The organism is Streptomyces sp. ADMS (assembly GCF_033441795.1).
Classification (GTDB): domain Bacteria; phylum Actinomycetota; class Actinomycetes; order Streptomycetales; family Streptomycetaceae; genus Streptomyces.
In genome coordinates this window covers 1-51,343 of sequence record NZ_JAVFVX010000040.1, presented here as the reverse complement: position 1 = coordinate 51,343, position 51,343 = coordinate 1, and the positions used below count along the sequence as shown (strand labels likewise).

38 protein-coding genes and 1 pseudogene are annotated in these 51,343 nt (G+C 71.0%); 24 read left to right on the top strand and 15 right to left on the bottom strand.

What is annotated here, in order from left to right:
- Nucleotides 1-136: 136 nt before the first annotated feature.
- Nucleotides 137-2,698 (bottom strand): ATP-binding protein, encoded by a 2,562-nt coding sequence (locus tag RB628_RS19045; protein ID WP_318321679.1) that lies wholly within the window; start codon nucleotides 2,696-2,698, stop codon nucleotides 137-139.
- A 129-nt stretch (nucleotides 2,699-2,827) separates the two neighbouring features.
- Nucleotides 2,828-4,318 carry an MFS transporter gene (locus tag RB628_RS19040; RefSeq protein ID WP_318321678.1) on the bottom strand — a complete coding sequence of 497 codons (1,491 nt, stop codon included), beginning with the start codon at nucleotides 4,316-4,318 and terminating at the stop codon, nucleotides 2,828-2,830.
- A 65-nt stretch (nucleotides 4,319-4,383) separates the two neighbouring features.
- Here RB628_RS19040 and dusB point away from each other — a divergent pair, with 65 nt between their 5' ends.
- Nucleotides 4,384-5,565: a tRNA dihydrouridine synthase DusB gene (dusB, locus tag RB628_RS19035; RefSeq protein ID WP_318321677.1), complete on the top strand. Its 1,182-nt coding sequence runs from the start codon at nucleotides 4,384-4,386 to the stop codon at nucleotides 5,563-5,565.
- 101 nt (nucleotides 5,566-5,666) lie between these two features.
- Here dusB and RB628_RS19030 read toward each other — a convergent pair whose 3' ends face one another.
- The 3 genes from RB628_RS19030 to RB628_RS19020 all read right to left on the bottom strand — a co-directional run bounded on the left by RB628_RS19030 (nucleotide 5,667) and on the right by RB628_RS19020 (nucleotide 11,342).
- On the bottom strand, nucleotides 5,667-7,712 hold the full coding sequence (locus tag RB628_RS19030) for a CDP-alcohol phosphatidyltransferase (protein WP_318321676.1): 2,046 nt from the start codon (nucleotides 7,710-7,712) through the stop codon (nucleotides 5,667-5,669).
- Nucleotides 7,713-7,941: 229 nt separating this feature from the next.
- On the bottom strand, nucleotides 7,942-9,879 hold the full coding sequence (locus RB628_RS19025) for a glycogen debranching N-terminal domain-containing protein (RefSeq protein WP_318321675.1): 1,938 nt from the start codon (nucleotides 9,877-9,879) through the stop codon (nucleotides 7,942-7,944).
- On the bottom strand, nucleotides 9,876-11,342 hold the full coding sequence (locus RB628_RS19020) for an MGH1-like glycoside hydrolase domain-containing protein (RefSeq protein WP_318321674.1): 1,467 nt from the start codon (nucleotides 11,340-11,342) through the stop codon (nucleotides 9,876-9,878). Before RB628_RS19020 ends, RB628_RS19025 begins: the two co-directional genes overlap by 4 nt.
- A 120-nt stretch (nucleotides 11,343-11,462) precedes the next feature.
- Here RB628_RS19020 and RB628_RS19015 point away from each other — a divergent pair, with 120 nt between their 5' ends.
- From RB628_RS19015 to RB628_RS19005, 3 genes are all read left to right on the top strand, one after another.
- Nucleotides 11,463-12,677, top strand: a complete 1,215-nt coding sequence (locus RB628_RS19015; RefSeq protein WP_318321673.1) for an ROK family protein — start codon at nucleotides 11,463-11,465, stop codon at nucleotides 12,675-12,677.
- Between the two features lie 424 nt (nucleotides 12,678-13,101).
- Nucleotides 13,102-15,849: a pyruvate, phosphate dikinase gene (ppdK, locus tag RB628_RS19010; protein ID WP_318321672.1), complete on the top strand. Its 2,748-nt coding sequence runs from the start codon at nucleotides 13,102-13,104 to the stop codon at nucleotides 15,847-15,849.
- A gap of 205 nt (nucleotides 15,850-16,054) precedes the next feature.
- Complete coding sequence (locus tag RB628_RS19005) at nucleotides 16,055-16,489, top strand: VOC family protein (protein WP_318321671.1); 435 nt, start codon at nucleotides 16,055-16,057, stop codon at nucleotides 16,487-16,489.
- 60 nt (nucleotides 16,490-16,549) lie between these two features.
- On the opposite strand, the gene RB628_RS19000 is transcribed toward RB628_RS19005, so the two are convergent.
- Together RB628_RS19000 and RB628_RS18995 are read right to left on the bottom strand one after the other, a co-directional pair.
- Nucleotides 16,550-17,137 (bottom strand): hypothetical protein, encoded by a 588-nt coding sequence (locus tag RB628_RS19000; RefSeq protein ID WP_318321670.1) that lies wholly within the window; start codon nucleotides 17,135-17,137, stop codon nucleotides 16,550-16,552.
- A 67-nt stretch (nucleotides 17,138-17,204) separates the two neighbouring features.
- Nucleotides 17,205-18,365 (bottom strand): alkaline phosphatase PhoX, encoded by a 1,161-nt coding sequence (locus RB628_RS18995; RefSeq protein WP_318321700.1) that lies wholly within the window; start codon nucleotides 18,363-18,365, stop codon nucleotides 17,205-17,207.
- 241 nt (nucleotides 18,366-18,606) lie between these two features.
- Between RB628_RS18995 and RB628_RS18990 the strand changes: the two genes are divergently transcribed.
- Both RB628_RS18990 and RB628_RS18985 read left to right on the top strand, forming a co-directional pair.
- Nucleotides 18,607-19,434, top strand: a complete 828-nt coding sequence (locus tag RB628_RS18990; RefSeq protein ID WP_318321669.1) for an SAM-dependent methyltransferase — start codon at nucleotides 18,607-18,609, stop codon at nucleotides 19,432-19,434.
- Nucleotides 19,435-19,584: 150 nt separating this feature from the next.
- Nucleotides 19,585-20,511, top strand: coding sequence for an oxidoreductase (locus RB628_RS18985; protein WP_318321668.1), 927 nt, complete (start codon nucleotides 19,585-19,587; stop codon nucleotides 20,509-20,511).
- A gap of 55 nt (nucleotides 20,512-20,566) precedes the next feature.
- On the opposite strand, the gene nirD is transcribed toward RB628_RS18985, so the two are convergent.
- The 3 genes from nirD to RB628_RS18970 are packed head-to-tail and all read right to left on the bottom strand — an operon-like array spanning nucleotide 20,567 to nucleotide 24,797.
- Entirely contained in the window at nucleotides 20,567-20,929 is a 363-nt protein-coding gene (nirD, locus tag RB628_RS18980; RefSeq protein WP_318321667.1) for a nitrite reductase small subunit NirD, read from the bottom strand.
- Nucleotides 20,926-23,541, bottom strand: a complete 2,616-nt coding sequence (gene nirB, locus RB628_RS18975) for a nitrite reductase large subunit NirB (RefSeq protein ID WP_318321666.1) — start codon at nucleotides 23,539-23,541, stop codon at nucleotides 20,926-20,928. Before nirB ends, nirD begins: the two co-directional genes overlap by 4 nt.
- On the bottom strand, nucleotides 23,541-24,797 hold the full coding sequence (locus RB628_RS18970; RefSeq protein WP_318321665.1) for an NAD(P)/FAD-dependent oxidoreductase: 1,257 nt from the start codon (nucleotides 24,795-24,797) through the stop codon (nucleotides 23,541-23,543). The genes nirB and RB628_RS18970 overlap by 1 nt, the downstream gene beginning before the upstream one ends.
- A 307-nt stretch (nucleotides 24,798-25,104) precedes the next feature.
- Between RB628_RS18970 and RB628_RS18965 the strand changes: the two are divergent.
- A pseudogene (locus tag RB628_RS18965) lies at nucleotides 25,105-25,925 on the top strand (sulfite exporter TauE/SafE family protein).
- Nucleotides 25,926-25,938: 13 nt separating this feature from the next.
- On the opposite strand, the gene RB628_RS18960 reads toward RB628_RS18965, so the two are convergent.
- Together RB628_RS18960 and RB628_RS18955 are read right to left on the bottom strand one after the other, a co-directional pair.
- A complete protein-coding gene (locus RB628_RS18960) occupies nucleotides 25,939-26,598 on the bottom strand; it encodes a class F sortase (RefSeq protein WP_318321664.1) in 660 nt (219 codons plus the stop codon).
- Between the two features lie 154 nt (nucleotides 26,599-26,752).
- The gene (locus RB628_RS18955) at nucleotides 26,753-27,286 is read right to left on the bottom strand and encodes a hypothetical protein (protein WP_318321663.1); all 534 of its coding nucleotides are present in this window, start codon (nucleotides 27,284-27,286) and stop codon (nucleotides 26,753-26,755) included.
- A 285-nt stretch (nucleotides 27,287-27,571) separates the two neighbouring features.
- Between RB628_RS18955 and RB628_RS18950 the strand changes: the two genes are divergently transcribed.
- The 4 genes from RB628_RS18950 to RB628_RS18935 all read left to right on the top strand — a co-directional run bounded on the left by RB628_RS18950 (nucleotide 27,572) and on the right by RB628_RS18935 (nucleotide 29,524).
- Nucleotides 27,572-28,174, top strand: coding sequence for an NAD(P)H-dependent oxidoreductase (locus RB628_RS18950; RefSeq protein WP_318321662.1), 603 nt, complete (start codon nucleotides 27,572-27,574; stop codon nucleotides 28,172-28,174).
- A 69-nt stretch (nucleotides 28,175-28,243) separates the two neighbouring features.
- Nucleotides 28,244-28,552: a hypothetical protein gene (locus RB628_RS18945; RefSeq protein ID WP_318321661.1), complete on the top strand. Its 309-nt coding sequence runs from the start codon at nucleotides 28,244-28,246 to the stop codon at nucleotides 28,550-28,552.
- Nucleotides 28,553-28,718: 166 nt separating this feature from the next.
- Complete coding sequence (locus RB628_RS18940) at nucleotides 28,719-29,201, top strand: ATP-binding protein (protein ID WP_318321660.1); 483 nt, start codon at nucleotides 28,719-28,721, stop codon at nucleotides 29,199-29,201.
- Entirely contained in the window at nucleotides 29,198-29,524 is a 327-nt protein-coding gene (locus tag RB628_RS18935) for an antibiotic biosynthesis monooxygenase family protein (RefSeq protein WP_318321659.1), read from the top strand. The genes RB628_RS18940 and RB628_RS18935 overlap by 4 nt, the downstream gene beginning before the upstream one ends.
- Nucleotides 29,525-29,605: 81 nt before the next feature.
- Here the strand turns inward: RB628_RS18935 and RB628_RS18930 are convergent, their stop codons facing one another.
- On the bottom strand, nucleotides 29,606-30,412 hold the full coding sequence (locus tag RB628_RS18930; RefSeq protein ID WP_318321658.1) for an SAM-dependent methyltransferase: 807 nt from the start codon (nucleotides 30,410-30,412) through the stop codon (nucleotides 29,606-29,608).
- Between the two features lie 185 nt (nucleotides 30,413-30,597).
- The gene (locus RB628_RS18925) at nucleotides 30,598-32,220 is read right to left on the bottom strand and encodes a M4 family metallopeptidase (RefSeq protein ID WP_318321657.1); all 1,623 of its coding nucleotides are present in this window, start codon (nucleotides 32,218-32,220) and stop codon (nucleotides 30,598-30,600) included.
- 189 nt (nucleotides 32,221-32,409) lie between these two features.
- Between RB628_RS18925 and RB628_RS18920 the strand changes: the two genes are divergently transcribed.
- The 8 genes from RB628_RS18920 (at nucleotide 32,410) to RB628_RS18885 (ending at nucleotide 41,052) form a co-directional block, all read left to right on the top strand.
- Nucleotides 32,410-32,820: a gamma-glutamylcyclotransferase family protein gene (locus RB628_RS18920; protein WP_318321656.1), complete on the top strand. Its 411-nt coding sequence runs from the start codon at nucleotides 32,410-32,412 to the stop codon at nucleotides 32,818-32,820.
- 215 nt (nucleotides 32,821-33,035) lie between these two features.
- Nucleotides 33,036-33,965, top strand: coding sequence for an SCO3242 family prenyltransferase (locus tag RB628_RS18915; protein ID WP_318321655.1), 930 nt, complete (start codon nucleotides 33,036-33,038; stop codon nucleotides 33,963-33,965).
- A gap of 46 nt (nucleotides 33,966-34,011) precedes the next feature.
- Nucleotides 34,012-34,860 (top strand): sugar phosphate isomerase/epimerase family protein, encoded by an 849-nt coding sequence (locus RB628_RS18910; protein WP_318321654.1) that lies wholly within the window; start codon nucleotides 34,012-34,014, stop codon nucleotides 34,858-34,860.
- Between the two features lie 117 nt (nucleotides 34,861-34,977).
- Nucleotides 34,978-35,595: an EboA domain-containing protein gene (locus RB628_RS18905; protein WP_318321653.1), complete on the top strand. Its 618-nt coding sequence runs from the start codon at nucleotides 34,978-34,980 to the stop codon at nucleotides 35,593-35,595.
- 2 nt (nucleotides 35,596-35,597) lie between these two features.
- On the top strand, nucleotides 35,598-36,452 hold the full coding sequence (locus tag RB628_RS18900; protein WP_318321652.1) for a TatD family hydrolase: 855 nt from the start codon (nucleotides 35,598-35,600) through the stop codon (nucleotides 36,450-36,452).
- 7 nt (nucleotides 36,453-36,459) lie between these two features.
- Nucleotides 36,460-37,623 carry a metabolite traffic protein EboE gene (gene eboE / locus RB628_RS18895; RefSeq protein ID WP_318321651.1) on the top strand — a complete coding sequence of 388 codons (1,164 nt, stop codon included), beginning with the start codon at nucleotides 36,460-36,462 and terminating at the stop codon, nucleotides 37,621-37,623.
- Nucleotides 37,623-39,107 (top strand): alkaline phosphatase family protein, encoded by a 1,485-nt coding sequence (locus tag RB628_RS18890; protein ID WP_318321650.1) that lies wholly within the window; start codon nucleotides 37,623-37,625, stop codon nucleotides 39,105-39,107. Before eboE ends, RB628_RS18890 begins: the two co-directional genes overlap by 1 nt.
- 754 nt (nucleotides 39,108-39,861) lie before the next feature.
- Nucleotides 39,862-41,052, top strand: a complete 1,191-nt coding sequence (locus RB628_RS18885; RefSeq protein ID WP_318321649.1) for a cytochrome P450 — start codon at nucleotides 39,862-39,864, stop codon at nucleotides 41,050-41,052.
- A 24-nt stretch (nucleotides 41,053-41,076) separates the two neighbouring features.
- On the opposite strand, the gene RB628_RS18880 is transcribed toward RB628_RS18885, so the two are convergent.
- Nucleotides 41,077-43,206: a molybdopterin oxidoreductase family protein gene (locus tag RB628_RS18880; protein ID WP_318321648.1), complete on the bottom strand. Its 2,130-nt coding sequence runs from the start codon at nucleotides 43,204-43,206 to the stop codon at nucleotides 41,077-41,079.
- A gap of 416 nt (nucleotides 43,207-43,622) precedes the next feature.
- Between RB628_RS18880 and RB628_RS18875 the strand changes: the two genes are divergently transcribed.
- The 5 genes from RB628_RS18875 (at nucleotide 43,623) to RB628_RS18855 (ending at nucleotide 51,059) form a co-directional block, all read left to right on the top strand.
- Entirely contained in the window at nucleotides 43,623-44,543 is a 921-nt protein-coding gene (locus tag RB628_RS18875; RefSeq protein WP_318321647.1) for a sirohydrochlorin chelatase, read from the top strand.
- Nucleotides 44,544-44,685: 142 nt separating this feature from the next.
- Nucleotides 44,686-46,062: a deoxyguanosinetriphosphate triphosphohydrolase gene (locus RB628_RS18870; RefSeq protein ID WP_318321646.1), complete on the top strand. Its 1,377-nt coding sequence runs from the start codon at nucleotides 44,686-44,688 to the stop codon at nucleotides 46,060-46,062.
- A gap of 203 nt (nucleotides 46,063-46,265) precedes the next feature.
- A complete protein-coding gene (locus RB628_RS18865; protein ID WP_318321645.1) occupies nucleotides 46,266-47,531 on the top strand; it encodes an NAD(P)/FAD-dependent oxidoreductase in 1,266 nt (421 codons plus the stop codon).
- Between the two features lie 58 nt (nucleotides 47,532-47,589).
- The gene (gene dnaG, locus RB628_RS18860) at nucleotides 47,590-49,497 is read left to right on the top strand and encodes a DNA primase (RefSeq protein WP_318321644.1); all 1,908 of its coding nucleotides are present in this window, start codon (nucleotides 47,590-47,592) and stop codon (nucleotides 49,495-49,497) included.
- A gap of 308 nt (nucleotides 49,498-49,805) precedes the next feature.
- Nucleotides 49,806-51,059, top strand: a complete 1,254-nt coding sequence (locus tag RB628_RS18855) for an RNA polymerase sigma factor (protein ID WP_412180685.1) — start codon at nucleotides 49,806-49,808, stop codon at nucleotides 51,057-51,059.
- Nucleotides 51,060-51,343 lie beyond the last annotated feature (284 nt).

The following is a 51,343-nucleotide window of genomic DNA, read 5'->3' as shown; positions in this document are numbered from 1 at the left end:
ACGGGGACGGAGGCGGGGACGGAGGTGGAGGCGGGGACAGGGACGGGGACGGAGGTGGAGGCCGGGACGGAGGCGGGGACCGAGGCGGAGGCGGGGACAGGCACGGGGACGGGCTCGGTGCCGGTGCCGGGAATCGTCAGTGGGACGGGCCGCTGAACCAGGCCGCCACCTGGCTCCGCGACGCGAAACCCAGCTTGGCGAGGATGCGCTCGACATGCCCCTCGGCCGTACGCCGGGAGATCACCAGCCGTTCGGCGATCTGCCGGTTCGTCATGCCCGACGCGATCAGCGCGGCCACTTCCAGTTCGCGTCGGGTGAGCCCGGTGTCGGATGCCGGCGGTGCGGGCCGTGCGGTGCGTTCGGCTCCGGTTGCGGTGCGCCTGGCTCCGGCCGGGGTGCGTCCGGCTGCGATGCGTTCGGCTGTGGTGCGCGGCTCGCCGAGTGCGTAGGCGAGGGCCTCGTGTGCCGACAGTTCGTAACCCCGCCGGTGGGCCTCGTCGTACCTGCCGTCGCCGAGTGTCTCGCGGGCGCGCCGTTCGGTCGCCGGGAGGTGTCCCGGCTGCCGTTGCCCGGCCGGCGGGTCGTGGCCGAGGTCGTACCAGATGCGGTGCGCCGCGCCCTGCAGCACGGCCGCCCGCTCGGCGTCACCCCGGGCGCCGGTGATGACGGCCAGGATCTCCAGGGTGCCGGCGACGGCGTGCGGCTCGCCGGTGACGTACGGCAGCCGCAGACAGCGCCGGGCGCTCTCGGCGGCGGCCTCGTGCTCACCCAGGGCCCAGCGGGCGGTTGCCAGCGCGCCCAGGACGTACGAGCGGACCCACTGCTCGCCGTGGGCCTCGCACACCGCGAGGGCGTCCAGGCACAGGGGTACGGCGCGTTCGGGGCGGCCGTGGAAGGTGAGTGTGGCCGCCATCTCGACGCGGCTGAGGACGTGGAAGGCGAGCAGCGGTCCCGCACCGTCCCCGGTGTGCGCGAGGTGTCCTGGGCGCCCGGTGTTCCCGCCCAGGACCTCGGCCAGTGGTCGGACGTCCGGTGTCTCGTGCGGGGCCAGGGTCGGGGGGTGCGGGGCGCCGGCCAGGAGCACGGCGCTCGTACGGCTGCGGACCAGGGGGATCAGGGCGGCGGCCCAGTGCGCCCGGGTCAGCTCGGGCGACGGGCGGCGGCCCTCGCGCAGGGCGAGCCGCTGCCACCAGTGCCGCAGCTCGGCCCAGGCGCCGCGCGCGATCCAGTAGAACCACAGCCTGCCGACCAGGCGCAGCCCGCGCGGGGACTCGCCGGGGGTGGTGAGACAGAAGTCGAGCGCCGCGCGCAGATTGTCGTGCTCGGCGCGCAGCCCGGCCAGTGTGCCCGGCTGATCCGGCCCGAACCACCTCCGTTCGTGCTCCTCCGCGACACGCACGAAGTGTGCGCACAACCGACGCCGGGTGTCCCCGGCCGCCCCGAGCGCCTCCAGCTTCTCCTGCCCGTACTCACGGAGAAGAGTGAGCATCCGGTACCGGGTGCCGATTCCCCCGCCAACCCCGCCTTCCTCCCTGACCAGCACGGACTTCTCCACCAGCCCGACGACGGCACCCAGCACGGCTGCACGGGCGGCACCGGGCGCGGTATCGGCCGCTGCCGTTGGGGCGCCGGGGTCGGCTTCATGGCTGCCCGGGGTGGGCGCCGCGCTCGATCGGGCTGTCCTGGCCGGGGCGGGCTCGTCGTACGGGCGGGCCGTGGCTGCCGCCGAGGCCGGCCCCGTCCCGCCGTCTGCGGGGGGCGCTCCTGCCGCGATGGGCCCGTCGGTGGCGCCGGCGCCCCCCGTCGTACCCGACCGCCCGCCAAGGGAGTCACCGCACACCGCCTCCGCCCCCGGCAGGGCGAAGCTGCCGGTGAACACCGACAGGTGGGCCCAGGCGAGCTGCTCCTGCGGGGTGCACAGGTCGTGGCTCCAGTCCACGGCCGAGCGGAGGGTCCGGTGGCGGGGTGGGGCGGCCGGGCTGCCGCAGGTGAGGAGGCGGTAGCGGTCGCCCAGGCGTTCGCCGAGGCGTTCGTCCAGTTGCTCCACGCCCAGGGCGTGCATCCGTACGGCCGCCAGCTCGATGGCCAGCGGGAGGCCGTCCAGGCGGTGGCAGAGGCGGGCCACGGCCGCACGGTTGTCGTCGGTGATCTCGAAGCCGGGCACCACGGCCGCCGCCCGGTCGGCGAACAGCCGCAGCGCCGGGAACTCCGCTCCGGCAAGGGGGTCACCGGGGGCCGGGGTGGCCAGCGGGGCCACCGGGAGCAACCGCTCCTCCGTGAGGCCGAGCCGGTGGCGGCTGGTGGCCAGCACCCGGACGCGCGAGGTCGCCCCGAGCACCGTGGCCACCAGTGAGGCACAGGCGTCCGCCACGTGCTCGCAGTTGTCCAGGACCAGCAGCAGCCGCCTGCTGCGCAGATGCTCGACGACCGCCTCCAACGGCGCCCGGTACGTCTCGTCCCGGATGCCGAGCGCATCCGCAACCGCGTGCGCGACCAGCGCGCCGTCCCGCACGGCGGCCAGCGGCACCAGCCAGACCCCGTCCGGGAAACCCCGTACGGCCCCCTCCGCCACCCGCCCCGCCAGTCTGGTCTTGCCCACCCCGCCGGGACCGGTGAGCGTCAGCAGCCGGGTGGCGGCCAACAGCCGCCTGGCCTGCGTCAGTTCATGGCGTCGGCCCACGAAACTCGTGCCCGGCACGGGGAATCCGACCGTCCGCCGCGACCCGGCTGCCCCCACGATCGGCCACGCCCTCTTCGTATTCGTCGAGTTGCTGGTGCCCTTGCATGATCACAACGGTGATCATCAGCAATGGGTTACAGCAACGGCTCACATTGTGCTGCGCGCCCCCGCCGCACCCCGCACGCCCTTCTCCCCGCCCATGTCCTTACGCTCACTCGTGCTGTTCTCGTCCTCCAGGCGCTCCGCGGTCCGCTCCGCCGTCCGCCGGGCCCAGCCGCCGGTCGTGACGGCACCCAGGACCAGTACGGCCAGGCCGCAGCCCGCGATGATCCACCAGCCGGGCCGTGCCGCGGCGGCGAACACCTCCGTGTACGGGCCCGAACCGATGCCCGACGCCAGCACCGCGCCGATCACCGCGACCCCGAGCGTGCCCCCGGTCTGGCGGCTGGTGGAGGCGACCGCGGCGGCCACCCCGGCCTGGGTGCGGGGCATGCCCGAGACGGCCGTGTTGGTGATGGGCGCGTTGACGAAGCCGAAGCCGAGGCCGAACAGGAAGTACCCGATGACCAAGGTCACGTTCGACGACTCCGCGTCGAACCCGGCGAACAGGACCCCGCTCGCGGTCATCGCGACGCCCGCCATGAGGAGCGAGAACCGGGGCCCCCGGCTGCCGACCAGCCGCCCCGAGATCGGCGCGCACACGAAGCACATCACTGCCATCGGCAGCATCCACAGACCGGCGTGCAGCGCGGACAGCCCCCGCACGTTCTGCAGATACAGGGTCGACAGGAACAGGAACCCGCTCAGCGCCGCGAACGCGCTCACCGCGACCACGGTCGCCCCACTGAACGGCACCGACCGGAAGAAGCGCAGGTCGATGAGGGGTTCGCTGCGCCGGGGCTCGTAGTACAGCAGCCCGAGCAGCGCGGCCAGGGCGACCGCCCCGAAGGTGAGCGTGTGCGTGACCGGCGAGTGGGGTGCCTCGATGATCGCGTACGTCAGCGAGCCGAGCAGCGCGATGACCAGCACCTGGCCGACCGGGTCCGGGCGGCGGGCCTTCGGCGCCCGGGACTCGGGGACGTACCGCCAGGTCAGCAGGAGCGCGGCCAGGCCCACCGGCAGGTTGATCCAGAAGATCGACCGCCAGCCGACGGTGTCCACGAGCAGGCCGCCGACGATCGGGCCGGCGGCCATGGAAATGCCGACCACCGCGCCCCACGCCCCGATCGCCCGGGCCCGCTCGCGCGGGTCGGTGAAGGTGTTGGTGATGATCGACATGGCGACCGGATTGAGCATCGAGCCGCCGATCGCCTGGATCATGCGGAACGCGATGAGCGAGTCGAGGTCCGGGGCGAGCGAGCAGAGCACCGAGCCCAGCGTGAACAGCACCAGCCCGGTCTTGAACACCCGGCGGCGGCCTATCCGGTCGGCGGTCGAGCCCGCGAGCATCAGCAGCGAGGCCAGCACCAGCGTGTACGCGTCGAGCGCCCACTGCATACCGGCCACACTCGCGCCCAGATCTCTCTCCATGGAGGGCAGCGCGACATTGAGGACAGTGACGTCGAGGCTCACGATCAGCAGGCTCATGCAGCAGATCGCGAGCACCAGCATGCGGCGGCGGGGGCTCAGCTCGGACATGCGGTCCATAGTACGGCTAACTAACGACTTTGGCTGTACTCCATTCGGTGCGCGAGAATGGGCGGATGCCCACGCCCGTGACCGCCCCCGCACGCCTCCTCCGGATCGGCCCGCACGCCGTGCAGCCGCCCGTCGTCCTCGCCCCCATGGCCGGGATCACCAACGCGCCCTTCCGCACGCTGTGCAGGCACTTCGCCGGAGGCGAACCGAAGGATGGAGCCAGTGGGGGCAAGGGCCTGTTCGTCAGCGAGATGATCACGACCCGGGCGCTGGTCGAGCGCAACGAGAAGACCATGCAGCTGATCCACTTCGACGCGACCGAGAAGCCGCGCTCGATCCAGCTGTACGGTGTCGACCCGGCGACCGTCGGCAAGGCCGTCCGCATGATCGCGGAGGAGGACCTGGCCGACCACATCGACCTCAACTTCGGGTGCCCCGTCCCGAAGGTGACGCGGAAGGGCGGCGGCTCGGCGCTCCCGTACAAGCGGAACCTGCTGCGCGCGATCCTGCGCGAGGCGGTGTCCGGGGCCGGGGACATCCCCGTCACGATGAAGATGCGCAAGGGCATCGACGACGACCACATCACCTACCTCGACGCCGGCCGGATCGCGGTGGAGGAGGGCGTGACGGCCATCGCGCTGCACGGCCGCACCGCCGCCCAGCACTACGGCGGCACGGCGGACTGGGACGCGATCGCCCGCCTCAAGGAGCATGTGCCGGAGATTCCCGTGCTCGGCAACGGCGACATCTGGTCGGCCGAGGACGCGCTGCGGATGGTCCGGGAGACCGGGTGCGACGGAGTGGTCGTCGGGCGCGGGTGCCTCGGCCGGCCATGGCTGTTCGCTGACCTGGTGGCGGCCTTCGAGGGACGTACGGATGCCATCGCGCGCCCGTCCCTCCGTGAGGTGGCCGACGTGATGGTCCGGCACGCCACGCTGCTCGGTGAGTGGATCGGGGACGAGGCGCGCGGGGTCATCGACTTCCGCAAGCATGTCGCCTGGTACCTGAAGGGCTTCGCGGTCGGCTCCGAGATGCGCAAGCGACTCGCGATCACCTCCTCGCTCGCCGAACTCCGTTCCGGACTCGACGAGTTGGACCTCGACCAGCCCTGGCCCGTCGGCGCCGACGGGCCCCGAGGCCGTACGTCCGGCAACAACCGGGTGGTGCTGCCGGACGGCTGGCTGAGGGACCCGTACGACTGCGCGGGCGTGAGTGAGGACGCGGAGCTGGACACGTCGGGGGGCTGAGGTCCTCCTGGTGGTCCGTCGCCCGCGGGTCCGCTGTGGATGGTCGTGCCGTTCCCCGCGCCCCTACGGGGGCGCGGCCCGACCCGGACAGCTACGGTCGCTCACGGGTGGGGCGTCGAGCCGTACGCCGTAAGGAACTTGTCGCGGAACGCGCTCATCTTCCAGACCGGCCCATCGTCGGCGGGGCGCAGGCCGTCCGTCCAGTTCCAGTCGGCGATCCTGTCCAGGATCTTCGGGTCCTTGGCCACGACCGACACCGGTACGTCACGGCTGGCGTTGGTGCCACTGACCCGGGACATGGGCTGGTGGTCGCCGAGGAAGACGAGGACGGTGTCGTCGGTGCCGTACCGGGTGAGCCAGTCGATGAGGCTGGTGACCGAGTACTGGATCGACTTGGCGTACTCCTGCTTGGCCTTGACGCCGTCGTAGAGGACGTCCTTCGGGTCCTTGCCCGCCTTCTGGACCGAGTCGAACACCGAGCCGTCGCCGATCTGGTCCTGCGGAACCGTTTCCGGAAGGGGCGCCCAGGGCTGGTGACTTGAGGTCAGGATGATCTCGGACATCAGCGGCTTGTCCTGCTTCCTGCCGTGCTCCAGACGCTGGAAGGCCTCCAGCGTGTACTGGTCCGGCATGGTCGACCAGCTGAACTTCGGTCCCTTGTAACCGAGGTCCCTGGATTCGTAGTTCTTCTCCAGGCCGTAGAACTTCTCCTCCGGCCACCTCTTCTGCACGCCCGGCATCACACCGACCGTCCGCCAGTCGCCGGTGCGCCGGAACGCCTCGGTGAGGGTGAGGCGGTCGCTGTTGACGAGGGTGTTGTAGCGCTGCTGGCTGTTGATCCACAGGCCCGACAGGAACGTGGAGTGGCCGAGCCAGCTGCTGCCGCCGTACGTCGCCGAGGTCAGCCAGCCGCTCTTCGCGGCGAACCCGGCGTCCGTCAGGGCCTGGGTCTGGTCGGCGAGCGTCTTGCCGACGCCGGGCGCCATCATCGGGTCCTCGATCGCGCTGCGGCCGTAGCTCTCGATGAACGTGAAGATGACGTCCTTGCCGCGCAGGTCCGGCACCAGCTGGTCGCCCGGTGTGTTGGCGAAGGGGTCGTCCTTGGCGAACTTCTCGAACGCGGCCTCGTCGCGGAACGTGTCGCTCGCCCGCCGCACGTGCACCTTCACGACCCCGGCGGTGTGGTCCGAGGCGATCGGTACCCCGCCGATCGTGACGCCGAGGGACATGCAGGTGATCCAGACGGTGCCGGCGATGAGCGTGGCCCTGGTGGCGAGGGCGTTGTTGCGGGCGAGGAGGTTGCTGAGCCGCACGGCCGCGAGGGCCGTCCCGGCGGGCAGCAGCAGCGCGAGCACGATCACGGCGAGGGTGGCGGCGATCGACCCCGCCGTACCGACGGTGTCGGTGATGTACGACTGCGCGTCGGCGAGCAGCTGCCAGTCGAGCACGATGTTGAAGTGCCGGCCCAGATACTCGACGAACCCCATGTCCATCAGGTTCAGCACGGTCAGCGCGCCGAGGAAGGCACCGATGCACGCCGCCGTGATCACTCGCGGCCGGCGCGGCATCGCGAGCAGCACGACAGCTGCGACGATCGCCTCCGCCGGGAGCCGGAAGAACTCGCTGATCCTGAGATTGCCGGTGGTGTTCGGCATCTGCAGGGCGACGAGCACGAGGAGCGCGGAGAGGGCGGTGGCGGCCCAGCGCAGGTTACGGGCGGCGGTGGGGCGACGGGTACGCCAGTCGGGTTCGGTGGGTTTGGTGGTTGAGGTGGGTTGGTCGGGTTCGGTGGCCTTGGTGGCTGAGGTGGGTTCGTCGGGCTCGTCGGGTTGTGCGGCTGGCGGTGCGGGTTGTGGGGGCGCTTCTTCGGCGAGGGCGTCCCCTCCGGGTGTCTCCGTGACCGGCGTCTCTTCAGCTTCAGATGCCGGTGTCTTCTCGGCGTCCGCGACCGGATTCCCGGCCGGGGTGGCCTCGTCCGGCGTCGTTTCCGTAGGCGCCTCCTCAACCACCGTGTCAGCCGCACCGGTTGCTTCCGTGACAGCCGCGGTCTCCGTCGCACCGTCGCCCGTGTCCGGGGATGGCGTCTCGGCCGAAGGTGCCTCGGTGGTGGCGTCCGTCGATGGGTTGAAGCGCGTGAACAGAGGCACCCCGAAGGTCCTTCCGTGTGAAGCCCGTGCAGGAGCGGCGGACCCGGGCGCGGGGGCCGGGGTCCGCCACCATCCCGTACGGCGGGCCCTCAGCCTCCGTTCAGTCTGCGTGCCCAAGCAGCCGGCGAACACCGGGCAAACGCCTCGTCAAGCGACCGGCCACACGCGGCCACACGCGGCCACACGCGGCCACACGCGGCGTCACACGTCACACCTCGTCTACGTCCTGTCAGGCGCCCCCCACCGCCGTGAGCAGCGCCAACGGGGCCGCCGCCGACCGGGATTCCCGTACACACGCGTGCGGATAGGGCACCGGCTCACCGTGGGTGTCGCGGCCGTAACCGGCGAGGACCTCGGGAAGGCGGTGGCCGGTGGCGGTCGCGGCGTCGACCAGGGCGTGGGCGACCGTACGGGCCTCGTCGTGCAGTCCGTACCGGGAAAGGCCCAGCGTGATCAGGGCGTTGTCGTGCGGCCAGACCGAGCCCCGGTGGTACGAGAGGGGGTGGTAGGCGGACTGTCCAGACGCCAGCGTCCGTACGCCCCAGCCGGAGAAGAAGTCCGGCTCCACCAGGCGCCGGCCGACCTTCTCGCCCAACTCCTTGTCGAGCAGCCCCGACCAGAGAAGGTGTCCCGCGTCGGAGGCCAGCGCGTCCACCTGGTTGCCGTCGCCGTCCAGCGCGAGGGCAGGGAAGGAGTGCTCCGGCATCCAGAAGTCCCGCTGGAAACGGTCCCGGAGGTCGGCCGCCGCCTGTTCGAGGAGGGCGGCGTACACCTCGTCGTGCCATACCGTGCGGGCGAGTTGGGCCGTACGGCGCAGCGCGTCGTACGCGTAGCCCTGGGCCCCCGCCGCCATCACCGGGCCGCTTGCGCGGGTGCCGTCGGCCGAGCAGATGGCGCCGGGGGAGTCCTTCCAGTTCTGGTTGGCGAGACCGCCCTGGTCGGCCCGGTAGACCAGATAGCCGCGGGACGTCAGACCGCCGTGGTCCAGCATCCAGCCGATCGCCGCGCGGGCGTTGGCTTCGAGGCGGCGGGCCAGGGCCGTGTCACCGGTCTGCTCGACGTATGCCCCGAGGAGCACCAGGAACAGCGGTGTCGCGTCGACCGAGCCGTAGTAACGCCCGTACGGCACCTGCCCGAAGTGCGCCAGCTCGCCGTGCCGCACCTCGTGCACGATCTTGCCCGGCTGGGCCACGGAGCCCGGGCCGACCTCGGTCGCCTGGGTCGCGGCGAGCGCCGGGAGGGTGGCGGCGGCGAGTTGGGGGCGGTAGGGCAGTGCGAAGAGGGAGGTGAGGAGTGCGTCGCGGCCCAGGAGGGTGAGGAACCAGGGTGCGCCGGCGGCCGGTACGCGCAGCTCCTCGCCGTCGGGTCCGGTCGCGGGGACCTGGAGTACCGCCAGGTCGGAGAGGCCGCGTGCGCAGGCCGCCGCCAGCTCGGGCCAGCCGGTGGGGAAGGCGATGCCCTCGACGAACTCCCCTTCCAGCGCGAGGAGTTGATCGTTGGCGGCGGAGGGAGAGGCGGGTACCAGCGGTTTTTTGGTCGCGCCGTGCGGACGGGCGGCGACGCGCAGCGCCAGTTCCGCCGAACCGTGCGGTTCGAGATCCAGGGTCCAGACGAGGCGCCGGGCGCCGGTGCCGGTCTCCTCGACACCGTCGGGGGCGGGCTCGGCGGTGACCGTCGTACAGGACAGCCACTCACCGCGCCGGTAGCTGAACTCGACGCCGTCGTCGAGGACTTCGCGCTTGCGGACGGCGCCGGACTTGACGTACGTACGGTGGTCGGAGCGCAGCTCGAACTGGTCCGTGAAGTCGGCGTCGGCGGTGACCGCTATCCGGACCGTCACCGGCACCGGACGGTTGCTGGTCACGCGCAGCGCCTCGACGAACGAGCCGTCCGTGACGGCCTGTTCACGGAAGAGGGTGTAGGCGGGCGGCTCCTGGCGGCCGCCGCGCGGTACGAGGACACAGCGTGCGGTGTCCCCGTCGGCGACCGGGCTGAGCGTCTCGGGGACGGCGCCGTCGACGGTGAGCTGCCAACGGCTCAAATGCCGTGCGTCACGCACGAACATCCCGTCGGGGTGGCTGCCACCGCGTACGCCGCTGATGTCCCCGCCGTCGCCGACGGCCGCGAACGTCCCGCCATGCACGAGCAGATGATGCCGGTCCGTCATCGCCGTTCGCCTCCCTTGTCACTCATGTCGAACGCGCTGTTGATGTCGCTGTCGTCGAAGGGCTGCTGGTGGAGCAGGTCGAGGGTGAGCGCGGCGGTCCAGCCGAAGCCGAGCGCCCCGCAGGCCTCACCGGTGTACGGGTCCACGTACTCCGCGAACTCCGAGGCGTCGGCGGTCTCCAGCAGCGCCGTGCGCAGCGCGCCGGCGTGCGCCCGCTCGCCGTGCTGCCGCAGCCCGCGCTCCACCAGCCACCCCGTGTTGAACCAGGCCGGCCCGCGCCAGTAGCGGTGCGGGTCGAAGGCCTCGCCGAGCAGGTCGTAGGACGGCACGAGGCGGGCGGCGCCACCGAGCCCGAAGTGGGGCCCGCGCGCGGTACGGACGAGGGTGGCGGCGATGTCCCGGGGGAGCGTCGGGAGGAGGAGCGGGACGAGGCCGGAGACGCTGCGCTCGGGCACGAGGGCGCCGACGCCGGGCTTACCACCGCCGGTGGCCCCTGGATCGCGCACATCGCGGCAGAAGAACATCCCCTCCGCCGGGTCCCACAGCCGCTCCACCAGCGCCGCCGTCAGGCGTTCCGCGCGGGCGTGCCGGGCCGTCCCCGTCGCGCCCAACTCCTGGGCGATACGGGCCAGCGCGTGCTCCGAGGCGATCAGAAGCGCGTTGAAGGAGGGGTCCTCGACGGCGAACTCGCCCGCCCCGTCCGCGTATTCGCCGTCCCGGTAGTCGGTGGCCAGCCGCACGTACCGCCCGTAGTCCAGGTCCGTCGGCCGGTCCTCGGCGGCTCCGTGGTCGAGGTCGGCGCGGCGGAAGGAGCGGGCCGGGGCCGGGGTGACGCGGCTCAGCGGGGCGTCCCAGCAGGGGCTGTTGTCCATACCCTGTTCCCAGGGGTGCACGACCGACGCGAGGCCGCCCCCGCCCAGGTCACGGCGGTGCAGCAGATAGCGGTGCCAGGCGGCGAGCCTGGGGTAGGCGTGGGCGAGGAAGCCGCGCGAGCGGGACAGGCCGGGGTCGGCCTGGTGCACCAGCCAGACGGCCAGCGCGTGCACCGGTGGCTGCACGATGCCGGACGTCTGTACGGTGCGCGGGGCGCCCGCAGCGCGCCCCGCGGTCGAGGAGCGCCAGAAGTCGGGGCTCGGGAAGTACGCGTCGAGCGGGACGGAGGGATTGAAGACGATGTGCGGGATCCGCCCGTCGCCCCACTGGGCGGAGAGCAGCGTCTCCAGCTCCGTCTGCGCGCGCAGCGGCGACAGATGGCGCAGGCCGATCGCGATGAACGCGGAGTCCCAGGACCACTGGTGCGGATACAGGCCGCGCGAGGGGACCGTCGAGGTGCCGGTCCAGTTGGCCTTCAGCACCTCGGCCGCCCTGACGTGCAGGGCGTGCGGGGAATGTGTCGGCACGTCCGGTTCGTATACGACGGAGTGCGTCGTTGCGCGGGAGGTCAGCTGGGCAGTGCGATCCACTCGGGGCTCCCCGAAGACGTTCGGCCCGACCGGTTCGGTCGAGGCCACCGTAGAGTTACGTCTATTTAACACGCAAAACTCAATATGTAATGCAGGCTTGAGAAACACAAGGGGGTGCGCATGAGTAGTCGCGCTCAGGCGAGCGCCGGTGATCTGCTCGAACTGGTACGCAGCGGACGCGCCACGACTCGAGGTGCCCTGCAACAGGTGACGGGTCTCTCACGGGCGACGGTCGGCCACCGGCTCGACCGGCTGTTTCGCGCGGGCTGGCTGCGCGAGGGCGCCTCGGGTCCGGTCGACTCGCCGCTGGGCGGTCGCCCGTCCATCACCCTGGAGTTCGACGACGCCCACGCGGTCGTGCTCACCGCAGACCTGGACACGCGTCATGCCCGCGCCGCCGTCCTCACCCTCACGGGTGAGCTTCTGGTGGAACACTCGGGTGCGCTGGCCGTCGACGACGGTCCGGACGTGGTACTCGGCGAACTCGGCCGCTGGTTCGCGGAACTCCTGACGAAGGCCGGCCACCGGCCGTCCGAGGTCTGCGGCATCGGCCTCGCGGTACCGGGCCCGGTCGACACGGACAACGGCCGCGTCGTCCAGCCGCCGATCATGCCGGGCTGGGACGGCTACGACATCAGGACCCGCCTGGCCCGCGCCTTCGCCGAACACACGGGCGATACGGCCGCCGCCGCGAAGGTCCCGGTGCTGGTGGACAACGACGCCAACCTCATGGCGTACGGCGAACAGCGCACCGGACACCCCGACTGCTCGGCCTTCGTGCTGGTGAAGGTGTCGACGGGCATCGGCGCGGGCGTGGTGGTCGGCGGTTCGGTGTTCCGGGGCATCGACGGCGGCGCCGGGGACATCGGGCACATCCGCGTTCCGCAGGGAGCTGAAGCGCTGTGCCGGTGCGGGGCGTACGGCTGCCTTGCCGCCGTCGCGAGCGGTGGCGCCGTCGCCCGCCGGCTCGCCGCGACGGGGGTGCCGGCGGCGTCGGGCTCGGACGTGCGGGACCTGCTCGCGGCCGGGCATCCGGGGGCGGTCGCGCTGGCGCGCGAGGCGGGCCGGAGTGTGGGGGACGTGCTGGCGACGGTGGTGACGCTGCTCAACCCCGGCGTGCTGATGATCGCGGGGGACCTCGCCGGCACGCCGTTCCTGACGGGCGTACGGGAACTGCTGTACCAGCGGGCGCTGCCGCGCTCGACCGCTCATCTGGACGTGGTGACGTCGAGGCTGGGGGAGCGGGCGGGGCTGGTGGGGGCCGGGGCGATGGTCGTCGAGTACCTGTATGCGCCGGAGCGGGTGGAGGAGCGGCTGACGGCGCTCGGCGTGTGAGCTGCTGGGCGGCTTGCGACGGGGGTGTTTCCCGTCCGCGTCGGCGTCCGCATGGTGAAATCCGGGCCGGTTGTCTCGCGTGATTCTCGCCACCCTTGATAGGGGTTGCGCTCAGATGAGCGTATCGCGAGCGGCTGCACTTCTCAAAGGGTGGCACTGAGTGCCACTCTTTGATCGTTCATCGATAAAACTCAGACGTGTTGCAGGCTGCTCATGTGAGCGACAAAATGGGCATGTGCCTGCCACTGCCTTCAAGAAGTGAAAACACGCGGCCCCGACTGCTGGTCAAGCCTTGACTTTGGATCTGGTGGCGGACGGCTGGTTACAGGCACATGACACGCAAGTGGACGTACCCAGAGGCCTTCGATCTGGGTATGTTCCTCGCCGTCAGGGCAGCCACCGCGTCCTCAAGGAGTTGGGACCCGTGTCGGAAAACAAAGATCCCCACGTAGTTCAGCCGGGCACCAGTGTTGAGGGCGTGAAGTTCGTCTACGACTTCACCGAGGGCAACAGGGACCTCAAGGACCTGCTCGGCGGCAAAGGTGCCAACCTCGCCGAGATGACCAATCTGGGCCTTCCGGTGCCTCCGGGCTTCACGATCACCACCGAGGCCTGCAAGACGTACCTCGACAGTGGCGACGAGCCCGCGGCACTGCGTGACGAGGTGAGTGCACACCTCGCGGCCCTCGAAGAGGCCATGGGCAAGAAGCTCGGCCGGGCCGACAACCCCCTCCTCGTGTCCGTCCGTTCCGGGGCGAAGTTCTCGATGCCGGGAATGATGGACACGGTGCTGAACATCGGCCTGTCCGACAAATCGGTCCAGGGCCTCGCCAAGCAGGCCGGCGACGAGCGCTTCGCGTGGGACTCGTACCGCCGCCTCATCCAGATGTTCGGCAAGACGGTCCTCGGCGTCGACGGCGAGCTGTTCGAGGACGCGCTGGACGCGGCGAAGACGGCCAAGAAGGTCGCGGTCGACACGGAGCTGGAGGCCGCGGACCTCAAGAAGCTGGTCACCAGGTTCAAGAAGATCGTCAAGACCGAGGCGGGCCGCGACTTCCCGCAGGACCCGCGCGAGCAGATGGACCTCGCGATCCACGCGGTCTTCGACTCCTGGAACACGGACCGCGCGAAACTCTACCGCCGCCAGGAACGCATCCCCGGCGACCTCGGCACGGCGGTCAACATCTGCTCGATGGTCTTCGGCAACCTCGGCCCGGACTCGGGCACGGGCGTCGCGTTCACCCGCGACCCGGCCAGCGGCCACCAGGGCGTGTACGGCGACTACCTGCAGAACGCGCAGGGTGAGGACGTGGTGGCGGGCATCCGCAACACGGTCCCGCTCGCCGAGCTGGAGCAGATCGACAAGAAGTCGTACGACCAGCTGATGCGGATCATGGCGACCCTGGAGAACCACTACAAGGATCTCTGCGACATCGAGTTCACCATCGAGCGCGGCCAGTTGTGGATGCTCCAGACGCGCGTCGGCAAGCGCACGGCGGGCGCGGCCTTCCGTATCGCCACGCAGCTTGTCGACCAGGGCCTCATCGACGAGGCGGAAGCACTCCAGCGAGTCACGGGCGCCCAGCTGGCCCAGCTGATGTTCCCGCGCTTCGACGACCAGGCGAAGGTCAAGCAGGTCGGCCGGGGCATCGCAGCGTCACCGGGTGCGGCGGTCGGCAAGGCGGTGTTCGACTCGTACACCGCGGTGAAGTGGTCGCGTTCGGGGGAGCGGGTGATCCTGGTCCGCCGGGAGACGAACCCGGACGACCTCGACGGCATGATCGCGGCGGAGGGCATCCTGACCTCGCGGGGCGGCAAGACGTCCCACGCGGCCGTCGTGGCGCGCGGCATGGGCAAGACGTGCGTGTGCGGCGCGGAGGAGCTGGAGGTCGACACCAAGCGGCGCCGGATGACGGTGCCGGGCGGACATGTGGTGGAGGAGGGCGACCTGATCTCCATCGACGGTTCGAGCGGCAAGGTGTACCTGGGCGAGGTCCCCGTCGTCCCCTCCCCTGTGGTGGAGTTCTTCGAGGGCCGGATGCACGCGGGCGCCGACGACGCCGACGAACTGGTGGAGGCCGTCCACCGCATCATGGCCTTCGCGGACCGCAAGCGCCGGCTGCGCGTACGGGCGAACGCGGACAACGCCGAGGACGCGCTGCGGGCGCGCCGCTTCGGGGCCCAGGGCATCGGGCTGTGCCGTACGGAGCACATGTTCCTGGGCGAGCGGCGCGAGTACGTGGAGCGACTGATCCTCGCGGACACGGACACGGAGCGCGAGGATTCCCTGAAGGCTCTTCTCCCGCTCCAGAAGCGGGACTTCGTCGAGCTGTTCGAGGCGATGGACGGACTCCCGGTCACCATCCGCCTGTTGGACCCCCCACTGCACGAGTTCCTGCCGGACATCACGGAGTTGTCGGTACGGGTGGCACTCGCCGAGTCCCGCAAGGACCCGCACGAGAACGACCTGCGCCTGCTCCAGGCGGTACACCGCCTGCACGAGCAGAACCCGATGCTGGGCCTGCGTGGCGTAAGGCTGGGCCTGGTCATCCCCGGCCTGTTCACCATGCAGGTACGGGCGATCGCGGAAGCGGTGGCCGAGCGCAAGAACGCCAAGGGCGACCCGCGCGCCGAGATCATGATCCCGCTCGTGGGCACGGTCCAGGAGCTGGAGATCGTGCGCGACGAGGCCGAGCAGGTCATCGCCGAGGTCATCGAACAGACCGGCGTGGAACTGAAGTTGGCGCTCGGCACGATGATCGAACTGCCGCGTGCCGCACTGACGGCGGGACAGATCGCGGAGGCGGCCGAGTTCTTCTCCTTCGGCACGAACGACCTGACGCAGACGGTGTGGGGTTTCAGCCGGGACGACGTGGAGGCCTCGTTCTTCACGGCGTACCTGGAGAAGGGCATCTTCGGCGTCTCCCCGTTCGAGACGATCGACCGCGACGGGGTGGGTGCGCTGGTCAAGTCCGCGGTGGAGGCGGGGCGGGCGACGCGCCCCGACCTGAAGCTGGGCGTGTGCGGCGAGCACGGGGGCGACCCGGAGTCGGTGCACTTCTTCCACGAGGTGGGCCTGGACTACGTCAGCTGCTCACCGTTCCGGATTCCGGTGGCGCGGCTGGAGGCGGGGCGGGCGGCTTCGTCCTCGGCGGGAAGCGATCACCGGTAGGGGGTCCAGGCAACGTCCGTAGGCCGTAGGCCTGTTGGGCGCCCTGAGCTCCGGAGCTGTCGTCGGTCACCCCGACCCTCAGCGACCTGATGGTGGCTCCGGTGTACGAGAAGGGGCGGCATCCCTGTGCGGGGGATGCCGCCTTTTCGCTGGGCTCGGTGCACACCGGGAAATGAGCGACAGAGCCCCTTGCTATGGTGCGCCGATGTCATCGATCAGGCAGTTCCAGGTCACCTTCGACTGCGCAGATCCTGAGCGCGTCGCTCGCTTCTGGTGCGAGGTGCTGGGGTACGTCGTACCGCCGCCGCCGGAGGGATTTGCCACGTGGGACGATTTCGATCGCTCGCTGCCGCCCGAGCGGCAGGGCGCAGGGTTCGCCTGCGGTGATCCCTCGGGCGTGGGCCCGCGGCTCTACTTCCAGCGTGTGCCCGAAGGCAAGGTCGTCAAGAACCGGGTGCATCTTGACGTGCGGGTCGGCACCGGGCTCGTGGGTGAAGAGCGCCTCGCCGCGCTCGAAGCCGAGTGCGCACGACTGGTCGCGCTCGGCGCGGTGTGCGAGCGAGTGCTGGTTGCCGACGACTACAACGAGTCGTGCGTCGTGATGCAGGACATCGAGGGCAACGAGTTCTGTCTTGACTGAGCATCCTCCGGGACGCTCGTCGGTGTCCCCGGCCCCGCCCGCCACGTAAGGAACGGACCGTCAGGAGTAGACCATCGGACACCCCCGTCTGAGCGAGTGCTGTGCCGCGCGCAAGTACAGGGCGACATAGAAGGAGGCGTCCAGATCCCCGGCCCACGCCCCCGGCCGGGTCGCCGACAGCTCCTTCGCCGCGCCGTCCAGGAACCAGCTGGTCAGGTCCAGGTTGTCGCACATCTCCGGGACCTCGGGCGGCAGTGCGACCTCCGATGCCAACTTCGCGGCGATCGCCAGGACTTGCGGGGCGCCCACGATCACCGTCGAGTCGGAGTACGAGGACTCGACCGGCAGCTCGATCTCCTCGTCGAGGGACACCGGCACCAGTACCGACCAGCCGCAGAGCAGATCGGTCTCCGCCTCCGAGAGGTGCGTCTCGCACAGCGCCAGGAAGCTGTCCATGGACGGGACCAGTTTCTCCTCGAAGGACCGGCCCGACCCTCGTACGAAGTCCGCTGCCGCGGGCACCGACTCGAACCGGGGCAGGCCGCGCCGTACCAGCTCCGCGTTCAGGCCCGCGGCGATCTCCGCCCGCCCCTCCTCGTCCTCACCGAACCACTCCTCCGCACCGACATCGACCAGGTATACGCCCATGCCCGCAACGTACTGCGCACCACTGACATCAACGCCGGTGCGCAGTGCGGACGTACGGCGGCGGTGCCTATGAGCGGAACGGGCCCGTCACCTCGTACGTGATGCCGCCCGAGGAGCTGCCGCTCGTGCCCCGCTGGCTGGAGAAGTACAGGCGGCTGCCGTTCGGCGAGAACGCCGGGCCCGTGATCTCCGAGGCCGACTGGCCGTCGACGCGCAGGAACGGGGCGATCACGTCGTCCGGCGTGATCACGCAGATCTCCATGGTGCCGCCGTCCTCCGCCACGAACAGGTCGCCCGACGACGTACCGGTGATGTTGTCGACGCCGGTCAGCGGGGCCGTGCCCGAGGTGACGAGGGAGTCGTCGTACGCCAACTCGTATGTGTTCGCCAGCAGGTTGAGCTGCCAGACCCTGTTGTCGCCCTTCGTCGTGAACCAGACCTTGTCGTCGGCGTAGTGACAACCCTCGCCGCCGTTGAAGGACTTCGAGCCGGAGACCTGGGTGCGGGTGGTCGTCGGGGAGCCGTCCGGGTCCGGGACCGTCGCCCAGGTGTACGAGCCCGAGGTCGCCGTTCCGGCCACCAGGACCTGGAGGGTGCCGGACGACAGGTTGCCCCAAGTCGTGGGGACGAAGCGGTAGAAGCGGCCGTTCGTCTCGTCCTCGGTCAGGTAGACGACCTCGCGGACCGGGTCCGCCGCTGCCGCCTCGTGCTTGAAGCGGCCCATCGCCGGGCGCTGCGTCGCCGCGTCGGCGCCCCAGGGGTCGGCCTCGTAGACGTACCCCAGCGACACCTCCTCGCAGGACAGCCAGGTGTTCCACGGGGTGGGTCCGCCCGCGCAGTTCTGGCGCGTGCCCGACAGGATGCGGTACGCGGAGGTGACCGCGCCCGTCGACGAGAACCTGACCGCGCTCGCGCCGCCCGACGGGTTGGTCTCCGAGTTGGAGACATAGATCCAGCCCGCGCCGTCGGCGTAACAGGCCCCGCCGTCAGGAGCGTTGTGCCAGGTGTACGACGTTCCGGTGACCGTCCGGCCCGAGCGGGCGACGACCCGGCTGGTGAAGCCGGCGGGGAGCCTGATGCCGTTGGCGTCGGGCGCGGCGAGGGCTCCGTACGGGCCCGTGCCCGGCTGGGCGGGGGCCGCGTGGGCGGCGCCGCGCCACAGGGTGCCGCCGAGGACGGCCGCCGAGCCGCCGATGACGGCGGCGCGCAGGAGGGTGCGGCGTTCCACGTGTGCGTTCGCTCGTGCGTCCACTCTCGCTCCAAGGGGGGGCGTGACGTGCCGTGACGTCAGGGACCCTAGGGCGGCAGAATGGAATTGTCATGTACGCATCGCGACTCCCCGGTGGCCGTTGGTGATGGCCGGAATCCTCCGGTGCCCGAGCCTGGACCAGCGCAACCACACTGCGCTGACAGCGAGTTGACCTAGGTTGGTACGTGATGACCAGCACCGAAACGCAGGAGGCTCTGCCGTGTCAGACGACGACCCCATCACCTCGTCCGGTACCGGCGCCCGCGCGCGCACCCGTATCGACACCTCCAAGCCGCACTCCGCCCGCTTCTGGAACTACTTCGTCGGCGGCAAGGACAACTACGAGGTCGACCGGGAGATCGGGGACCACATCAAGGAGATCTTCCCGGGTCTCGTCGACGTGGCCGTCACCAGCCGCCACTTCCTGGGACGCGCCGTCCGCTACCTGGCAGACGAGCAGGGTGTACGTCAGTTCCTGGACGTCGGCACCGGCCTGCCGACCGCCGACAACACCCACGAGGTCGCGCAGCGCGCCGCCCCGGACGCCCGGATCGTGTACGTCGACAACGACCCCATCGTGCTGGCCCACGCGGACGCCCTGCTCGGCAGCACCCCCGAGGGCCGGACCGTCTATCTGAACGCCGACCTGTACGCCCCCGAGACGATCCTCGAAGCGGCGGCCGACACGCTGGACCTCTCCCGGCCGGTCGCCCTGATGATCCTCAACACGCTCGGCCATGTCGCCGACCACGACCAGGCGCGTGACCTGGTGGGCCGGCTGATGGCGGGCCTGCCGTCGGGGAGCCACCTGGTGATCAGCGACAGCACCGCCACCAGCGAGGGCATGATCGCCGCGTCGGAGGCGTACAACGCGAGCGGCGCCGTGCCGTACTACGTGCGGAGCATCAGCGAGATCGCCGGCTTCTTCGACGGCCTCGACCTGGTGGACCCGGGCGTCGTCCAGGTGCCCGAGTGGCGCCCCGGCCCCGGATCGGCCGGCCTTGCCTCGGCTGTCGACGCCTACTGCGGGGTGGGGCGCAAGCGCTGAAACGGGCCGCGGCCGTACTGCCACGGGTTTCAGCAGAGGCAGCCGAAACGGGGCGTGGAAACTGGCCATCGTGGCCCTTCCGGCGCAGTCTGGGGACACGAACCTGGGCCCACCAGGTCCGCCAGACCTGCCAATGGAGGTAACCCGGACATGTCGGGCTGGAACGCGCAGGACATCCCCGATCAGAGCGGCCGTACCGCCGTCGTCACCGGTGCCAACAGTGGGCTCGGGTACGTCACCGCGCGGGAGTTGGCGCGCGCGGGGGCGCGGGTCGTGCTCGCGTGCCGGAGTGAGGCGCGCGGGAACGAGGCGGTCGGGCGGCTGCTGGGCGAAGTGCCGGACGGCATCGCCGAGTTCTGGCGGCTGGACCTCGGAGACCTGAGCTCCGTACGGGAGTTCGTGGCTGAGCTTCCGTACGAGCGGATCGACCTTCTCGTCAACAACGCGGGCGTGATGGCGTTGCCGTACGGGACGACGGTGGACGGGTTCGAGACGCAGTTCGGGGTCAACCACCTCGGGCACTTCGCGCTCACCGGGCTGCTGTTCCCGGCGCTGACCGGTACGCCCGGCGCCCGGATCGTGAACCTCTCCAGCGGTACCCACGCCTTCGCCAACATCGACATCGACGACCTCAACAGCGAGCGGAACTACCGGCGTTGGATCGCGTACGGGCGTTCCAAGACGGCCAACCTGCTTTTCACGCACGAGCTGGCGCGCAGGCTGGCCGCAGCCGGCTCCGACCTCGTGGCCGCCGCCGCGCACCCCGGGTACGCCGCCACCAACCTCCAGACGGCCGCGCCCAGGATGCAGGGCCACAGGGGCGCCGAGCGGTTCATGGAGATCGGCAACCGGTACTTCGCCCAGTCCGCCGACGCGGGCGCCCTGCCCACGCTGTACGCGGCCACCGCACCCGGCGTACGGCCCGACGCGTTCATCGGCCCCAGGGTCCTGGGCTGGCGCGGCTCGCCCGCGAAGTCCTGGCGGGCGTCCTGGACACTCGACGACCGTGCGGGGGAACGCCTTTGGGCCGCCTCCGAGGAGCTCACCGGGGTGACGTACGAGGAGCTGAAGCGGTGAGCGCCCGCCCCGGCCGGTGGCTGGGGCGGGCGCTCACGATCAGCAGTGGGGTTCGTCAGGCGGCGGCGCGCACCTCGTACACCGTCACAGCCACCGTCTCGTCGTCGAGGCAGCGGCCCGACTCCAGGTCGAAGCGCTGCTTCAGGAGCGGGGAGGCGACGTACGGGCGGCCCTGGTGGGTGCCGGTCAGGCCGCGGGAGAGGACCGCCGCCCCGCCGAACGGGTCGCGGTTGTCGATGGCGTACAGGCTGCCCGCGCGGTCGCGGAAGACGGCCGCCTGCCGGCCGTCCGGCAGCAGGGCCGCCACGCCACGGCCCGGCAGCAGGAGGTTCAGGTCACAGACCGTGAACCAGCTGTCGACGCTGTTGTCGATGCGCAGTTGGACCTTCAGGTCGGTCGTCTCGGGTGCCAGGGTCATCGCTGGGCACTTCCTTCCAGGACGTCATCGGCGGGGCGCAGGCCGATGGACAGCAGCGGCAGGTCGGGCTTGATCTGGTCGCGCTCGGGGACGAAGCCGACGACCGGGTCGGGGGTGTCCGGCGCGTTCACGAAGGACACGAACCGGGCGAGCTTCTCGGGGTCGTTGATGGTGTCGGCCCACTCGTCGCGGTAGTGGGCGACATGCGCGGTCATCAGCGACTCCAGCTCCTCGCAGATGCCGAGGGAGTCCTCCACGACCACGTCACGTACGTGGTCCAGGCCGCCGGGGATCCGCTCCAGCCAGGTCGACGTGCGCTCCAGACGGTCCGCCGTGCGGATGTAGAACATCAGGAAACGGTCGATCAGCCTGATCAGTTCGGCGTCGTTCAGGTCCTGGGCCAGCAGGTCCGCGTGGCGCGGGGTCGCGCCGCCGTTGCCGCCGACGTACAGGTTCCAGCCTCCCGAGGTGGCGATGATGCCGAAGTCCTTGGACTGGGCCTCGGCGCACTCGCGGGCACAGCCCGACACCGCCGACTTCAGCTTGTGGGGCGACCGCAGCCCCCGGTAGCGCAGCTCCAGGTCGATCGCCATCCGGACGGAGTCCTGGACGCCGTAACGGCACCAGGTCTGGCCCACACAGGACTTCACCGTACGGAGGGACTTGCCGTAGGCGTGACCGGACTCGAAGCCGGCATCCACCAACCGTGTCCAGATCAGCGGGAGTTGTTCCACTCGTGCACCGAACATGTCGATTCGCTGACCACCGGTGATCTTCGTGTAGAGGCCGAAGTCGCGGGCGATCTCACCGATGACGATCAGCCCCTCGGGGGTGATCTCACCGCCGGGGATACGCGGGACGACCGAGTACGAGCCGTTCTTCTGCAGGTTGGCGAGGAAGTGGTCGTTGGTCTCCTGCAGCGCCGCCTGCTCGCCGTCGAGGACGTAGCCGCTCGCGCCGATGGTCGGGGCGAGGGAGGCGATGATCGAGGCGACCGCCGGCTTGCAGACGTCGCAGCCGTCACCGCCCCTGGCGCCGTCGCGGCCGTAGCGGTCGAGCAGGTCCTGGTAGGTGTTGATGCGCAGGGCGAGGACGATCTCGTACAGCTCCTCGCGGGTCTGTGAGAAGCAGCCGCACAGGCCCTTGTCGACGACGACACCGCTCGCCTCCAGCTCGGCGGTGACGAGCTGGCCGAGGACCTTGACGCAACTGCCGCACGTCGTACCGGCCTTGGTGCACTTCTTCACCTCGGGCACGGTGGTGCAGTTGTGCTCGGTGACGGCTTCGCGGATCGTGCCCTTGCGGACGTTGTTGCAGGAGCAGATGATCGCGTCGTCCGGCAGCGCGGTCGGGCCGAGCTGGGCCGGGCCGTCGGCGCCGGCCGGGAGGACCAGCGACTCGGGGGAGACCGGCGGGACCGTGCCGGTGAACGCGCGCAGTGTGCCGTAGGCCTCCGCGTCGCCGACGAGGATGCCGCCGAGCAGCGTGCCGTCCCGCCCGATGACGAGCTTCTTGTACAGGCCCGAGCGGGAGTCGGAGTAGACGACGTCCAGGCAGTCCTCGGCGGTGCCGTGCGCGTCGCCGAAGGACGCCACGTCGACGCCGAGCAGCTTCAGCTTGGTGGAGAGGTCTGCGCCGGTGAACGACAGCTGCTCGCTCTCGTCGGCGGCGATGGTCGCGGCGGCCGTCTCAGCCTGCTCGTAACCCGGGGCGACCAGGCCGTACACCCGGCCGTCGGAGGCCAGCGCGCACTCGCCGATCGCGAACACGTGCGGGTCGTCGACCGTACGGCACTGCTCGTCGACCGCGATGCCGCCGCGCTCGCCGACCGTCAGTCCGCAGTCGCGGGCGAGCTGGTCGCGGGGGCGGACACCGGCGCTGAACACCACCAGGTCGGTGGCGAGCTCGGAACCGTCGGACAGCTTCATGCCGGTGACCGAGCCGTCCTCGCCGACGACGATCTCCTGGGTGCCGACGCCCGTGTGGACGGCCAGACCCATCTCCTCGATGGTGCGCAACAGCGCCGCGCCGCCGCCGTCGTCGACCTGCACCGGCATCAGCCGCGGCGCGAACTCGACGATGTGGGAGGTGAGTCCGAGGCCCTTGAGAGCACCGGCCGCCTCAAGTCCGAGCAGACCGCCGCCGACCACGGCACCCGTCGTACGGGTGCTCGCGTACTCCTCGATGGCGAGGAGGTCCTCGATGGTGCGGTAGACGAAGCAGCCCTTGGCGTCCTTGTTGGGAACCGGCGGCACGAAGGGGTAGGAGCCGGTGGCGAGGACGAGGATGTCGTAGTCGACGACCATTCCCGAGCGGGCGGTCACCCGCTTCGCCTCGCGGTCGATGGTCTCCGCCGGGTCACCGACGTACAGCTCGATGCCCTCCTTCTCGATGAACGCCATGTCGGTCATCGAGAGGTCCTCGGGCGTCTTGCCCGAGAAGTACGAGGTGAGCGCCACGCGGTCGTACGCCGGACGCGGCTCCTCGCAGAGCACGACCACGCGGTGCGCCGCGGTCAGGCCGCGCTCGGCGAGTGCTTCGAGGAAGCGCTGGCCGACCATGCCGTGGCCGACGAGGACGATCGTGGGGGTGGCCCCATCAGTGGCGGTCATTAGGAGCCTCCATCGTTGGTGAGCAGGTGGAGCAACGGGCCGCCGTCGGAGGGGAGCGGCTCTGCTCCCTCCCAGGCGCGCGCGAGCGCGCCGACGGTGCCGAGTTCGCCGACGAGCACTCCGCCGACCAGCCGGTCGTCGCGGACGACGACCTTGCGATACGTGCCCCGGGTGGCGTCGGCGAGCTGGATGACGTCGTCGCCGGGGCGGGGGGTCGGCTCGCCGAAGGCGGCGAGATCGAAGGGGTTGCCGGTGTCGGCGGTGAAGTCGGTGAGGGTGAGACGGGTGAGGGCACGGGTGCCGGTGTACCGGGCGCCCGTGTCGCCGGCTCCGCCCGCGTCGCCCGCGAGCAACTCGGCCAGGACATTGGCCTGTTCGAGGGCGGGGGTGGCCAGGCCGTAGATCGTCCCCTGGTGCTGGGCGCAGTCTCCGAGGGCCCGGACGTGCGGGTCGGAGGTGCGGAGTTCGTCGTCGACGAGGATGCCCTTGTGCACGGCGAGCCCCGCGTCGCGCGCGAGCCCCACACGGGGGTGGACACCGCAGGCCAGTACGACGAGATCGGCGTCGAGGGTGTAGTGGTCGGCCATCTCGACCGACCGGACCCTGCCGCCCACACAGCGCACGTCCCGCACCCGGCACTCGGTGTGCACCTCGACGCCCAGCTCCTTGAGGTGCCGCAGCACCAACTTCGAGGCGCCCGGGTCCAGCTGACGTTCCATCAGCCGCTCGGCCTGCTGGGCGAGAACGACCTGTGCGCCGCGCACGGCGAGTGCGCGGGCGGCGGACACACCGAGGAGCCCGCCACCGATGACGACGGCCCGCGCCCCCGGACGTACCGCCTTGGACAGGCCCAGACAGTCGTCCATGGTGCGGAACGCGTGGACGCCTTCCGGGAGTTCGTGGTCCGGGGTGAACAGCCCGCGCAGGGGCGGGAGTACGGGGTTGGAGCCCGTCGCCAGCACCAGCGTGTCGTATGCGATCGAGGTCCCGTCGGAGCAGTGCACGGTCCGGTCGGCGCGGTCGATGTGCTCGGCCCGGGCGCGGACCAGACGGTCCGGCGTCGGCAGGGCGATCACCTCGGGGGCGTACCGCCCGGCGAGGACCTCGGCGAGCAGCACCCTGTTGTACGGGCGGTGCTCCTCCTCGCCGACGAGCACGACGTCCGAGGCGGACAGGCCGAGCTCACCGAGCCGCCGGGCGAGCCGTACGCCCGCGAGCCCGGCGCCGATCACCACCACACGCGCATTCGAGGTCATGTACTGCAGCGTGCGTTGCCGGTGTTACCCGACCGCATCACGTCTGTTTCCCGGGGGGCACGCTTCCCTCAGCGGGGGCCCGGAGTGGGTGTGAGGGTTCGGGAGGGGCGAGGCGGGCGGCTGTGAGGTGCATGAACGTCACGGCCTTTGGGTGCACGCATGCACGCACGTTACGGCCATGGGGGTGCATGACGTTACGGCCGAGAGGGGCTCGACCGCTACCGCCGTGGGGTGCGCAACCTCTGAAGATCCTCAATCTTCCGAAAATCCATGGTGCCCACACCTATCCCTTCCATAGCTCGCCATCATGCCCGACATAGCGCTGCCCCTGATCATCGCCCTCTGCGTCGCCGCCCTCGCGGCAGGCTGGATCGACGCGGTCGTGGGTGGCGGCGGCCTGCTCATGATGCCCGTACTCCTGCTGGGGCTGCCGGACACGTCGTCGGCGGCGCAGTACGCGCTCGGCACCAACAAGGCCATGGCGATCGTCGGCACCACGGGCGCGGCCGTGACGTACACACGCAAGGCGCCGGTGGACGTGGGCGTGGCGGTACGCATCGGGCTGGCGGCGGTCGCCGGGTCGACGGCCGGGGCGTTCGTGGCGGCCGGCATGAGCACGGACACCCTGAAGCCGGTCATCATGGTCGTCCTGCTCGGCGTCGGCGCCTTCGTGATCTTCAAGCCCGCCTTCGGTACGGCCCCGGCGACCACCCCGGTCCCCGCGCGCCGCGTCCTCGCCGCGATAGGACTCGCGGGCCTGGGCATCGGCTTCTACGACGGCCTCGTCGGCCCCGGCACAGGCACGTTCCTCGTCCTCGCGCTCACCGCACTGCTCCACCTGGACCTGGTGACCGCTTCCGCCACGGCCAAGATCGTCAACTGCTGCTCCCCCACTCTCGGCTTCGCTCGAGCGGGGGGACCCCCATCGCGGGCGCCCTCGCGATCTTCGCCTGGCAGGGCACGGTGTACTGGCGGCTGGGCGCGCTGCTGGCCGCGTTCAACCTGGTCGGCGGGATGGTGGGGGCGCGTACGGCGCTGAAGAAGGGGAGCGGGTTCGTACGGGTGGTCCTGCTGGTGGTGGTGTTCACACTGGTGGCGAATCTGGCGTATCAGCAGTGGGTCGCGTAGGCGGGGGAGGGGCTCAGCGACTGCTGTCGCTGCTGCTGCCGGTCAGATGGGCGAAGACGACGACGTTTGCCTCGTACCCCGTCCGGGGTGAGTATCCGCCGCCGCAGGTGATGACGCGCAGCTCGGGCCGGGACGCGGCGCCGTACACCTTCTCGTCCGGGAAGTGGTCCCTGTCGTACACCTCGACGGCGTAGACGGTGAAGAGCGCGGTGCTCCCGTCACGCCGCTCGACCTCTATCCCGCTGCCCTTCTTCAGGGCGCCGAGGCGGTAGAAGACGGAGGGTCCGTCGGCGTTGTCGACATGCCCGGCGACGATCGCGGTGCCCGTCTCGCCGGGGGCGGTGCCGGCCTCGTACCAGCCGGCGAGGTCCTCGCGCTCGGCGGGCGGTACGTCCAGACTGCCGGTGGAGGTGAGGCCGAGGCCCATCAGCGGGGCGTCCACGCGGATGGCGGGGATGCGGATGCGGAGGGGCGGGGAGGGCGGGAGCGCGGGGGACTCCGGTACGGCGGACTCGGGGCGGGTGGACCCCGGGTGGGTGGACTCCGCACGGGCCTGGGCGGCGGACGGTTGTGGCGGGGCATGCGTCTCGCCGCCGCTGCGCACCAGCCAGGCCCCGGAGAAGAGGGCGGCGACGGTGAGGGCGGCTATGGCGAGGTTGGCGAATCTGCGCACGTGGGCCTCCTGGATGCCCCTGGTTCCACCCCGGTGTTTCACCCTGACGTTCGCTCTGCTGTTCACCCCGGCCCCCCTCCGGGCCGTGAGGGGCGTCGGGCCCGGAGGGGAGGGGGACATGCGGTACCGGCGGACGGACGGCGGAGGGTGTCCGTCAGATCCCGTCGCCTCTCGCCCGGCGATGCAGGAGCCAGGTACCGCCCGCGGCGGCGACGGCGAGGGCCGCCACGCCGGCCGCGGTCTGTACGGGGTCGGGACCGAGCGCGCCACCGACCCCCGTCTTCACACTCCCCCTGGGATGCACGGGCGGCCGGGTCGAGGTGAGCGTGACGACAAGATCACCACTGACCCTCCGCTCACCCGCCTGCCCATCGCACCGGGCGACGATCTCGTACGTCCCCGGCTGCGCGCCCGGCGGCACCCGGAACTGCCCGACGGCGACCTCCTTGTGCGTACCCGGCGCGAGGACGAAGGCCCCGGCGCCCACCGCACTGGCGTCACCGGCGGCGGTACCGCCAGCTCCGCAGGCCGTGGTGTCGACGGTGACCTGGGTGCCGGGGGTGACGGTCTTCGGGTAGACCTCCAGCGCACCGCCGGTGCCCGCGTGCGCGGCGACGGCTGCCGGTCCCACGAAGGCGACGGCGAGCGCGGTACCGGTCAGCAGACGGGCGGCGGCGGTACGTCGCATCGGGCTTGCTCCTCCGAGAGCTTGCGAACGAGGTGGTCTGCTATCGAGGTAAGTGGCAGGGGGCGGGGAGCGCTCCCTGAGGGCCCGTCAGAATTGCGATGAACGGGTGGCGCGGGGCGACCGGAAACGACCCGCGCTTCGACATTCCGGCAGGTCATCGCCGTACTGTGGGTGTGTCGCGAAAGAGAACCCGATGGGCGGAGGTCGGGGGTGTGAACGGGTGACCGGGACGGAGGCGGATGCGGGCTTGACCTCAAGAAAGCTTGAGGTACGAGGCTGTGCCGCATGCAGACAAACACCGAATCTGTCGAGCCCATCGAGCCCGTGCGCGTGACCGTGGTCGTCGGCAGCAACCGTGAGGGCCGTTTCGGCCCGGTGGTGGCCGACTGGCTCCTGAACCGGATCGGAGACCACGACGACCTGGTGGCGGACGTCGTGGACGTCGCGGACACCGCCCTCCCGACGACGTTCGCGGCCGGCGCGGAGGCGAAGGCCGAGCTGGCGGCGATCACCCCGAAGCTGGCGTCGGCGGACGCCTTCGTCGTCCTGACCCCCGAGTACAACCACTCCTACCCGGCCGGCCTCAAGAACCTCATCGACTGGCACTACACGGAGTGGCAGGCCAAACCGGTCGCCTTCGTCTCGTACGGCGGCGTCTCCGGAGGCCTGCGCGCGGTCGAACACCTCCGCCAGGTCTTCGCGGAACTCCACGCGACGACGGTCCGGGACACGGTGTCGTTCCACAACGCGGGGGCGTCGTTCGACGAGGAGGGCCGGCTGCGGGATCCGTCGGGGCCGGACGCGGCGGCGAAGACGATGCTGAGTCAAGTGGTGTGGTGGGGGCGGACGTTGAGGGAGGGGCGGGCGGTTCGGGCATACGGGGGGTAGTGCGTGCGGGACAGGGACAGGGGCGGGAGCCCGCGTTGTGTCGGGGCCTGACCAGCGACAATGCCGGTCATGGACACCATCGTTGAGATCCACGTGCCCCTTGAGGAGGCCTCCGGCGTTCCGGAGGCCTCCTACGCCTTCCCCTGGATCGACCGGATCGAGGACTTCCTCGCCGATCTGGAGGTGGGGGAGGAGTACGACGAAGGGGAGCAGTGCGAGGGGGCGTACGTCTTCTTCGTCACCGGCGCCGCCGAGGCGGATCTCCTGGCCGTCGCATCGCGGGTGGCCGCGCTGCCGAGCGTGCCGGGTGGGGTGTTCGCGGTGGTGACGGAGGAGGGGGCGGGGGAGATCGGGGTGGGTCGGCGGGTGGAGTTGTAGGGCGGAGTAGCGGGGGAGGGGACAGGAGCGCGTCGGGGAGGGACAAGGCATGACGCCGGCCCCGCCCTGATGGCCGGGGCCCCGCCGAAGTAGATCCCTGACGGCTTGCGCTACGCCCTTCACGGAGGATGCTCAGACGGAAGGAGAACTGGATGTCGGAGATTACGTGGTGATTCCCGAAGAAAGCGTCACCCTCGCCCGCCGCCGGGCCCACCGTCTCCTCACCGACTGGGGCCACCCTGAACTCGCCCCCGACACAGCTCTGTTGGTCTCCGAGCTCGGTGGCAACGCCGTACTGCACGGGTGTCTCCGCGACCGTTTCTTCCGAGTCGAACTCGCGCTCACCGAGCGTGCCGTTCGCGTCAGCGTCTCCGACCCCCGGGGCGAGTTACTGCCGCGCCCACGCAAGGCGGCGCCCGACGAGATGTTCGGGCGGGGGCTGCTGGTCGTCGCAGGCGTCGCCGACCGCTGGGGCGTGACCGAACTGACCGTCGGCAAGCTCGTATGGTGCGAGCCGGACGTCGTACGCGGCGCAGATCAGGCGGCGAACCGGCAGGAGCCGCACCCCGCGCCTGTCACCGCCCCCGTGTCTGCCACGGCCCCCGCGCGAGACCGCCGGCGACACCCTGCGGCAAGATGGGCCTCATGAGCATCGTAAAGATCAACGTACTCACGGTTCCCGAAGAGCAGCGCGAGGTTCTGGAGAAGCGGTTCGCGTCGCGGGCCGGTGCCGTCGAGGGGTCGGACGGGTTCGAGTGGTTCGAGCTGCTTCGGCCCGTCGAGGGCACCGACAGCTACCTGGTGTACACGCGGTGGCGCAGCGAGGAGGACTTCCAGGCCTGGATGGCGGGCCCGATGCAGTCGGCGCACCGTCCCGCGTCCCCGGGCGGGGAGCAGCCCAAGCCCGCCGCCTCCGGATCGACGCTCTGGTCCTTCGAAGTGGTCCAGCAGGCTGCCCCCAAGCAGGGCTGAGACCAGACTCCCGTCATTCACTGTTCCGGCGCGCCGAGCCGCGGCCACAACCACTCTCGGCGCGCCGTAACGGGTCGTGGGTCAGGGCTTCCGCCCCAGCCCCCCGTGCTGACCGACAGCCGGCGCCGCCACCCCGGACGCGCTCGTCTCCGGCCTCCACAACGGCACTGAAACCACCCCCGGCGCCACCAGTTCGAGCCCCTCGAAGTACGCCTCGATCTGCTCCACCGGCCGCAGGAAGTACGGCACCGCGCCCGTCTCGTTGTACGCGTCCTGCGCCCGCTCGTACTCGGGGTCCGTGCCGCGCGAGCCCTCGTTCAGGGAGAGGTAGCTGCCCGGCGGGAGGGCCGCCATCAGGTTGCGGACGATTCCGCGAGCCGCCTCGTAGTCCGGCACGTGGCCCAGGATGCCGCTCAGGATCAGGGCTGTCGGTCGGCTCAGGTCGAGCGTCCTGGCCGCAGCGCCGAGGATGCGTTCCGTGTCGTACAGGTCGGCGTCCACGTAGTCCGTCGCGCCCTCGGGGGTCGACGTGAGGAGGGCTCGGGCGTGGGCCAGGACCAGCGGGTCGTGGTCCACGTACACGATGCGCGCGTCGGGGGCGACCGACTGGGCCACCTCGTGCGTGTTGTCCACCGTCGGCAGGCCCGTGCCGACGTCCAGGAACTGGCGGATGCCCGCCTCCCCGGCCAGATGGCGGATCGTACGGCCGAGGAACGCGCGGCTGCTGCGCGCGATCGTGACGATGCCGGGGAACACGGCCGTGTACGCGTCGCCGGCCGCCTCGTCCACGGGGTAGTTGTCCTTGCCGCCCAGCCAGTAGTTCCAGATTCGGGCGGAATGCGGTACCGAGGTGTCGATGGTGTCGATTCTCTGTTCGGATTCGGACATGTGGCATCGTCTCCTCGGTCGCAGCGGACGCGTTCGTGCAGGTTTCAACTTAAGGCCCAAGGTCAACCAAACGTATCCCTTTTTGCCTCGTCAGCACGAAACCCGGTGGCCGTCCCGGTGATCCTTCCGGGATGGCCACCGGGCACACGTCTCCTGTTCGGCCCCGCAGGTCGGTCCTCGGCCTATCAGCCCACCGACACCGCGCTCCAGGCAGCCGCCACCGCCGCGTACTCCGTGCTGCCCGTCCCGTACAGATCCCGCGCCGCGTTCAGCGTGGCCGTGCGCGCGCCCGCGTAGTTCGTGGACGACGTCATGTATGTCGTCAGCGCGCGGTACCAGATCGCGCCCAGCTTGTCCCGGCCGATGCCCGCGACCGTCGAGCCGTTGCACGTGGGGGAGTTGTAGCTGACGCCGTTCAGCGTCTTGGCGCCGCTGCCCTCCGCGAGGAGGTACGCGAAGTGGTTCGCCACGCCCGAGGAGTAGTGGACGTCGAGGTTCCCGACGCCCGAACTCCAGCAGTTGGCCGAGTTGTTGTCCCTCGACGGCTGGTCCATGTAGCGGAGGGCCGTCCGGCCGAAGCCCGACCTGACGATCTTCTCGCCGATCAAGTAGTCACCGACATCGGTGGAGTTGAGGGCGTTGAACTCAACCAGCGTTCCGAAGATGTCCGACGTCGCCTCGTTGAGGCCACCCGGCTCGCCCGAGTAGGTCAGGTCGGCCGTCGCCGACGTCACCCCGTGGGTCATCTCGTGGCCCGCCACGTCCAGCGAGACCAGCGGGCCGAACGTCGTCCCGTCGCCGTCGCCGTACGTCATGCAGAAGCAACTGTCGTCCCAGAAGGCGTTGTTGTAGTTGTTTCCGTAGTGCACGCGGTTGTACGAGCCGACACCGTCGCCCCTGATGCCGTTGCGCCCGAACGTGTCCTTGAAGTAGTCCCACGTCTCGTCGGTGCCGTACTGCGCGTCCACCGCCGCAGAGGCCCGGTCCGCCGTTGTGCCCGTGCCCCAGTGGTTGTCCGTGTCGGTGAACAGGGTCGCGGGGGCGCGGATGATGCAGATGCCGAAGATGCACAGGTCGGTGCCGTTCTCGGCGTCGCCCGTGTACGTGTTGCCGCGCGTCGGGTCCTTCAGCTGGTACGTCGATCCGGAGACCGTCGTCTCCAACGGGACCGTGCCGCCGTACAGGGACTTGCCGTCGCCCGCCGCCGTCTCGATGCTGTCCCAGGCGTCGATCTGGGCGCCGGTCCGGGCGTCGGTCACGACCGTCCGGGCGACCGGGTTGCCGGCCGAGTCCAGCGCCACCGCGTTCGTCCGCCACGCGAGCCTCGGGGCGCCGTGCAGGGCGTCAACCACCAGCTGCGGCTTGGACTTTGTCTTCTTCAGCGCCTCGCCCGGGTTGGCCGCTCGCAGCGCCGCCGTCGCCATGTCGGCGGCTTTCGGGGCCGGCACCGACGGGTTGATCGTGGACAGGGATATCGGGCGGGTCGTGGCGCGGCTCGCGCTGCGGTAGGCGCCGTCGGGAGCCAGGTGGACCACGAAGTCGCCGCCCAGGACCGGAAGTTGTCGGTAGGTGCGGTCGTAACGGACGTGCTGGCTGCCGTCCATGTCGACGATGACGTCCCGGATCTTCGTACTCTGCAGGGCGGTCAGGCCCAGGTGCGCGGCCTGGTCCACGAGTGCCGTGCCCGCGTTCTTGATCGCGGTGTCCCTGGTCGGTCTGTCGGCCGCGTCGGCGGCGGGGGACAGCGCGGCGGCCAGCAGGGCCGCCGCGGTGGCGGCCACGCCGGCCGTGGCGAGACGGGAAGTCATCGGTCTCCTTGGGGGGGCGAAGGCGGCGGGGATCGCTCAGATTTAAGGGTTCATGACATGTCGTGTCCAGAGCGAATGCACCTTCACCTCGACTTATGGCGAGAATCGTTTCCCCATCCCCACGAACCCGCCCACGAACCCGCCCACGAACCCGCCCACGAACCCGCGCTCAAGAATGAGAGACGACAGGTGAGACTCCCCTTCTTCGTCTACGGCACCCTTCGCCCCGGCGAGCCCAACCATGACCACTTCCTGCGTGGCCGTACGCAGTCGGAGCGGCTGGCTCGGCTGGCGGGCGCGGTGTTGTACGACGGGCCCGGTTACCCGTACGCCGTGGAGGAGTCCGGCGGGGTCGTGCACGGGGAAGTGGTCACCGCTCTGCCGGAGGCGTACGACGAACTGCTCGCCGTACTGGACGAGTTGGAGGAGTGCGTGACCGGCGACCCGCGCAGCCTCTACGAGCGGGTGGCGCGTCCGGTGACACTCGGTGCCGACCGAGGCGCCGTGCGCGCCTGGGTGTACGTCGCCGCACCCGCCGTGGCCGCCCGCCTGCGGGCGCGCGGCAGTCGTATCGAGGGCGGGAACTGGTTCGATCGGTGAACCGAGCAGTCCGGGCCGATGACTCAGTAATGCGGGCCCTGTCAATGAGGTCTTGTTGTCACGTTCCTCACAAGAAGCAACATCACTTAAAGCATTAGCTTTCAAACGTTTTCGGTGATGATTGGGTCATGAGTGACCGGAAATCATTTCCCCCCGCCGGTTCCCGACAACCCCTGCAAAGCACCAAGTCTCAACTACCCCCACTTTCCGACCTGATGAGCCTCGTCCGAGCCCCGGCCGCACTCAGCGTCCCTGGCGACATCCTGGCGGGCGCGACCGCGGCGGGCCGTCCCCTCGGCCCCCGGACGGCAGGCGCGATGGCCTCATCCGTCTGTCTCTACTGGGCCGGCATGGCCCTCAACGACTACGCTGACGCGGCCGTCGACTCGGTCGAGCGGCCCGGACGACCGGTGCCCTCCGGCCGGGTGCCGCGTCGGACCGCGCTGACCGTCGCCACCGGACTGACCGGCGTCGGCCTCGGTCTCGCCGCGGTGTCGGGCGGCCGGCGCGGACTCGCCGTCGCGCTGCCGCTGACGGCGCTGATATGGGCGTACGACCTGAAGTTGAAGTCGACCCCGGCCGGTCCGGCGGCGATGGCGGGCGCGCGTACGCTCGATGTGCTGGTGGGCGCGGTGGCGGGCGGCGGCAGCCCACCGACGCACGGGTCCCGTGGGGGTGGCACGGCCGGCGCGCTCGCTCGCGGCGCCGTCCCCGCACTTCTCACCGGCGTGCACACGTACACGCTCACCGCCCTCAGCCGCCACGAGATCTCCGGCGCGCCGGCGCGACTGCCCGCCATGACACTGGCCGTGTCGTCGGCCACGGCGCTGTCGACGGTGCTGCCCTCCGTGCTCCCGGCGGCTCTGCCACCCCGGCGTGCGATGTCCCGCGAGGCGGTCGCCCGAACCGCCGTCGCCTCCGCGGGAGTTCTCGCCTATCTCGGGACGTACGGCCGCGCCCAAATGCGTGCCGTACGCGATCCACGCGCGAGTTCCGTACGGCGTGCGGTGGGGGCGGGCATCCTCGCCATGGTCCCCCTGCAGGCGGCGCTCACGGCGCGCGCCGGAGCGCCCGTCGCCGCCGCGCTCCTGGGTGCCGTGCACCCGGTGGCGCAGCGCCTGGCGAGACGAGTGTCCCTCACATGAGCCAGGCCATGGGCCATGCCGTGAGCCAGGTGACGAAGGGCGGACCATGGGCCTGAGATTCGGCTACGGCACCAACGGGTTCACCCACCACCGCCTCTCCGACGTCCTCGGCATCCTCGCCGACCTGGGCTACGACGGCGTCGCCCTCACCCTCGACCACAACCACCTAGACCCCTACGCCGACGACCTGGACCGTCAAGTCACGCGTTTACGGGCGCAGTTGGCGCGGCTCGGCCTGACCGTGACCGTCGAGACCGGGGCGCCCTACTTCCTCGATCCCTGGGGCAAGCACCAGCCGACGCTGATGTCGGGTGAGCCGGAACGCCGCGTCGACCTGCTGCTGCGCGCCGTACGCATCGCCGCCGAACTCGGTTCGCCCACTGTCCAGTTGTGCAGCGGACCGGCCCCGGACGACATACCGGAGACGGAGGCCTGGCGGCGGCTCGCCGTGGGCGTCCGGACGGCACTGGAAACGGCCGAGACGTACGGGGTGGCGCTGGCCTTCGAGCCCGAGCCGCACATGTTCGTCGACACCGTCGCGAAGTGTCTGCGGTTGCGTGAACTGCTCGGCGGACACGACCTGTTGGGTGTCACGCTCGACATCGGACACGCCCACTGCGTGGAGGAGCCGTCGCTGCTCGACTGCGTCGACCTGGCCGCGCCGCACCTCCTGAACGTCCAGATCGAGGACATGGTCCGCGATGTCCACCGGCATCTGGAGTTCGGCGCGGGCGAGATCGACTTCCCGCCGGTACTGGCGGCGCTGACGGACCTCGGACATCGTGGTCTGGTGTCCGTCGAGATCCAGGGCGGCGCCCTGGACGCCCCCGACATAGCCCGCAGCTCCCTGGAGTTCCTGCGCCTGGCCGAGGCTCGGAGTCTGCTCGCCTCCTGAGCGGCCACCCGCCATTCAGTTACCAGTCCTTTGCGATCGCATTTCTGCCATTCTCCGGTCCCCCTATTCTCTTCTCCTCTCTCCTCGCCTCTCCAACTCCCTTTCTGGACCCGTGTCATGTCGCATTCCGCCCAGCTCCCCTTCCACCTCACCCCCGAAGCCGGCGCCTGGCTCGACAGCGCACTGGCCGAAATCGCCTCCACCCCCACCACCATCCGCACCCTCTTCCCCGCTGTCCGCCGCCACTGTGGACGCGCCCCGCTGCCCGACGGCCGGACCGTCGACGAAGCCGCCCGTACCATGCTCCTGGCCGCGCTGACCCTGCGCGACCAGGTCCTCGTCGACGAGGTGACAGCCCTGCACCGCTACGGCGACCCCGCCGAACAGCGGGCCGTCCTGAGGGCGTTGCCACAACTCGACCGGGACGGAACCGGCCGGTTCCTGGACCTCGTACGGCAGACCCTGCGCGGCAACGACAACACGCTGATCGAGGCTGCCCTCGGACCCTACGCGGCAGCCCACCTCCCGGCGGACGAGTACCGCCAGGCCGTCCTGAAGTGTGTCTTCTGCGAGATCCCGCTCGCCCGCGTGGCCGGCCTCGACGACCGCGCCGACCGCGAACTCGCCCGAATGCTCAGCGACTTCGCCCACGAGCGGATTGCGGCCGGACGCCCCGTACCCGAGGACATCGCTCCCCTCGTGCAGCCCTTCGTCACCACCCACGGAGCCGAGTGACCATGCGCATCTTCGACCCCCACATCCACATGTCCTCCCGCACCACCGACGACTACGAGGCCATGTACGCGGCCGGGGTCCGGGCCGTCGTCGAGCCCGCCTTCTGGCTCGGCCAGCCCCGCACCTCGCCCGACTCCTTCTACGACTACTTCGACTCCCTGCTCGGCTGGGAGCCCTACCGGGCTGCCCAGATCGGCATCCAGCACTTCTGCACGATCGCCCTCAACCCGAAGGAGGCGAACGACCCGCGCTGCCTCCCCGTCCTCGACGAACTGCCGCGCTACCTGGCCAAGGACCGGGTCGTCGCCGTCGGTGAGATCGGCTACGACTCGATGACCAAGGAGGAGGACGAGGCCCTCGCCCGTCAGCTCCAACTCGCCGTCGAACACGGGCTGCCCGCCCTCGTCCACACCCCGCACCGCGACAAGGCGGCCTGGACCAGACGGACCCTGGACGTCGTACGGGAGTCGGGCATCGCGCCCGAACTCGTCGTCCTGGACCATCTGAACGAGCTGACGGTCGGCATGGTCCTTGACAGCGGCTGCTGGGCCGGCTTCTCCGTCTACCCGAAGACGAAGATGAGCGAGGACCGTATGGTCCGCATCCTCCAGGAGCACGGCCTCGACCGCGTCCTCATCAACTCGGCTGCCGACTGGGGAAGTTCGGATCCGCTGAAGACCCGCAAGACCGGCGACGCGATGCTCGCGGACGGCTTCACGGACGACGACGTCGACCGTGTCCTGTGGCGCAACCCCGTGGCCTTCTACGGCCAGAGCGGACGCCTCGACCTCGATGAGCCGAAGCCCGACGACACCTCGTCGTTCGAGGGCAACTCCATCCGGCGCGGGGGAGAGTGAGCCGCCCGTGCGCTTCTTCCACCGCGACGGCACCTCCGTCCACCTCGCGTACTGCAGCAACGTCCACCAGGCTGAGGACCTCGCCGGGGTCATCGCCCAGCTCGCCGTGTACGCCGAACCCGTACGGGAGCGGCTAGGCGTCGGCCGGCTCGGCATCGGCCTCTGGCTGGCCCGTACCGCTGTCACCGAACTCGCCGCCGACGGCGGGGCGTTGTCGACCCTCAAGGCCGAGCTGGCGGCGCGCGGCCTGGAGACCGTCACTCTCAACGCCTTCCCGTACGAGGGGTTCCACCGCGAGGTCGTCAAGAAGGACGTCTACCTCCCAGACTGGGCCGACCCCGCCCGCCTCGCCTACACCCTCGACTGCGCCCGCGTCCTCGCCGCCCTCCTCCCCGACGACGCCCGACGCGGCAGCGTCTCCACCCTCCCGCTCGGCTGGCGCACCCCCTGGCCCGACGAGCGCGCGAACGCGGCCCGCCGTGCGCTGGGCCAACTCGCCTCTGGACTGGCGCGGTTGGAGTCGGACACCGGCCGCCGTATCCGAGTCGGCTTCGAACCGGAACCCGGGTGCGTGGTGGAGACCACCGCTCAGGCGGTACGGGAGTTCGCCGACGTGGACCGCGACTACCTCGGCGTCTGCCTGGACGCCTGCCATCTCGCCGTCCAGTTCGAGGAACCCGGGGAAGCCCTGGCGCGGCTCGCCGACGCCGGACTGCCGGTCGTCAAACTCCAGGCGTCCTGCGCGGTCGAGGCCCCCGACCCGACCGACCCGCGCGCCCACGCCGCCCTGCGTGAGCTGGCCGAACGACGGTTCCTGCACCAGACCCGAACGGTCCGCGAAGGCAACGTAGTCGGTGTCGACGACCTGCCGGACGCCCTCGACGGCGGCGGCCTTCCGGCGGCCGGCACCGGCAGCCCCTGGCGCACACACTTCCACGCCCCCCTGCACGCCGAGCCCGAACCACCCCTGCGGACCACCACCGACCAGTTGCGCACCGTCCTGACCGGACTTCTCGGCGGCCCGAACGCCGTCTGTGACCACATCGAGGTCGAGACCTACACCTGGTCCGTCCTGCCCCGCCCGCCCGCCGACCTCGCCGCCGGCATAGCCGCCGAACTCGCCTGGGCCCGAGACCGGTTGACCGGTCTGGGCCTCAAAGAGGACCACTGATGACATCTGAGAAGCCCGTGACGCCCGCGACGCCCGCCACCGAAACCCCGAACACGAACCGACTCGTCGTCCTGGACATCGTGGGCCTCACCCCCGCCCTCCTGCGACACATGCCCGCCGTCGCCGCCCTCGGCGACCGCGGCTTCCAGGCCCCCCTCGGCACCACGCTCCCCGCCGTCACCTGCACCGCCCAGTCCACCTTCCTCACCGGCGAACCCCCCTCCACACACGGCGCGGTGGCCAACGGCTGGTACTTCCGCGACCTCGGGGACGTACTTCTCTGGCGCCAGCACAACGCCCTCGTCGGCGGCGAGAAGATCTGGGACGCCGCACGGAGACAGGCACCCGGCTACAAGGTCGCCAACATCTGCTGGTGGTACGCCATGGGCGCCGACGTCGACTGGACGGTGACCCCGCGCCCCATCTACTACTCCGACGGCCGCAAGGAACCCGACTGCTACACCTGGCCGCCGGCCCTTCACGACGAACTTACCGAACGCCTGGGCCCCTTCCCCCTGTTCACCTACTGGGGCCCGAACGCCGGCATGCCCTCCACACAGTGGATCCTGGGCGCCGCCCGCCAGATCTTCGACGAACACGACCCCGACCTGACCCTGGTCTACATCCCGCAGATGGACTACGAACCCCAGCGCTCCGGCCCCCAGTCGGAGGCGTCCATCCGGGCCGCCCGCCAACTCGACGACGCTCTGCGCCCGTTGATCGACCACTTTCTCGCCGCCGGCGCCACGGTGGTGGCACTCAGCGAGTACGGCATCACCCCGGTCTCCCGCCCCGTGGACATCAACCGGGCCCTGCGCCGGGCCGGGCTGCTGGAGGTGCATACCCAGGACGGCATGGAGTACCTCGACCCCTGGACCTCCCGCGCCTTCGCCGTCGCCGACCACCAGGTGGCGCACGTCTACGTAAGGGACCCCGCCGACGTACGCGAAGTCGCCAAGACTGTCGGGGAGATCGATGGTGTGGACCAGGTGTTGGGCCCGGTGGGCAAGGCGGCCCACGGCCTGGATCACGAGCGCTCGGGAGAACTGGTCGCGGTGGCGGACGCCGACGCCTGGTTCACGTACTACTACTGGCTCGACGACGACCGCGCCCCCGACTTCGCCCGCCAGGTCGAGATCCACCGCAAGCCCGGCTACGACCCCGCCGAACTCCTGTGGGACGACACCGTCCCGACGGTGAAGCTGCGTGCGGCCGGTCAACTCGCCCGCAAGAAGCTCGGCTTCCGCTACCGCCTGCAGACGGTCCCACTGGACCCCTCGGGCGTCCGCGGCAGCCACGGCCGCCTCCCGACCGACCCCGACCACGGCCCCGTACTGCTGTGTTCCGAACCGGAGCACGGTACCGAGACCATCGCCGCCACCGACGTCAAGGGCCTGCTGCTGAAGCTCGCCGGACTGTCCCCGACCGCAGCCACGGAGCACGCCGCCGGCGGCGCCCCTGCCCCAGGAGGCGAGCGCGCCTAGACGCCGCCCGCGCCGGAGGCGTCGGCCGCGCCTGGCCACCGCCTGTGGCAGGGCCCGCGCCGACGCCGTCGGCGCGGGCCCTGCCACAGGCGCCGACGGCAACGATCGCGCCCGGTCACCGACCCTGCCGCAGGCGTCAGCCGCCCCTCGGCACCGGCGGCGCCCCAGCCACCGAGCCCGCCGCCCCTGCCCCAGGTAGCGATCATGCCCAGGCACCGCCCGAGCCGGAGGCACCGCCCGAGCCGGAGGCACCGCCCGAGCCGGAGGCGTCGGCCGCGCCGGGGCGCCGACTGCGCCACGGGCCGGCTGACGCCGTAAGCGCGGGCCCTACCGCAGGAGCAGGCCGCGCGGAAGGTGGCGACCACGCCCTAGGTGCTGCCCGCGCTGCTCGCCCCGCTGACGCCCCATGCCCCGCCCCCGCTGCCCGCTCCGACTACGCCCTAGTTGCCGCCCCCGCTCCATGCCCCGCCCCTGCTGCCCGCTCCGACTACGCCCTAGCTGCCGTCCACGCTGCCCGCCCCGTTGACGCTCTACGCCCCGACCAGGCTCCAGTCACCGACCAGGTTCCACGCCCGGACCACGCCCCTGCCAGTGCCCACGCCCCCGTACGCGCCCATCGCGCCCCACGCCCCGACCAGCGACCACGCCCCCCTACGCCCTACGTTCCCGCCCCGCCCCGCCCCGCCCCCGTCCCCTACCACACCCCCTACGCCCCACACCCCCACCACGCACCAACAACACGGAGACACCGACCATGTCCGAGACCCCGTTCCCCCCACTGCCCATGCGGCGCACCGCCCTCCTTGACCCGCCCGCCGAATACACCCTGCTGCGCGAGCAGAGCCGGATCAGCCGGATCGCCCTCTGGGGCGGCAACACCCCCTGGCTGGTCACCCGGCACGAGGACGCCCGTGCCGTCCTGGCGGACGCCCGCTTCAGCTCGGAGAACCGGCGGGAGGGGTTCCCCGGCCTTCAGCCGACCCCGCCGCCCCCCACCCCCGGCCAGCTCTTCGCCATGGACCCGCCCGACCACACCCGGCTGCGCCGGATGCTGATCCCCGACTTCACCTTCCGCCGCGCCGAGGAACTGCGCCCCTCCATCCAGCAGTTGACCGACCGGCTCATCGACGACCTGGTGGCCAAGGGGCCCGACGTCGATCTGGTGGAGCATTTCACCCTGCCGCTGCCGCTGCTCGTCATCTGTGAACTCCTCGGAGTGCCTTATGTGGACCGGGAGTTCATCCACCGCCAGGCCGCCGCGTTCGCCACCGTGACCGACGGACCCGAGGCGATGCGGGCGGGCTGGGGCGCCCTGCTCGGGTACCTCATGGAACTGCTCGCCGCCAAGACCGCCGATCCCGGTGACGACCTGCTGAGCAGGCTCGCGACCGAACGCGTGGCCACCGGTGAGGCAACCGCCGCCGAGGCGGCCGGACTTGCCGTGATGCTGCTCATCGCGGGCCACGAGACGACGGCGAGCATGCTGTCGCTCGGTGTGGTGACCCTGCTGTCCCACCCCGCCCAACTGGCCGCACTGCAAGCCGATCCGGAGCTGGTGGCGGGAGCGGTCGAGGAACTCCTGCGCTACCTCACGATCGTTCACATCGGGATACGGCGCATCGCCACACAGGACGTGGAGATCGGCGGCGTCACGGTCCGGTCCGGGGAAGGCGTCGTCATCGCACTCCAGGCCGCCAACAGGGACCCCCGCGCCTTCGCCGACCCGGACACCTTCGACATCACCCGGGACACCCAGCACCACCTGACGTTCAGTCACGGTCTGCACAACTGCGTCGGCCAGTCCCTCGCCCGCGCCGAACTCCAGATCGCCCTGCCCACCCTGTTCCGCCGTCTGCCGGACCTACGGCTGACGGCCCCGGCGGAGGTGAACGCCCACGAGAAACGCGCCGTCCATGGCGTACGTGCCCTCCCGGTGACCTGGTAGTACGTCCTCCAACCGGCCCGCTCCTCAAGGGCGTACGGTCTCCAGCCGTACCGCGCACGCCTTGAACTCCGGCATCCGTGAGGTCGGGTCGAGGGCCGGATTGGTCAGCGTGTTGGCCCGGCCCTCGCCCGGCCAGTGGAAGGGCATGAAGACGGTGTCGGGGCGGATCGCGGTGGTGATCCGCGCCGGCGCCACCGCCCGCCCGCGCCGCGACACGACGGCGATGGCGTCCCCCTCCCCGGCACCCAGCCGCGCGGCCAGCCGGGGGTGCAGCTCCACGAACGGTCCGGGCGCGGCGGCGTTCAGCTCGTCGACCCGCCGGGTCTGGGCCCCGGACTGGTACTGGGCCACGACCCGCCCGGTGGTCAGCAGCACCGGGTACTCGGCGTCCGGCTCCTCGGCGATCGGCCGGTACACCACGGGCGCGAACCGGGCCCGCCCGTCGTCGGTCGCGAAGCGGTCGAGGAAGAGACGGGGGGAACCGGGATGCGCGGCGCCCTGCGGCTGGTTCTCCACTGCCTGGTTCTCCTCCGCCTGGTTGTCGTGTTCCGGCGCCGGGCACGGCCAGAAGACGCCGTTCTCCTCGGCAAGCCGCCGGTAGGTGATCCCCGAGTAGTCGGCGATGCCGCCCGCGCTCGCCCGGCGCAACTCCTCGAAGACCTCCTCGGGGTCGACCGGGAACCCCTTCTCCACCCCTGCGCGGGCGGCGAGTTGGTGCAGCACGTACAGGTCGCTGCGGACACCGTCCGGGGGAGTGACCGCCTGCCGGCGCAGCAGCACCCGCCCCTCCAGATTGGTGGTCGTGCCCGTCTCCTCGGCCCACTGGGTCACCGGCAGGACGACATCGGCGAGCGCGGCGGTCTCGGACAGCACGACATCAGCGACGGCGAGGAAGTCCAGTGACTCCAGGCGCTGCTGGATGTGCGCGGCCCGGGGCGCGGACACCACCGGATTGGACCCCATCAGCAGCAGGGAGCGGATGTCGGTGCCGAGCGAGTCGAGGAGTTCGTACGCGCTCAGCCCTGGCCCCGGCAGCGAGTCCGGGTCGACACCCCACACGCCGGCCACATGGCGCCGCGCCTCCGGGTCGGTCAGCTTGCGGTAGCCGGGCAACTGGTCGGCCTTCTGGCCGTGTTCACGCCCACCCTGTCCGTTGCCCTGCCCGGTCAGACACCCGTATCCGGAGTACGGCCGCCCGGAACGCCCGGTAGCCAGGCAGAGGTTGATCCACGCTCCGACCGTGTCCGTCCCCTTGGACTGCTGCTCGGGCCCGCGCGCCGTGAGCACCATGGCGGCGGAGGGCTCGCAGAACATCCGTACAGCGTCCCGCAGTTGAGGAACAGGCACCCCGGTGATCCGCTCCACGTACTCCGGCCAGTGGGCCATCGCCGCCGCCCGCGTCTCCTCCCAGCCGCTCGTCCGCTCCGCGATGAACGCCTCGTCGGTGCGCCCCTGCGACACGACCAGGTGCAACAGGCCCAGCGCGAGGGCGAGATCGGTGCCGGGGCGTGGCGCGAGATGCAGGTCGGCCTGCTCGGCGGTACGGGTCCGACGCGGATCGATGACGATCAGCGTCCCCCCGTTCTCCTTGAGTTCGGTGAGATAGCGGAGGGCGGGCGGCATGGTCTCGGCGAGATTGGAGCCGACGAGGATGACGCACCCGGTCTTGGGAATGTCCTCCATCGGGAAGGGCAGACCCCGGTCGATCCCGAAGGCCTTGTTCCCGGCAGCGGCGGCGGACGACATGCAGAAACGCCCGTTGTAGTCGATCTGGGAGGTACCGAGAACAACGCGTGCGAACTTGCCCAGCGCGTAGGCCTTCTCGTTGGTCAGCCCGCCCCCGCCGAAGACACCGCACGCGTCCGGGCCATGCTCCGTACGCGTGCGGGTCAGTCCCTCGGCGACGCGGTCCAGCGCCTCCTCCCAGGAGGCCGGTACGAGGACGCCGTCCCGCCGGACGAGCGGCTCGGTCAGCCGCAGCGACGGCGACAGCAGCGCGGGCGCGGTACGACCCTTGCCGCACAGGGCGCCACGGTTCACCGGAAAGTCGACGCGCTCCGAGACCGTGACGCCCCCGCCGGCTGCCGGCGTGAGGTTCATACCGCACTGCAGGGCGCAGTACGGGCAGTGCGTGGGCGTCACGGAGGTCTCCATACCGCCCAGCGTGCGGCGCCCGTGTTACACGCCGGAACGCACCCCGTTACACACCAGGCACGGGGACCTCCCGGAGGACCGGAGACGACGGTGAGGTTCCCGCGACCTGCACGGCGCGCCGCTGGCCCACCCGGGTACGGGGCACCCGCATCCGCGAACGCGCGGATGACACCCACGTTCCACGCGCTTTCGGACTGCTCATCGGACGAGTCCCTCCCCGGCTGGCCTTCGACCAGGAAAGACGCCCCCGCAACCGCCCCGGTTCACCGCCCCCAGCGTGACCCGCTTCACTCCGGGCTCCGTAAACCCCAGGTCACGCCACCTCACACACCCCTGGCCCCCCACCGTGAACCCCCGGAAAAGACCCGTCATTAACGCGCAACGGCGTGGCAACCTCGTACCGTCACGATCGGTACATGACGGCGTCGACCCCTGTTCACGACGAGTCCCAGCAGCCCTCGCAGAGCCCGCTCCGCCCCGCCGGCCCCCAGCCGCCCGGAGGCGCCCACCTCGACAGTACGGCGCACATCATGGACCGGATCACCCGCCAGCTCGGCAGCCAGCTCGGCCTCGTCCCGCTCGACGGCAGCCGTCGCCCCACTCCGCCCGCGCTCGTCCTCGTGGCCCACGGCAGCCGCGACCCGCGCGCCCTGAACACCGTCCTCTCGCTCGCCGACCGCGTCCGGGAGCTCCGCCCCGACCTGCCCGTGCACCTGGGGCACATCGAGCTGAACGCGCCCCTCCTCCCGGACACGCTCGTGGGACTCGGCACCGCCGAGGCCGTCCTCGTACCGTTGCTGCTCAGTCGTGGCTACCACGTCAAGCAGGACATTCCGGAGATGGCCGCGGCGGCATCGGCACGCACGCGCGTGGCCACCCCGCTCGGCCCGCACCCCCTGCTCGTCGAGACCCTGTACGCCCGCCTCGTCGAGGCCGGCTGGCGCCCCCGGACGACCGACGAGGAGCGCCGGTCGAGCGCCGTCGTACTGGCCGCCGCGGGTTCCCGCGACCCCGACTCGGACATCGACACCCGCCGCACCGCCCAGCTCCTCGCCGAACGCCTGGGCGTGCCCGTCGTACCCGCGTACGCCACGACCGCCGCGCCCACCGTCCCCGACGCCGTACGTGCCCTGGCCGCCCGTGGCCGCCACCGGGTCGCCGTGGCCTCGTACTTCACCGCCCCGGGCCGCTTCGCCACGGAGTGCGCCGAGGCCGCCCCCTGGATATCCGCGGCCCCCCTGGGCGCCCACCCGGCTATGGCCCGCCTGATCCTGCACCGCTACGACGAGGTACTGACGGCCCGGCCCGCAACGGAACCGGCGCTGGCTCTGGCGTAGATCTCGGGGCGCGCCAACAGGGGCGCGAGGCACTGCGCGACCAGCCACAACGCCCCCGCACCCCAAGCAGAACAGGTCCCGGCAGACGCGCAGGCGAGACTCGGACGCCCCAATTGTCAGTACCTGCGCTTACTGTCGAACCATGGAAGGCACAGGCACCAACACCACCCGCACCCCCCGACCCCCCGAGAACGGCACCGGACCCACCGACAACACCCCCACCGCCTACGCCCCGACGGCAGTCGAGCGCTGGGCGGCCGAGCCCGACAAGCGCCCAGGCCGCACCGCCTTCCAACGCGACCGCGCCCGCGTACTGCACTCCTCCGCCCTGCGACGCCTGGCGGCCAAAACCCAGGTGGTGACGCCCGGCACGCGAAGCCAGGTCTGGGACGCCACCCCGCGCACCCGCCTCACGCACTCCCTGGAATGCGCCCAGGTCGGCCGTGAACTGGGCGCCGCCCTCGGCTGCGACCCCGACCTCGTCGAGGCGGCCTGTCTCTCCCACGACCTGGGCCACCCGCCCTTCGGGCACAACGGCGAACAGGCGCTCAACGAGTTCGCGGCGGACTGCGGCGGCTTCGAGGGAAACGCCCAGTCCCTCCGCCTCCTCACCCGGATCGAACCCAAACGCTTCGTGCGGCGTGCACGTCTCGAAGGCACGGGCGAATCCGCAACCGCCGGCGACCTGGTCAGCGTGGGCCTCAACCTCACCCGGGCCACTCTCGACGCCGCCACCAAGTACCCCTGGCCGCGCGGCGCCCACCCCACCGACCCGGCCTCTCCGAAGTTCGGTGTCTACGACGACGACCGACCGGTCTTCGACTGGGTCCGCCAGGGCGCTCCAGGCACGCGGACGACCTTCGAGGCCCAGGTCATGGACTGGTCGGACGACGTGGCGTACTCGGTGCACGACGTCGAGGACGGTCTGCACGCCGGTCACGTCGACCCCAACTGCCTGCACGCCGGGCCCGAGCGTCGGGAGATCTTCCAGGTCGCCACCGGGCGTTACGTGCCCGCGGACACCGACCCCGCCGAACTCGCCGAGGCCCTCGACCGTCTCCTCGACCAGGAGTGGTGGCCGCACGGCTACGACGGCACGGCCGTCGCCCAGGCCCGCCTGAAGGACGCCACCAGCCAGCTCATCGGCCGTTTCTGCCTGGCCGCGGAGGGCGCCACGCGCGCGGCGTACGGCGGCGGCAGGCTCACGCGGTACGCGGCGGAGCTGGTCGTACCGCGCGCCACCCGCCTGGAGTGCGCGGTCCTCAAGGCGGTAGCCGACCGGTATGTGATGCAGCGCGCCGAACAGGAACTGCTCCGCGCCGACCAGCGCGTCGTCGTCGCCGAACTGGCCGAGGCACTCACCGCCCGCGCCCCGGACGGCCTGGACCCCCAGTTCCGCGCGCTGTTCGACGAGGCGGTGGACGACCGTGCGCGCAAGCGCGTGATCGTCGACCAGATCGCGTCCCTCACCGACGCGTCGGCGCGTTCGCTGCACGCGCGGCTGAAGGGCCGCATATGACCCGTAGTGGTCCGTATGCGGACCGCATATGACACAAATGTGACCCTGCGTGGCCTGATCGGGCCACACCCTCTTCCCCCATCACACTCCGTGCGGGACGCTCCCCATGTGACGGCACACCCGCACGGGGCATCCGTACACGGGACACGAGCACCACGCGGCACCGGCAACACGCTGCACCCGTTATTACGAGGAGGCATGAAGTGGTCGACGCGGATCAGACATTCGTCATCGTCGGAGGCGGACTGGCCGGCGCCAAGGCGGCCGAGACGCTCCGGGCGGAGGGCTTCACCGGCCGCGTGATACTGATCTGCGACGAACGCGACCACCCGTACGAGCGGCCCCCGCTCTCCAAGGGCTACCTCCTCGGCAAGAAGGAGCGCGACAGCGTCTTCGTCCACGAGCCGGCGTGGTATGCGCGCCACGACATCGAACTCCACCTCGGCCAGACCGTCGACGACATCGACCGTACGGCGAAGACGGTCCGTTTCGGCGACGACGGCACCCTTGTCCACTACGACAAACTGCTCGTCGCCACCGGCGCCGAACCGCGACGCCTGGACATCCCCGGCACCGACCTGGCCGGCGTCCACCACCTGCGCCGCCTCTCCCACGCCGAGCGGCTCAAGGGCGTCCTCGCCGCCCTGGGCCGCGACAACGGCCACATCGTGATCGCCGGCGCCGGCTGGATCGGCCTGGAGGTCGCGGCGGCGGCCCGTGAGTACGGCGCCGAGGTGACCGTCGTCGAGCCGGAGTCGACCCCGCTGCACTCGGTGCTCGGCCCCGAGCTCGGCAACGTCTTCGCCGAGCTGCACCGCGACCACGGCGTCCGTTTCCACTTCGGCGCCCGGCTCACGGAGATCGTCGGCCAGGACGGCATGGTCCTCGCGGCCCGTACGGACGACGGCGAGGAGCACCCGGCCCACGACGTCCTGGCGGCCATCGGAGCCGCACCGCGCACCGCGCTGGCGGAGGCGGCGGGCCTGACCCTCGCCGACCGTGCGTACGGTGGCGGCATCGAGGTCGACGAACACCTGCGCACCTCCGACCCCGACATCTACGCGGCCGGCGACGTGGCCGCCGTCCACCACGCCCTGTTCGACACCAGGCTGCGCGTCGAGCACTGGGCCAACGCCCTCAACGGCGGGCCGGCGGCGGCACGCGCGATGCTGGGCCGCGAGTCGACGTACGACCGCGTGCCGTATTTCTTCTCCGACCAGTACGACATGGGGATGGAGTACTCGGGCTGGGCGCCCCCGGGCTCGTACGACCAGGTGGTGATCAGGGGAGACGCGGGCAAGCGCGAGTTCATCGCTTTCTGGGTGAAGGAGGGCCGGGTCCTGGCCGGGATGAACGTGAACGTGTGGGACGTCACAGAGACCGTCCAGCAGCTCATCCGCTCCCGGTCCCAGGTGGACACGGAGGCACTGGCGGACCCGCACGTACCGCTGGACACCCTCGTCCCGTAGCCGCCGCGGGGCCCGCGACTGTCACGGCACTGTCGGTCCGCCCCCGTAGAATCACTGCGTGGCCGGAAGGATCAACGACGAGGACGTGAAGGCGGTTCGGGACGCGGTCCCGATCGACGCCGTCGTGTCCGAGTACCTTCAGCTGCGCAACGCGGGCGGCGGCAACCTCAAGGGACTCTGCCCCTTCCACGACGAGAAGTCACCGTCCTTCCAGGTCAGCCCGAGCAAGGGACTGTTCCACTGCTTCGGCTGCCAGGAAGGCGGCGACACCATCACGTTCGTGATGAAGGTCGACCACCTCTCCTTCTCCGAGGCGGTCGAGCGCCTGGCAGGCCAGGCCGGCATCACCCTGCGGTACGAGGAGGGCGGCTACAACCCCGCCAACCAGCGCGGCGAGCGCATCCGCCTGGTCGAGGCCCACAAGATCGCCGCGCAGTGGTACATGGAACAGCTCGCCACCAGCTCTGAGGCGGACACGGGCCGCAAGTTCCTCGCCGAGCGAGGCTTCGACCAGTCGGCGGCCGAACACTTCTCCGTCGGCTACAGCCCCCAGGGCTGGGACCACCTCACCCGCTACCTCCGCGGCAAGGGCTTCTCGGACAAGGAACTCCTGCTGTCCGGCCTCGCCCAGGAAGGCCGCCGAGGCCCCATCGACCGCTTCCGCGGCCGCCTCATGTGGCCGATCCGCGACATCGGCGGCGAGGTCGTCGGCTTCGGCGCGCGAAAGCTGTACGAGGCGGACAACGGCCCCAAGTACCTGAACACACCGGACACGGCGATCTACCGGAAGTCCCAGGTCCTGTACGGCATCGACCTCGCCAAGAAGGACATCGCGAAGGCGAGCCGCGCGGTCGTCGTCGAGGGCTACACGGACGTGATGGCCTGCCACCTGGCCGGCGTCACGACAGCGATCGCGACCTGCGGCACGGCCTTCGGCACCGACCACATCAAGATCCTCCGCCGGCTGCTGATGGACAACGGCTCGGCCCGCGTGATCTTCACCTTCGACGGCGACGCGGCCGGCCAGAAGGCGGCGCTGCGCGCCTTCGAGGACGACCAGAAGTTCGCCGCCGAGACCTACATCGCGATCGCGCCCGATGGCATGGACCCCTGCGATCTGCGTCTGGCGAAGGGCGACCAGGCCGTCGCCGACCTAGCCGAACCCCGCACCCCCCTCTTCGAGTTCGCCCTGCGCCAGATCGCCGCCCGCTACGACCTGGAAACCCCGGCGGGCCGCGCGGCGGCACTGGACGAGGCGGCCCCGATCGTGGCCCGCATCAAGAACAGCGGCGCACAGCACGAGGTGGCGGTCCAGCTCGCCGGCATGCTCGGCATCCTGGACACGCAGTTCGTCGTCAAGAGGGTTGCCCAGCTGGCCCGTTGGGCCCGGGACCGGGGCGGCAAGGGCCCGGCCCCCACCGGCCAACAGGGCAGGACCCAGCAGTACGAGTCGACCGCGCGAGCGAACCCCTCGGGCCCCGCCCTGAACCTCCGCAACCCGGTCTACGCCACCGAACGCGAACTCCTCAAACTGGCCCTCCAGCGCCCCGAGTTGGTCTCCCCGGCCTTCGACGCCTACGGCATGGACGAGTTCACCGCCGTCCCCTACGCGGCCGTACGCCAGGCGATCATGGAAGCGGGCGGCGCGGAGTACGGCGTCCAGGACCCCCAGGAGTACCTGGTCCGCGTCCGTGAGGTGGCCCCGGACAACACCGTGCGCTCCATGGTGACGGAGCTGGCGGTCGAGGCGATCATGCGCAGAACGGTCGACGACGTGTACGCGAGCGACCAGCTGGTCATGGTCCGCCGCAGAGCGGTGGAACGCCGTATCCAGGAGGTCCAGGTCACCCACACCCGCCTGGCCACCCACGGCGACCCGGCCCAACTGGCCGCCGTACAGAACGAACTGTGGGTACTCCAGCAGTACGACCAGGCACTGCGGGAGCGGGGCGCGGCGGCCCTCTGAGGCCGCGTCAGGCCGATCGTGCCAGGTCGGACCCCGAACAAGCACCCGGGTTCGACGCGTCGGTAACCACGCGGTCACGGACCGGACCCAAAAAGTCGTCGCACGCCCCTCGTGGCGGCGATGTGTCGTACTCCACACTGGGTTCCGGTGCCTGAGTCCTCGGAGCGCGGCCGATCCGTCCACAACGGGTCCGACACCCCCGCGGTTCCGCTCAACGCGTACGGGACGGACAGCGGCGAGGCCGCCCACTCCGCCCCCCGAGTACCGCTGCCGTACGCCTCAGCAGCGATCATCCTGGAGGTCGCCCCGTGCAGACCCAGACCCTCACCCAGACCGACAGCAGTACCGCGGCAACGGAGCCCGACGCCGAGACCGAGATCGCGGACGCCACGGATGTCACCGGCGTCGCCGAGGTCATCGCGGCCGTTCCTCCGCAGAGCCGTGCCGCGCACCACCCCGAGACGGCCGAGCCCGACAGCCCGCCCGAGCCGGACACACCCCCGGCGGACGCGGCGGACGCGGCGGACGCGGCGGACGCGGCGGAGACAGCGGAACCGGTCGAGCCAGTCGAGCTGATCGAGTCCATCGAGTCCATCGAGTCCATCGAGCCGGTCGAAAGACTCCGCGCCCCCACCCGCGCCGACACCAGCGGGCCTTCCTCCGACCTCTTCCGCCAGTACCTGCGCGAGATCGGCCGTATCCCGCTGCTCACCGCAGCCGAGGAGGTCGAACTCGCCCGCCGGGTGGAGGCCGGCCTGTTCGCCGAGGAGAAACTGCGTCTCGCCTCCGACCTGGACAGCCAACTGGCCCTCGACCTGGACCGGTTGGTCGTCATGGGCCGTATGGCCAAGCGCCGCCTGATCGAGGCGAACCTGCGCCTGGTGGTGTCGGTGGCGAAACGGTACGTGGGCCGCGGCCTGACGATGCTCGACCTCGTGCAGGAGGGGAACCTGGGGCTGATCCGCGCGGTCGAGAAGTTCGACTACGCGCGCGGCTACAAGTTCTCGACGTACGCGACCTGGTGGATCCGCCAGGCCATGTCCCGCGCCCTCGCCGACCAGGCCCGTACGATCCGCGTCCCCGTACACGTGGTCGAGCTGATCAACCGGGTCGTCCGCGTCCAGCGCCGGATGCTCCAGGAACGCGGCTACGAGCCGACCCCAGAAGAGGTCGCCGCCCACCTGGACCTCCTGCCCGGGCGCGTCAGCGAGGTGCTCCGTCTGGCGCAGGAGCCGGTGTCGCTGCACGCGCCGGTGGGCGAGGAGGACGATGTGGCGCTGGGTGACCTCATCGAGGACGGGGATGCCGCATCGCCGGTCGAGTCGGCGGCGTTCCTGCTGCTGAGGGAACACCTGGAGGCGGTGCTGTCGACGCTGGGGGAGCGGGAACGCAAGGTCGTCCAGCTGCGTTACGGACTGGCGGACGGGCGGCCGCGGACGCTGGAGGAGATCGGGCGGATCTTCGGCGTCACGCGGGAGCGCATCCGCCAGATCGAGTCCAAGACGTTGAACAAGCTGAGGGACCACGCGTTCGCGGACCAGCTGCGGGGCTACTTGGACTGAGAACCGGAGGGGCCGGTGCTTCAGCCCCTCCGGCGTTTGAGGAGCAGGGGTTCGGAGGCGGAGCCCCCGCGGATGGGACGGGCAGGGGCGGCGGGGGCGAGAAAAATCCACCCCGCCCACCCAGCCCCGAGCCCGAGCCCCGACCACCCAGTCCGGAGCCCGAGCCCGGAGCCCGGAGCCCGGAGCCCGTGCCCGTGCCCGGAGCCCGTGCCCGGAGCCCGGAGCCCGTGCCCGTGCCCGTGCCCGGAGCCCGTGCCCGTGCCCGGAGCCCGTGCCCGTGCCCG

Excerpts from the sequence above, each read along its gene's own strand:
- RB628_RS19015 (WP_318321673.1), top strand. The coding sequence starts at position 11,463 with ATGAGTAGTCGCGCTCAGGCGAGCGCCGGTGATCTGCTCGAACTGGTA.
- RB628_RS19025 (WP_318321675.1), bottom strand. The coding sequence starts at position 9,879 with ATGACGGACCGGCATCATCTGCTCGTGCATGGCGGGACGTTCGCGGCC.
- RB628_RS18950 (WP_318321662.1), top strand. The coding sequence starts at position 27,572 with ATGCAGACAAACACCGAATCTGTCGAGCCCATCGAGCCCGTGCGCGTG.
- RB628_RS18880 (WP_318321648.1), bottom strand. The coding sequence starts at position 43,206 with ATGGAGACCTCCGTGACGCCCACGCACTGCCCGTACTGCGCCCTGCAG.
- RB628_RS18935 (WP_318321659.1), top strand. The coding sequence starts at position 29,198 with ATGAGCATCGTAAAGATCAACGTACTCACGGTTCCCGAAGAGCAGCGC.
- RB628_RS18945 (WP_318321661.1), top strand. The coding sequence starts at position 28,244 with ATGGACACCATCGTTGAGATCCACGTGCCCCTTGAGGAGGCCTCCGGC.
- RB628_RS18930 (WP_318321658.1), bottom strand. The coding sequence starts at position 30,412 with ATGTCCGAATCCGAACAGAGAATCGACACCATCGACACCTCGGTACCG.
- RB628_RS18905 (WP_318321653.1), top strand. The coding sequence starts at position 34,978 with ATGTCGCATTCCGCCCAGCTCCCCTTCCACCTCACCCCCGAAGCCGGC.
- RB628_RS18915 (WP_318321655.1), top strand. The coding sequence starts at position 33,036 with ATGAGCCTCGTCCGAGCCCCGGCCGCACTCAGCGTCCCTGGCGACATC.
- RB628_RS18890 (WP_318321650.1), top strand. The coding sequence starts at position 37,623 with ATGACATCTGAGAAGCCCGTGACGCCCGCGACGCCCGCCACCGAAACC.
- nirD (WP_318321667.1), bottom strand. The coding sequence starts at position 20,929 with ATGACCCTGGCACCCGAGACGACCGACCTGAAGGTCCAACTGCGCATC.
- RB628_RS19000 (WP_318321670.1), bottom strand. The coding sequence starts at position 17,137 with ATGGGCGTATACCTGGTCGATGTCGGTGCGGAGGAGTGGTTCGGTGAG.
- RB628_RS18900 (WP_318321652.1), top strand. The coding sequence starts at position 35,598 with ATGCGCATCTTCGACCCCCACATCCACATGTCCTCCCGCACCACCGAC.
- RB628_RS18985 (WP_318321668.1), top strand. The coding sequence starts at position 19,585 with ATGTCGGGCTGGAACGCGCAGGACATCCCCGATCAGAGCGGCCGTACC.
- RB628_RS18870 (WP_318321646.1), top strand. The coding sequence starts at position 44,686 with ATGGAAGGCACAGGCACCAACACCACCCGCACCCCCCGACCCCCCGAG.
- RB628_RS19040 (WP_318321678.1), bottom strand. The coding sequence starts at position 4,318 with ATGTCCGAGCTGAGCCCCCGCCGCCGCATGCTGGTGCTCGCGATCTGC.
- dusB (WP_318321677.1), top strand. The coding sequence starts at position 4,384 with ATGCCCACGCCCGTGACCGCCCCCGCACGCCTCCTCCGGATCGGCCCG.
- RB628_RS18955 (WP_318321663.1), bottom strand. The coding sequence starts at position 27,286 with ATGCGACGTACCGCCGCCGCCCGTCTGCTGACCGGTACCGCGCTCGCC.
- RB628_RS18925 (WP_318321657.1), bottom strand. The coding sequence starts at position 32,220 with ATGACTTCCCGTCTCGCCACGGCCGGCGTGGCCGCCACCGCGGCGGCC.
- RB628_RS18970 (WP_318321665.1), bottom strand. The coding sequence starts at position 24,797 with ATGACCTCGAATGCGCGTGTGGTGGTGATCGGCGCCGGGCTCGCGGGC.
- RB628_RS18875 (WP_318321647.1), top strand. The coding sequence starts at position 43,623 with ATGACGGCGTCGACCCCTGTTCACGACGAGTCCCAGCAGCCCTCGCAG.
- nirB (WP_318321666.1), bottom strand. The coding sequence starts at position 23,541 with ATGACCGCCACTGATGGGGCCACCCCCACGATCGTCCTCGTCGGCCAC.
- RB628_RS19005 (WP_318321671.1), top strand. The coding sequence starts at position 16,055 with ATGTCATCGATCAGGCAGTTCCAGGTCACCTTCGACTGCGCAGATCCT.
- RB628_RS18885 (WP_318321649.1), top strand. The coding sequence starts at position 39,862 with ATGTCCGAGACCCCGTTCCCCCCACTGCCCATGCGGCGCACCGCCCTC.
- RB628_RS18910 (WP_318321654.1), top strand. The coding sequence starts at position 34,012 with ATGGGCCTGAGATTCGGCTACGGCACCAACGGGTTCACCCACCACCGC.